Annotated in this window: 54 protein-coding genes (2 of these 54 running past the window's edge); 22 read left to right on the top strand and 32 right to left on the bottom strand. The window is 41.8% G+C overall.

The features are described from left to right. Positions 1 to 161, bottom strand: the start of a protein-coding gene (locus AACU33_RS29015) for a hypothetical protein (RefSeq protein WP_339376355.1). 400 nt of this gene lie to the left of the window's left edge; 161 of the gene's 561 nt are visible here — the first part of the coding sequence; the start codon lies at positions 159 to 161; its stop codon lies off the left edge, out of view. A gap of 78 nt (positions 162 to 239) precedes the next feature. Next, the gene (locus AACU33_RS29010; RefSeq protein ID WP_096593431.1) at positions 240 to 476 is read right to left on the bottom strand and encodes a DNA-directed RNA polymerase subunit omega; all 237 of its coding nucleotides are present in this window, start codon (positions 474 to 476) and stop codon (positions 240 to 242) included. Positions 477 to 634: 158 nt separating this feature from the next. Here AACU33_RS29010 and AACU33_RS29005 point away from each other — a divergent pair, with 158 nt between their 5' ends. Further along, entirely contained in the window at positions 635 to 1,063 is a 429-nt protein-coding gene (locus AACU33_RS29005; protein WP_096593428.1) for a fasciclin domain-containing protein, read from the top strand. A 129-nt stretch (positions 1,064 to 1,192) separates the two neighbouring features. On the opposite strand, the gene AACU33_RS29000 is transcribed toward AACU33_RS29005, so the two are convergent. Next, positions 1,193 to 2,656 carry a glycoside hydrolase family 13 protein gene (locus AACU33_RS29000; protein WP_096593425.1) on the bottom strand — a complete coding sequence of 488 codons (1,464 nt, stop codon included), beginning with the start codon at positions 2,654 to 2,656 and terminating at the stop codon, positions 1,193 to 1,195. A 626-nt stretch (positions 2,657 to 3,282) separates the two neighbouring features. Between AACU33_RS29000 and AACU33_RS28995 the strand changes: the two genes are divergently transcribed. Further along, positions 3,283 to 5,010 carry a S8 family peptidase gene (locus AACU33_RS28995; protein WP_096593422.1) on the top strand — a complete coding sequence of 576 codons (1,728 nt, stop codon included), beginning with the start codon at positions 3,283 to 3,285 and terminating at the stop codon, positions 5,008 to 5,010. A gap of 170 nt (positions 5,011 to 5,180) precedes the next feature. After that, positions 5,181 to 5,954 carry a CHAT domain-containing protein gene (locus tag AACU33_RS28990; protein WP_096593419.1) on the top strand — a complete coding sequence of 258 codons (774 nt, stop codon included), beginning with the start codon at positions 5,181 to 5,183 and terminating at the stop codon, positions 5,952 to 5,954. A 19-nt stretch (positions 5,955 to 5,973) separates the two neighbouring features. Here the strand turns inward: AACU33_RS28990 and AACU33_RS28985 are convergent, their stop codons facing one another. After that, positions 5,974 to 7,263, bottom strand: a complete 1,290-nt coding sequence (locus AACU33_RS28985; RefSeq protein WP_096593416.1) for a trypsin-like serine peptidase — start codon at positions 7,261 to 7,263, stop codon at positions 5,974 to 5,976. 87 nt (positions 7,264 to 7,350) lie between these two features. Beyond that, positions 7,351 to 7,659, bottom strand: a complete 309-nt coding sequence (locus AACU33_RS28980) for a hypothetical protein (RefSeq protein ID WP_339376354.1) — start codon at positions 7,657 to 7,659, stop codon at positions 7,351 to 7,353. Between the two features lie 322 nt (positions 7,660 to 7,981). Between AACU33_RS28980 and AACU33_RS28975 the strand changes: the two genes are divergently transcribed. From AACU33_RS28975 to rpsU, 4 genes are all read left to right on the top strand, one after another. Then, positions 7,982 to 9,304, top strand: a complete 1,323-nt coding sequence (locus tag AACU33_RS28975) for a pentapeptide repeat-containing protein (RefSeq protein ID WP_339376353.1) — start codon at positions 7,982 to 7,984, stop codon at positions 9,302 to 9,304. A gap of 19 nt (positions 9,305 to 9,323) precedes the next feature. After that, positions 9,324 to 10,181 (top strand): 16S rRNA (cytidine(1402)-2'-O)-methyltransferase, encoded by an 858-nt coding sequence (gene rsmI, locus AACU33_RS28970; protein WP_096593412.1) that lies wholly within the window; start codon positions 9,324 to 9,326, stop codon positions 10,179 to 10,181. Between the two features lie 152 nt (positions 10,182 to 10,333). Further along, positions 10,334 to 10,678, top strand: a complete 345-nt coding sequence (locus tag AACU33_RS28965) for a hypothetical protein (protein ID WP_096593409.1) — start codon at positions 10,334 to 10,336, stop codon at positions 10,676 to 10,678. A 284-nt stretch (positions 10,679 to 10,962) separates the two neighbouring features. Then, entirely contained in the window at positions 10,963 to 11,142 is a 180-nt protein-coding gene (rpsU, locus tag AACU33_RS28960) for a 30S ribosomal protein S21 (protein ID WP_096593406.1), read from the top strand. Between the two features lie 226 nt (positions 11,143 to 11,368). On the opposite strand, the gene pth is transcribed toward rpsU, so the two are convergent. From pth to psbH, 3 genes are all read right to left on the bottom strand, one after another. Beyond that, positions 11,369 to 12,010: an aminoacyl-tRNA hydrolase gene (pth, locus tag AACU33_RS28955; RefSeq protein WP_096595427.1), complete on the bottom strand. Its 642-nt coding sequence runs from the start codon at positions 12,008 to 12,010 to the stop codon at positions 11,369 to 11,371. A gap of 34 nt (positions 12,011 to 12,044) precedes the next feature. Next, positions 12,045 to 12,317, bottom strand: a complete 273-nt coding sequence (locus AACU33_RS28950; protein ID WP_096593403.1) for a TatA/E family twin arginine-targeting protein translocase — start codon at positions 12,315 to 12,317, stop codon at positions 12,045 to 12,047. A gap of 170 nt (positions 12,318 to 12,487) precedes the next feature. Further along, entirely contained in the window at positions 12,488 to 12,691 is a 204-nt protein-coding gene (psbH, locus tag AACU33_RS28945) for a photosystem II reaction center phosphoprotein PsbH (protein WP_096593401.1), read from the bottom strand. Positions 12,692 to 12,776: 85 nt separating this feature from the next. On the opposite strand from psbH, the gene psbN reads away from it, so the two are divergent. Then, entirely contained in the window at positions 12,777 to 12,908 is a 132-nt protein-coding gene (gene psbN / locus AACU33_RS28940) for a photosystem II reaction center protein PsbN (RefSeq protein ID WP_096593398.1), read from the top strand. Between the two features lie 42 nt (positions 12,909 to 12,950). Here the strand turns inward: psbN and AACU33_RS28935 are convergent, their stop codons facing one another. Next, the gene (locus tag AACU33_RS28935; protein ID WP_096593395.1) at positions 12,951 to 16,121 is read right to left on the bottom strand and encodes an alpha-mannosidase; all 3,171 of its coding nucleotides are present in this window, start codon (positions 16,119 to 16,121) and stop codon (positions 12,951 to 12,953) included. Between the two features lie 105 nt (positions 16,122 to 16,226). On the opposite strand from AACU33_RS28935, the gene AACU33_RS28930 reads away from it, so the two are divergent. Beyond that, on the top strand, positions 16,227 to 17,843 hold the full coding sequence (locus tag AACU33_RS28930; RefSeq protein ID WP_096593393.1) for a hypothetical protein: 1,617 nt from the start codon (positions 16,227 to 16,229) through the stop codon (positions 17,841 to 17,843). A 266-nt stretch (positions 17,844 to 18,109) separates the two neighbouring features. Then, entirely contained in the window at positions 18,110 to 18,346 is a 237-nt protein-coding gene (locus tag AACU33_RS28925; RefSeq protein ID WP_339376352.1) for a hypothetical protein, read from the top strand. Between the two features lie 4 nt (positions 18,347 to 18,350). Here the strand turns inward: AACU33_RS28925 and AACU33_RS28920 are convergent, their stop codons facing one another. Continuing rightward, a complete protein-coding gene (locus AACU33_RS28920) occupies positions 18,351 to 19,226 on the bottom strand; it encodes a lysophospholipid acyltransferase family protein (RefSeq protein WP_339376526.1) in 876 nt (291 codons plus the stop codon). A gap of 215 nt (positions 19,227 to 19,441) precedes the next feature. Here AACU33_RS28920 and AACU33_RS28915 point away from each other — a divergent pair, with 215 nt between their 5' ends. From AACU33_RS28915 to AACU33_RS28905, 3 genes are all read left to right on the top strand, one after another. Continuing rightward, on the top strand, positions 19,442 to 20,317 hold the full coding sequence (locus tag AACU33_RS28915; protein WP_096593388.1) for an alpha/beta hydrolase: 876 nt from the start codon (positions 19,442 to 19,444) through the stop codon (positions 20,315 to 20,317). 137 nt (positions 20,318 to 20,454) lie between these two features. Beyond that, positions 20,455 to 21,456 (top strand): chemotaxis protein CheB, encoded by a 1,002-nt coding sequence (locus AACU33_RS28910; RefSeq protein WP_096593385.1) that lies wholly within the window; start codon positions 20,455 to 20,457, stop codon positions 21,454 to 21,456. A 111-nt stretch (positions 21,457 to 21,567) separates the two neighbouring features. Further along, a complete protein-coding gene (locus tag AACU33_RS28905) occupies positions 21,568 to 26,358 on the top strand; it encodes a hybrid sensor histidine kinase/response regulator (RefSeq protein ID WP_096593383.1) in 4,791 nt (1,596 codons plus the stop codon). Position 26,359: 1 nt separating this feature from the next. Here AACU33_RS28905 and AACU33_RS28900 read toward each other — a convergent pair whose 3' ends face one another. The 4 genes from AACU33_RS28900 to mnmE are packed head-to-tail and all read right to left on the bottom strand — an operon-like array spanning position 26,360 to position 29,032. Beyond that, positions 26,360 to 26,695, bottom strand: coding sequence for a XisI protein (locus tag AACU33_RS28900; RefSeq protein WP_096593381.1), 336 nt, complete (start codon positions 26,693 to 26,695; stop codon positions 26,360 to 26,362). Beyond that, positions 26,683 to 26,862 carry an element excision factor XisH family protein gene (locus AACU33_RS28895; RefSeq protein WP_339376351.1) on the bottom strand — a complete coding sequence of 60 codons (180 nt, stop codon included), beginning with the start codon at positions 26,860 to 26,862 and terminating at the stop codon, positions 26,683 to 26,685. The genes AACU33_RS28900 and AACU33_RS28895 overlap by 13 nt, the downstream gene beginning before the upstream one ends. Beyond that, positions 26,840 to 27,610: an SDR family NAD(P)-dependent oxidoreductase gene (locus AACU33_RS28890; protein ID WP_096593376.1), complete on the bottom strand. Its 771-nt coding sequence runs from the start codon at positions 27,608 to 27,610 to the stop codon at positions 26,840 to 26,842. The genes AACU33_RS28895 and AACU33_RS28890 overlap by 23 nt, the downstream gene beginning before the upstream one ends. 27 nt (positions 27,611 to 27,637) lie before the next feature. After that, positions 27,638 to 29,032, bottom strand: coding sequence for a tRNA uridine-5-carboxymethylaminomethyl(34) synthesis GTPase MnmE (gene mnmE / locus AACU33_RS28885; protein ID WP_096593373.1), 1,395 nt, complete (start codon positions 29,030 to 29,032; stop codon positions 27,638 to 27,640). A gap of 229 nt (positions 29,033 to 29,261) precedes the next feature. Between mnmE and AACU33_RS28880 the strand changes: the two genes are divergently transcribed. After that, on the top strand, positions 29,262 to 29,459 hold the full coding sequence (locus tag AACU33_RS28880; RefSeq protein ID WP_096593370.1) for a hypothetical protein: 198 nt from the start codon (positions 29,262 to 29,264) through the stop codon (positions 29,457 to 29,459). A 332-nt stretch (positions 29,460 to 29,791) separates the two neighbouring features. Beyond that, positions 29,792 to 30,772 (top strand): endonuclease/exonuclease/phosphatase family protein, encoded by a 981-nt coding sequence (locus AACU33_RS28875; protein WP_096593368.1) that lies wholly within the window; start codon positions 29,792 to 29,794, stop codon positions 30,770 to 30,772. A gap of 17 nt (positions 30,773 to 30,789) precedes the next feature. On the opposite strand, the gene AACU33_RS28870 is transcribed toward AACU33_RS28875, so the two are convergent. From AACU33_RS28870 to AACU33_RS28825, 10 genes are all read right to left on the bottom strand, one after another. Continuing rightward, the gene (locus AACU33_RS28870) at positions 30,790 to 31,482 is read right to left on the bottom strand and encodes a Uma2 family endonuclease (protein WP_096593365.1); all 693 of its coding nucleotides are present in this window, start codon (positions 31,480 to 31,482) and stop codon (positions 30,790 to 30,792) included. A gap of 74 nt (positions 31,483 to 31,556) precedes the next feature. Then, positions 31,557 to 32,300 carry a metallophosphoesterase gene (locus tag AACU33_RS28865; RefSeq protein WP_096593362.1) on the bottom strand — a complete coding sequence of 248 codons (744 nt, stop codon included), beginning with the start codon at positions 32,298 to 32,300 and terminating at the stop codon, positions 31,557 to 31,559. A gap of 16 nt (positions 32,301 to 32,316) precedes the next feature. Next, complete coding sequence (locus tag AACU33_RS28860; protein WP_096593360.1) at positions 32,317 to 33,948, bottom strand: mucoidy inhibitor MuiA family protein; 1,632 nt, start codon at positions 33,946 to 33,948, stop codon at positions 32,317 to 32,319. A gap of 206 nt (positions 33,949 to 34,154) precedes the next feature. Then, on the bottom strand, positions 34,155 to 35,096 hold the full coding sequence (locus AACU33_RS28855) for a LysR family transcriptional regulator (RefSeq protein ID WP_096593357.1): 942 nt from the start codon (positions 35,094 to 35,096) through the stop codon (positions 34,155 to 34,157). Between the two features lie 287 nt (positions 35,097 to 35,383). Then, on the bottom strand, positions 35,384 to 36,157 hold the full coding sequence (locus AACU33_RS28850; RefSeq protein ID WP_096593355.1) for a BMC domain-containing protein: 774 nt from the start codon (positions 36,155 to 36,157) through the stop codon (positions 35,384 to 35,386). A gap of 47 nt (positions 36,158 to 36,204) precedes the next feature. Then, on the bottom strand, positions 36,205 to 36,987 hold the full coding sequence (locus tag AACU33_RS28845) for a transferase (protein ID WP_096593352.1): 783 nt from the start codon (positions 36,985 to 36,987) through the stop codon (positions 36,205 to 36,207). A gap of 176 nt (positions 36,988 to 37,163) precedes the next feature. Further along, positions 37,164 to 38,813, bottom strand: coding sequence for a ribulose bisphosphate carboxylase small subunit (locus AACU33_RS28840; protein WP_096593350.1), 1,650 nt, complete (start codon positions 38,811 to 38,813; stop codon positions 37,164 to 37,166). A 179-nt stretch (positions 38,814 to 38,992) separates the two neighbouring features. Next, positions 38,993 to 39,295, bottom strand: coding sequence for a EutN/CcmL family microcompartment protein (locus AACU33_RS28835; protein WP_096593347.1), 303 nt, complete (start codon positions 39,293 to 39,295; stop codon positions 38,993 to 38,995). A 6-nt stretch (positions 39,296 to 39,301) separates the two neighbouring features. Continuing rightward, complete coding sequence (locus AACU33_RS28830; RefSeq protein WP_010995041.1) at positions 39,302 to 39,646, bottom strand: carbon dioxide-concentrating mechanism protein CcmK; 345 nt, start codon at positions 39,644 to 39,646, stop codon at positions 39,302 to 39,304. A gap of 89 nt (positions 39,647 to 39,735) precedes the next feature. Then, complete coding sequence (locus tag AACU33_RS28825; RefSeq protein ID WP_009457333.1) at positions 39,736 to 40,044, bottom strand: carbon dioxide-concentrating mechanism protein CcmK; 309 nt, start codon at positions 40,042 to 40,044, stop codon at positions 39,736 to 39,738. A gap of 590 nt (positions 40,045 to 40,634) precedes the next feature. Here AACU33_RS28825 and AACU33_RS28820 point away from each other — a divergent pair. From AACU33_RS28820 to AACU33_RS28805, 4 genes are all read left to right on the top strand, one after another. Beyond that, the gene (locus tag AACU33_RS28820; RefSeq protein WP_096593345.1) at positions 40,635 to 42,491 is read left to right on the top strand and encodes an NAD(P)H-quinone oxidoreductase subunit F; all 1,857 of its coding nucleotides are present in this window, start codon (positions 40,635 to 40,637) and stop codon (positions 42,489 to 42,491) included. Positions 42,492 to 42,592: 101 nt separating this feature from the next. Beyond that, a complete protein-coding gene (locus AACU33_RS28815) occupies positions 42,593 to 44,092 on the top strand; it encodes an NADH-quinone oxidoreductase subunit M (protein ID WP_096593342.1) in 1,500 nt (499 codons plus the stop codon). 139 nt (positions 44,093 to 44,231) lie between these two features. Beyond that, complete coding sequence (locus AACU33_RS28810) at positions 44,232 to 45,362, top strand: CO2 hydration protein (protein ID WP_096593339.1); 1,131 nt, start codon at positions 44,232 to 44,234, stop codon at positions 45,360 to 45,362. A gap of 91 nt (positions 45,363 to 45,453) precedes the next feature. Further along, the gene (locus tag AACU33_RS28805; protein ID WP_339376350.1) at positions 45,454 to 46,365 is read left to right on the top strand and encodes an oxygenase MpaB family protein; all 912 of its coding nucleotides are present in this window, start codon (positions 45,454 to 45,456) and stop codon (positions 46,363 to 46,365) included. A 54-nt stretch (positions 46,366 to 46,419) separates the two neighbouring features. Here AACU33_RS28805 and AACU33_RS28800 read toward each other — a convergent pair whose 3' ends face one another. The 3 genes from AACU33_RS28800 to AACU33_RS28790 form a co-directional block, all read right to left on the bottom strand. Further along, positions 46,420 to 48,447, bottom strand: coding sequence for an ATP-binding protein (locus AACU33_RS28800; protein ID WP_096593334.1), 2,028 nt, complete (start codon positions 48,445 to 48,447; stop codon positions 46,420 to 46,422). Between the two features lie 71 nt (positions 48,448 to 48,518). Then, the gene (locus AACU33_RS28795) at positions 48,519 to 49,787 is read right to left on the bottom strand and encodes an ATP-binding protein (RefSeq protein ID WP_096593331.1); all 1,269 of its coding nucleotides are present in this window, start codon (positions 49,785 to 49,787) and stop codon (positions 48,519 to 48,521) included. 176 nt (positions 49,788 to 49,963) lie between these two features. Continuing rightward, positions 49,964 to 50,665 carry a Uma2 family endonuclease gene (locus AACU33_RS28790; RefSeq protein WP_096593329.1) on the bottom strand — a complete coding sequence of 234 codons (702 nt, stop codon included), beginning with the start codon at positions 50,663 to 50,665 and terminating at the stop codon, positions 49,964 to 49,966. A gap of 173 nt (positions 50,666 to 50,838) precedes the next feature. Between AACU33_RS28790 and AACU33_RS28785 the strand changes: the two genes are divergently transcribed. Both AACU33_RS28785 and AACU33_RS28780 read left to right on the top strand, forming a co-directional pair. Continuing rightward, on the top strand, positions 50,839 to 51,885 hold the full coding sequence (locus AACU33_RS28785) for a serine/threonine protein kinase (protein ID WP_096593326.1): 1,047 nt from the start codon (positions 50,839 to 50,841) through the stop codon (positions 51,883 to 51,885). Between the two features lie 143 nt (positions 51,886 to 52,028). Further along, a complete protein-coding gene (locus AACU33_RS28780) occupies positions 52,029 to 53,354 on the top strand; it encodes a serine/threonine protein kinase (RefSeq protein WP_096593324.1) in 1,326 nt (441 codons plus the stop codon). Between the two features lie 208 nt (positions 53,355 to 53,562). Here the strand turns inward: AACU33_RS28780 and AACU33_RS28775 are convergent, their stop codons facing one another. The 5 genes from AACU33_RS28775 to AACU33_RS28755 form a co-directional block, all read right to left on the bottom strand. Continuing rightward, the gene (locus AACU33_RS28775; protein WP_339376349.1) at positions 53,563 to 53,736 is read right to left on the bottom strand and encodes a DUF6887 family protein; all 174 of its coding nucleotides are present in this window, start codon (positions 53,734 to 53,736) and stop codon (positions 53,563 to 53,565) included. After that, positions 53,733 to 53,909, bottom strand: coding sequence for a DUF6888 family protein (locus AACU33_RS28770; protein WP_168160972.1), 177 nt, complete (start codon positions 53,907 to 53,909; stop codon positions 53,733 to 53,735). Before AACU33_RS28770 ends, AACU33_RS28775 begins: the two co-directional genes overlap by 4 nt. 361 nt (positions 53,910 to 54,270) lie before the next feature. After that, on the bottom strand, positions 54,271 to 55,200 hold the full coding sequence (locus tag AACU33_RS28765; protein WP_096593319.1) for a methylenetetrahydrofolate reductase: 930 nt from the start codon (positions 55,198 to 55,200) through the stop codon (positions 54,271 to 54,273). Positions 55,201 to 55,259: 59 nt separating this feature from the next. After that, entirely contained in the window at positions 55,260 to 56,270 is a 1,011-nt protein-coding gene (gene trpS / locus AACU33_RS28760; protein ID WP_096593316.1) for a tryptophan--tRNA ligase, read from the bottom strand. Positions 56,271 to 56,468: 198 nt separating this feature from the next. Then, positions 56,469 to 57,173 (bottom strand): Uma2 family endonuclease, encoded by a 705-nt coding sequence (locus AACU33_RS28755; protein ID WP_096593314.1) that lies wholly within the window; start codon positions 57,171 to 57,173, stop codon positions 56,469 to 56,471. A gap of 198 nt (positions 57,174 to 57,371) precedes the next feature. On the opposite strand from AACU33_RS28755, the gene AACU33_RS28750 reads away from it, so the two are divergent. After that, positions 57,372 to 57,671: the 5' end (the start) of a B12-binding domain-containing radical SAM protein gene (locus AACU33_RS28750; protein WP_096593311.1), read on the top strand. Its footprint extends 1,269 nt past the window's final position; 300 of the gene's 1,569 nt are visible here — the first part of the coding sequence; its start codon is at positions 57,372 to 57,374; its stop codon lies beyond the right edge, outside the window.

Genomic DNA, 57,671 nt, shown 5'->3' with positions numbered 1-57,671 from the left:
ATGCCTATAAAAGTTGTAGATTTTGAGTCACCTAAACCTGCACCCAAAATAATTAAACTCACCACAATTAAAAGGAGTGCTGAGTCAAGAGTTCTAAATATTGAGTTAGACTTCAAAACTAAAAATTGGGCAATTGACCTAAGTAAAAACTTTTTTTTCATAAGTAAATATCCTGAGTTAAAAGTGTAATACGACTACTTTTGTAATCAGCGATCGGCACTTTCAACTCAGCGCTATTTTTATACTTCGCCAATAATCTCTGGCTGAGTCAGTTCATCGGACATTTCGATAATTGCCCGGAGTACTGGTTTCATCATTGCATCTTCTGCACTTTCAAAATCTTCATAGCGGCGACGCTTGGCACGGTTTGCCACCTGAACCGTAATGCGATACCGATTGGAGGCTGCACTAATTAGATCCTCGGCACGGTGCATAATCTGAGACTGAGTTGTCTCGAACTTAGAACGCTTGAGCATAGTTATTGGTTCTTGGGGTCATTCCCCAGTTTAGCAGTACCAATCGATCTAATGCTGTGTAGTCAATTGTTAGCAACCTCTCTATTGATAGAGGTTGAGAGCTTTTTATCATTTTATAAGTAGGTTGTAACAGTAAGTTAATAAAGTCACTCAACCTCATGGCCGATCTTGTGGAAACTGCGATTAATGCAGGAAATTTCACCATTTTGGTGAAGGCTGTTCAAGCTGTGGGACTTACAGAAGTTCTCCAGCGTCCTGGTTCTTTAACAATTTTTGCACCGACTGACGATGCCTTTGCTAAACTGCCAGAGGGAAGTTTAGATTCGTTACTGCAAGATATTCCCAAGCTGAAGAAGATTGTCACGTATCACGTAGCCTCTGGGGATGTGAGATCTGATGATTTAATCCAGATTCAAGAAGCTGAGACTCTTGAAGGGTCAATTTTAGCAATTGAGTCTGCTAATGGTGCAATTAAGGTAAATGATGCCAACGTCATCCAAACTGACATTCTGACTGACAATGGCGTAATTCATGTTATTGATACAGTGTTAGTACCTGCAATGGTTGCTGGAGGTACAAGTTCCTAATCGGCTACTTTGCTTGTCAATTGCTCTCATGTTCGGCAAATAACTTCTAAGATGTCCGCCACGAGTGGGGAATGGGGAATTGTGAAAAAGCCAATCCCCATTTTGCTTTACAGATTTGTCAAAATTACATCAGCTAACACCCAAGATGCAGCCGACACGTGGGCTGAGAGATAACGAAAGCTGCTGATTTTCTCCGTCATTTTGCCATTCCACTTCGGCAGTACCAAATAAAAGTTTGTTAGGTTGAGTACGCAAACTACTAATAGCAATATTTGCTGTTGCCGATGCTGTACCTACATTAACAGCAATAATCAACTCCTCAGTCCCTAAAGTTCTGGCAAATACGTAAAGTGCCCCTTGAGCATAGAGAACTTGGTAATCGCCTGTACGCAATGATGGGTAAGCATGACGCAAGGCAATTAATTGGCGGTGAGTTTGGAAAATTTCGCGATCCCAACTAGCTTCTAAAGGAAAGCCACGGCGTGAATCTGGATCTATGGCACCAGGTAAACCAACTTCATCACCATAGTAGATGCTGGGGGCACCAGGAAAAGTCAGTAACAATAAGGTGGCTAACTCGATACTAGGTTTATCGCCCCCAGAAATAGTCATTAACCTGGCGGTATCGTGACTAGCTAGTAAATTTAATTGGGTAAGCTGAATTTCCCAAGGGTAGAGTTGTAATACTTCTTGAATTTGGGCAGCGTACTCAGCCGCAAATAAAGGTGGATAGGGTTTATAGTCGCGGCTTTGCACTTGTTCTAAGACTACGCGATCGCCTGCGGCAAAGGCGATGGTGGGCCCAGCAAAAAGATAATTCATCACGCCGTCAAATTGGGTTCCATCTAGCCACTCGCGAGAATCTCCCCAAACTTCACCCACAATATAAGCTTCGGGATTAATCGCTTTGACGCGATCGCGAAATTCTTGCCAAAAACCAGGTGTCTTAATTTCAAAAGGTACGTCTAACCGCCAACCATCAATGCCGAATTTAATCCAATATTCGGCAATCTCCATAATATATTCCTTAACTTCGAGGTTGTCGTGGTTAAATACAGGCAAAGCGCGATTCCCTGCCCAACCTTCATAGTTAGCCGGAAATTCACCGTTATAGGGCGAAAGCGGCCAACCATGCACCTTGAACCAATTCACCCAAGGGGAATAGGGGCCATTTTCTAGAACGTCGTGGAAAAAGAAAAAGCCACGGCTGGAGTGATTGAATACGCCATCCAAAACTACTTTAATATTGCGTTGATGGGCTGCGTCTAGCAATTCCTTAAAAGCTTCATTGCCGCCCAACAGTGGATCGACTTGATAATAATCGTGGGTATGGTAGCGATGATTGCTAGCAGACTGAAAAATTGGCGTGAAGTAAATAGCGTTAATTCCTAAATCCTGTATATAATCTAAGCCCTCCACGATGCCCCATAAATCTCCGCCTTTGTAGCCTTGGAGTGTTGGCATCGCTTCCCAATCTTCCCACCGGGCTTCATGCAAGAGGCGTTTGCGAGGCTGTTTGCTTCTAGCAAAGCGATCTGGAAAGATTTGGTAGAAAACAGCGTGTTTAACCCAGTCTGGTGTTTGAATTTGCATGAATTACTCTCTATACCTACAGGAGCGATCGTTGCAAATAATAGCTTCTTTGTGGTTCTTACCTGTGGTAGAAAATTATGCAAATCTTAAATATTAATTCACTATACTTTTCCGGCTCAAAGAGAAATGTCAGCCATAGAAAAGTTTTTAACTACTGCATATAATTTCTCGAAATGCTTATCTGTTTAGCAATTGATGAATTAATTAATAATTCTTTATTTTTCTCTATTGAAGTTTGTCCGTAATAATTAAGGTAGATACTGGAGCAATAAAAAGCTTTGCCGATCGTACTTTGGCGGCTAATCATAATTAGCAATACCTATGCTTCATTCCATTGAAAATTATTATGGGAGCCTGTAATTAGCCAATTTCTCCTTCTAGCAACGGATGAAAAATTATGCTCTTGGTTATTTTGTGTTTTCTCTCTGGTTTGTAGGTTGCAGTTTTGGGAAGTTCTCGGCACTTTCTAAATTTATCTATTGTTTTCGATCAAAACTTTAGATAACTATACTCGCAACTAAGAATACAAGTGAGAAAAGTACCTTTTTGGTATTTATGCTAAAACAACTAAGACTACTAAAATCCATAGATTTACTAAGGGAAATCACATAGACGTGGTGACTAATATGAGACCAGAAAAACTTTCTCCTGGGTTACTGTTGGCTTATCAAGACTACCAAAACGAAGGAGAACAAGCTTTAACAACACACAAGCGATCGCTTGGTCTAATAGCCCCTAAAAGCGCTGTCAAGCCTACTAAGAGTATTGTTTTTCTCTACTGCGAACCGGATGCAGACTTGAGCCATTTAGAACAGTATGGCATTCGCGTTAATCAGAACTCCGGCAGTGTGCGCACGGCTTTCTTACCGTTACAGGCTTTAGATGCCTTATCAGAAGAAGATGTCATCCAGCGAATCAAACCATCCCGCAAACTTCATTTACGCATGGATGTTGCACCCGGAAAAGTAAAGTTGCCAGATTTTAAAAGCAAAACAGGACTGACTGGAAAGGGAGTCATCATTGGTATTGTAGACAGTGGCATTGACCCCAAGCACCCCGCCTTTGCTGGGCGAATTTTACGTATTTGGGATCAAACACTGCCAGGCCCGGGAGTTAAAGAAGGGGACTATGGGGCTGAATTTACCGGCGAACAAATGACTGTTTCCCAAGATACTGATGGTCATGGCACTCATGTCGCTGGAATTGCGGCTGGTGCAGATGAGAACTATTCAGGAGTAGCACCAGAGGCAGAATTGGTCGTTGTCAAGTCCGATTTACAAGATGCCCATATTGCTGATGCTGTCCGCTATGTTTTTCGGATAGCCGAGGAATTAAAACGACCAGTAGTGCTTAATCTCAGCTTAGGCGGACACGCTGATGCCCATGATGGTAGCGACTCCCTTTCGCGGATTATTGACGCTGAAACCGGGCCGGGAAGAATTGTTTGTTGTGCAGCCGGTAACGAAGGGAATGACAACATTCACGGTCAAGCAACCATACCTGCGCAAAAATCACGGGGTATGCGCTTTAATGTGCCTTTGAATCAAGTGGGCATAGTATGGTTAAACGGTTGGTATGCTGGTGAGGGTGAGTTAGAAATATCACTCCGAAGTCCCAACGGTTTTGTTACTCCTTTCCAAAAGATTATTACTGATGGCAATCCCACCCAAAATTACCAATTGCCAGATTCGCGGGTAGAAGTCGTCACACCAGCGCCAGATAAAGGCAACGGCGACCACAATTTCTTTGTGCAAATTCGTGGTAACGGCCCTTCGCCAGTTATGGGTGGTATTTGGCAGTTGCGAGTACGTAATACCAGTTCCACCGATACACGCTTGGATGTCTGGACGCTTGACGATCATTCGTCAGTATTTTTTACAGGTAAAAGTGTCAAGGACTGTGTAAAAATCGGCTCACCAGGAGCAGCTAGCAGTGCCATAACAGTTGCCGCCTATACTACAAAAGTGCAGTACACAGATATTGATAATCAGGTGCGAGACATGGGCTTAGATCTGGATACAATATCTGAGTTCAGTAGTGAAGGGCCATTGCGTAATGATGGTCAAAAACCAGATATAGCAGCACCAGGAGCAATGATTGTTTCTACCCTATCTAGTAATGCTACGATGGATCGCTCCATGATGCTCAATTCTAAGTTTGTGGTTATGGCGGGTACAAGTATGGCAACGCCATTCGTCACTGGTTTAGTAGCATTACTCCTACAACGCGACCCCAAACTCGAACCAGCTAATGTGAAAGAATTGCTACGCAAAAATAGTTCTATCCCCGGTAAACCCCAAGGAACTTTTGATAGCAAATGGGGTTTTGGTGTGATTAATGCAGCAGATTTGTAACTATAGTAAATCTTGAAATAGATATATCCCAATACTACAAGGCAGAGGATTTTCAACTCGGAATTTGGTTTGGGGAAAAGGTTGAAGATTAAGGGTTAAAGCTTGTCCTCCTTTTCCCCTGAACTAACAAGTGATGAACAAGAATAAGAATAGCTATCTCATAGTGTCAAATGAATCAGGAAATTCAAGTTAACAAAATATTATTTCTGGCAGCAAATCCAAAAGGCACTGTACCTTTGCGGCTGGATGAAGAACTACGGGAAATAGAGACAGGATTACAGCTTGCGAAAAACCGCGATCGCTTTATCTTAGAACAGAAGTGGGCAGTACGTCCGAGAGATGTACGACGAGCAATCTTGAATTATGAACCGCAGTTTATACATTTCTCTGGTCATGGAACAGAGAATGAAGGATTAGTTTTTGAGGATGATACAGGACGAGAGAAATTTGTAGATGCGGAAGGATTAGCAGGACTATTTGAGTTATTTGCCGATCGAGTAGAGTGTGTAGTTCTCAATGCTTGCTATTCACAGGTTCAAGCAGAGGCGATCGCTCAACATATTAACTATGTTATTGGTATGAGCAAGCAGATTGGCGATCGGGCAGCTATTGAATTTGCAGTAGCTTTTTATGATGCTATCGCAGCAGGAAAACCCGTTGAGTTTGCTTATAAATATGCCTGCAATGCAATTCGACTCACAGGTATTTTAGAACAACTAACCCCAATTCTGATTAAGAATCCTCATCTCAGCGAGGTAAATGCTCAATCTCATTTAGCTAAACAGGATTCTTCTGCCAAGAACGAGGCTAAATTAGGTACTGACTCTACTGCAACTCAACCAGTCCAAACTGCAAGCAATGAATTTCATATAACTAACAGCAACATCACCAACATTACTGGGTCAGGGCAAATTAACTATAACGAAGCTCCTAAACAAAAATGATGGCGTCATGGAGATAAAATTAGTAAGCACTTGCTGGCAGCGATTGAGTAGGCTTATTCTCAGCCTCTTTTTCTTTTGTATCAACAAACAGATCGATAAAATTTTTAATCTTTTCGGAACTCAAACTTTTTTCTTGTAAGTCTTTAACTATTTCACAAATTCTTACACCTTGTTCGGCAACTATTTCAATAGTTGAATCGGCTTTAATATTCGCTACTGCTGAATTATGTAATGCTACTAATTGCCATTGCTGATTAAATACCGGACTACCTGATGAACTAAAATCAGCATCGGCTTCATATCTAATAAATTTTTTGTAGATATTAGTAACTTTATTGCTGGAAAGAATAACTTGCTTACGCTTTCCTTTTGGATGCTGAATGATATTAACTGGTTCTCCTTCTATCAGTTTTTCTTGGGAAATATTTTGCTGAACTCCTATTTTTTGGAGTTTTCTCAATTTTTCATCATCTATAGGTGGAGCAATGTTTGTACTGTTCTCATCTAATGGAATCCAGCCAAAGCGATCGCCTGCTCTACCTAAGATAGATAAATTAGGGTCTTTAGGTCTATCTTGTAATTTAACTAAGGTGTAGTCCAATTCTTCGTTAGTTTCAAAAAAACCTGTTACTGAATTTGGATCGAGTTTGTATTCTACTGGAGGAATTTTTCTTCCCAGACCATCCTGATCGTAACCAAATTGGGCTATTACTTGAGCGCATACCTCTTTATCTGGAAGCACATGATGATTGGTGAGTAGGTAACTGCTTCCAACTAAAAATCCTGTTGCTATTGGAACAGGAAGTAGTTTTTTGAAACGTTCTGGATCTTTGAGTGCATCTGATGGATGATTTATATCGATGCCATCAAACAATTGCTGAATACAATCTGGCTCTTTTTCAGCCAATGAAAATATTTCTTTTATGTCTTCTTCAGATAAAACACCTTGTCCGCGCTTTTTAAGCTCATTTTCAAGAGCATCAATTTTATCCAATAGTTCAACTCTAGCTGGTTCAGAAAATTCCCGCACCAGTCGGCATACAGCAGCACCTCGTCTTACGCCTAACTCTAAAAAAGAAAATGGCAAAAAATCAGGTTGACCAAAAACTGCACTAATACGAGATGAGGGATTGATATCAAATCGTGAGTTGATAATATCTACTAAATCAGAGTCTTCAATATCCTCAAGGACATCGTCTTGTTTCGAGGGAAACGGAATAGAACTTAAATTTAATCTTTCTCCTAAGCTTCCTGGCAAGAACCATGTATCTAATAATATTTGACGAGATGGAGTTATAGTAATACTCATAATATTCTCAATTCTCTCAAAATTAATTGGTGACTTTGGAATGCACTCTCATCGCTTATTCAGTCAAATTCACAGTGGAAAAAACATTCAAGGTTGGCGTTTATCCCAAGAATATTTACAGCCAGAATTACATAACCTTATTGCTGGACAACCAATTATAATAAAAGTCTGTTTATTCTTGATTTTAGTTGTATTGTCTATAATCTCTGGTATTGTATCTGGCTTTTTTGGAAGTTGGTATTTCTTTAATATAAGTTTAACAATCCAGCCAGGGAGAATAGAACTTTTTTGGATGATTATCATAATTATTGCTTGGCTAACTGCCACTATTCGCCAAGGTATTGCTAAGGGATTAAGAGCAGCTATAGTATATTTTTTTCTTACATTAATAATCACAGAAATTTTAGTATTATTTAATTTGTTGCCTGTTATTGATAATCACATTTATCCAGCAATAGATCATCTTATTCAACACTTAGCTATTTTTTTAGCAGGCATAACTTTTAGCCTTTTTAGTTTATTGACAGGCAGTTTTGTTATTGCTGTATTTCATATAACTTTTGTAAAAAGTAAACTCGATAGGTTTCAAGTTTCCATTGCTACATTTATAATTATCATTGCAGTTATTGCCACGATAATTTTGTATTTATCTGGGGGAGTCGATAGCAAATTTGCAGAGCAAAGCCTTTTTGTAAAAAGCGCTAGCCTTTTAGGTGGTATGATTTCTGGATTTGGTTTTGGGATTCTTAGTTTAATCGTCACAAAATTTAGTCATAAACATTCCAGCCATTTTTATTTTTTGCATTCTTGGGCGATCGCAGCTGGTACATGGGGCAGTACATCATTTTATAACTTAGATTTAAGTAACATTGATTTTACTGGTTCTCTGTTAGCAAATAGCGATTTCCGCGCCAGTAATTTTTACCGGACTTGTCTTAAGGGAGTTAAAGGATTAGATAGGGCTAGATTAGATGATAGATATATAGATTTGACTAACTACAAAGTACAAAAACTGCTAATTGATGGAAAAAGTAAAGATAAAGAATTTAGCAATCTCAACTTACAAGGAGCATATTTGCGCAGCGCAGATATGAGATATTTCAATTTGAGAGGAACTAATCTCAAAGGAGCAGATTTACAAGATGCTGATTTGCGTCACAGTATTTTAGTTGGCGCTCAAGTGACAGGAGTTAATTTTACCGATGCCGATTTAACTGGAATTTGTATTGAAGATTGGCACGTTAATAGTAAGACTTGTTTTGCTAGGGTAAAATGTGATTACGTATTTCGTAAATTGGATAAGAAAGGAGAAACAATAGAACAATATCCTGTCGGTCGTTACTTTGAAAAAGGAGAGTTTGAAGCTCTATTTCAAGAAGTAGAAGAAGTCGTTGAGTTAGTTTTCAAAGAAGGTGTAAATTGGAGAGCTTTAAGTTTCACCTTCCGCAAATTTCAATTAGAAGATGATGGTTTAGGTTTGGAACTCAAAGGAGTTGAACAACGGGGCGACCTTTGGGTTGTGAAAGTAACTCATAAAGAAGGCGTTCTCCGACAACAGGTTGAACAGAGAGTTGGGGAAATTTATGATATGATTAAAGGCTTAATAGCTGTTAAAGAACCTCAAATTAATAAACTGTTAGATATTGCTGCCGATCAAGCAGGAGCTTTAAAAGAAGCTAATAAAAGATCTTTTGGTAATAGTTTTTATATTACAGGTAGTACAATTACAAACTTAGCTGGTTCTGGGGAAATTAATTATGATGAAGCTGCTAGTAAAATTCGCAGTTTTGTTGCTAATTGCAGCGAACCAGAGCAATCGCAAAAGTTAGTCCAAAATCTTTTAGAACAATTTCAAAATCAGAGTGTTGCTATTTCTGTGGATAAACAAGCTGAACTAATTGAACAACTAATTCTCACAGAGGCTAAAAAAGATCCATTTTTTAAGCAATTTGTTGTGCAGCAAGGACAGCAAATTGCTGATGGTATGGTAGAAAGTGCGATCGCATCCGCAATTCGAGCAGCGCATTCCCAACTTATTTAGAAAGCTGGATTTCTCAATCATGCAGACCGATCCTAAACCAGGAACGCTTTATGTTGTAGGTACACCAATTGGCAATCTTGAAGATATTACCTTTCGGGCGGTGCGAATTTTGCAAACGGTGGATCTGATTGCTGCGGAAGACACGCGCCACACAGGCAAACTGCTACAACATTTTCAAATTAAAGTTCCTCAGGTGAGCTACCACGAACACAATCGTACCAGCCGAATTCCAGAATTGTTAGAGCATTTAGCTAATGGTAAGGCAATTGCTTTAGTCAGTGATGCGGGTATGCCAGGAATTTCCGATCCAGGGTATGAATTGGTGAAAGCTTGTGTGGAAGGAGGAATATCTGTGGTTCCGATTCCGGGTGCGAGTGCGGCAATTACGGCTTTAAGTGCATCAGGATTACCAACAGATCGGTTTGTATTTGAAGGTTTTCTCTCAGCGAAAAGTCAACAACGGCGAGAATATTTAGAATCGCTGCAAACAGAATCCCGCACTCTAATTTTCTACGAATCACCGCATCGATTGCGGGAAACTTTACAAGATTTAGGAGAAACATTCGGAAGCGATCGCCAAATTGTCCTGGCTAGAGAACTCACCAAATTTTACGAGGAATTTTGGCGAGGCACAATTGCCGAAGCGATCGCTCATTACAGCCAGCGCGAACCCCAAGGCGAATATACTCTTGTGGTAGCAGGAACTCCAGCCACTCAACCCCAACTCACAGAAGCCCAAATCAAAGCCGAACTCGAACAATTAATTCGTCAAGGAATATCGCGATCGCAAGCTAGTCGCCAGTTAGCAAAATTCACTTCCCTACCGCGTCGAGAAATTTATCAATTAGCTCTCTCAATTGTGGTTGATTCTGAGTAGGGACACGTTATTTAGCTTTCTCGGCAATGGCTTAAGCTGTTCTCAAAATTTTTAATATTTAGTATATTTTTTACATTTTTCTAGTATTTTTTCGGTACTATTACGAGATTTTATTAATTATAATTATCTTAATAACTAACATATAAAAAATTATGAGTAGATTGTTAATTAAACTCATAGGTTTATTTTTGCTTTTTATAGGTTTATACTTTTTTGGACAAAATATTATATTTGCTACTGGCTATTATCGGTATTTTTATAGCAAGATACCTGCCACTGGCTCAGTGCTGGCACTTATGGCTGGCGTATTATCATTAATATTTTTTCGTAGACAAACAGGTAACTTAGGTTGGATTTTATTAGCAATAGGAATAGTTCTAGTTTTCTTAAGCGGCGGAGTAATTTTAAAACCAACTAGTTTGTGGAATTTTTTAGTTGCTTTTACAGCATTAGCAGCAGGGTATAAATTACTTACAGAAGGCAGAATTAACTTTTAAAACAAGCATATTAACTGTAGCAAATATAACTTGATCTTACTGTGGTATAGTCAGGAAAATTTGATGGTGTGTTCGTCAAAGTCTTTGACAGAGCCATCGCCTCCTATTCTCGAATTCCATAGCGATGGTGTTAAAGTATAAAGATTTGCCAGGTTTAGGCAGCAGCAATAACTTACCTCAATACCAAAAATTGCACTTTTTCATAGTTCTTGGGTAGAGGAGTTTTGCTAAGTTAGGGGCTGCTATTACAATGGAAACTGATCGATCTTGAGGATAGAGTAAGAATGACCCAAGTGGTTTTAGGAGAGAACGAAGGAATAGACTCAGCACTGCGTCGGTTTAAACGCCAGGTTTCCAAAGCTGGTATATTAGCTGACGTTAAGTATCATCGGCACTTTGAAACACCATTGGAAAAGAAGAAACGTAAGGCAGTGGCAGCTAGACGCAAGAGACGTTTTAAATAAACCTATTTTGGTGGTGGCTCTGTTTGAAGACAAGTTCTTAAACAAGCAACATAACGTTGCCATGATTCTTACAAAAATTAACAAAGATTTACCGCACCCCAGTTAGGGGTGTGAGTTAATTCCTTTCCCCAAGTGTGGGGCGTCTCAAATGTCATGAATATGGTTAGATGGAGTCAGCGATCATCGCTATCCATCAACCAAAATCAATGTGAAAATCACCCTTGAGCTAAGACTCAGAAGGATCAATAGTGCTGCTGTTACAACGGTTCATCGCCTTTTCTACTCCTTGTTTGAGGGTGAGTTCTACACACTCAACCACAAATTGAAGTACTAAAGACATTACTTGAGTTTCGCTAGCAGAAAAACGTCCTAGCACGTGGGACACAGCCCCAGAATCGTCGTTATTTGCTGCACCTTTGGGTTTACCTATACCGATGCGCAAACGTGGGAAATTTTGAGAACTCAAATGTGCGATCGCACTTTTCATGCCATTATGCCCCCCAGCCGAACCCGACAAGCGCAGGCGAGTCTTTCCTAGAGGTAAATCCATCTCATCATAAATTACCAAAACTGACTCTGGCGGCAATTTATACCAACTAGTAACTGCCTGTATCGCCTGTCCCGATCGATTCATATAAGTCAACGGCTTGAGCAAGCGGATCTTACCACCAACTGGCGCAACACCTTCACCGAATTGTCCTTGAAACTTGCGATTTTCTGCTAACGGAATTTGCCACGTACGCGAAAGTGCATCAACAGCCGCGAAGCCAATATTGTGGCGCGTTTGGTCATATTTAGGCTCTGGATTCCCCAACCCGACAATTAGCTGGGGAATCACCAAAGCTGGTTTTGTATCAGCCTCTGTCATTTTGACTCTAGTCAATCGATATGCAGCACTTAATTTAGCCTTTTGGCGAAGAACTAGCAGTGTCATGCTCTGATTGCGCTGCTTCGATTTGCTTGGGTTCAAGTTCAGCAGTAGTTTTGACAGCTTGTTCTAGTTGTTCCGCTTCCCGTTTAAACTCATTTTGAAATTCGTTAGAGGCTTCTTGAAAGCCACGAATTGCTTTACCCAAGCTACGACCAATTTCTGGCAATTTTTTTGGCCCAAAAACTAATAGCGCCACTACCAAAATTACAGCCATTTCTGGCAGACCAATACCAAATATATTCATGGGTGTTCTCCTATAAATCTACAGGTCAAGCAGGGAAGGAGAATACTATCTTCCCATTGATCTATGTTGACTTGTTTTCGACTAATTTTTTCAGGATGAAATCTACAAAAAAACCCGGACGAGCCGGGTGTAGCTTCGCTGATTCTAAAAGCTCAATAGCCTTGTATAAGTTAACGACCTATACTCCGCCAATCAACAAATACATCCTGAATCAGAATTGTCTTGTTATAGACTTGTAGAATAATCAGCAGAAAAACGAAAAATAATAGCATAAAACCAGCCATTACAGGTGTAGTTCCCCAACCCGGAGCAACTTTACCATACTCAGAGTTTAAGGGTCTCAGTATATCTCCCAACCTAGTCCTTTGTGCCATAGTTCACCTAAGATTACTTGCCAAAGCTTTTTTTAATCTTCTGTAATATTCTATAAGAATAGCACTCATAATCTATCCCTCAATTATGGAACCCGCAATAGTTCTTAGCATTTCTCTCGCTGCCCTAGTGATTGCCATCACTGGCTGGGGAATTTATATATCTTTTGGGCCTCCAAGCAAGGAATTAGCAGATCCATTTGAAGACCACGAAGACTAACGTACACAAGGTTACAGACGCCATTGAGAGCGTCTGTAAAAATCAGGGTTGAGTTTCTGGTATAATCTTAAAGCTAGTAACTTTCCAAGGCTGAATCGTAAAGATTTGTTGCCTAAATGAGAATTCTGTAGCGGTAGAACGCTCCAATAAATCTACTGCTGCTGTGAGATTTAAGCCGATATCGCTTTGTAAAGATAACTCGGCTGTGTCTCCTTGACATTCATAACAACGCAGAATCAATTGCTGGGAATCGTCTTCAGCTTGCTTGAATGCCATCAAGATTAAATTATCAGCGGATAAATTTAAGAAACTCATTTTTTCTGGAGTGCTAATTTCTGCGTTCTGAGTTCTAGGGGGATTTACAATTACTTGCAGCGGAATGTTCAACTCATAGCCACGCTTGACTGTATTAGCTGACTCCCAGCTACCAGTGTGGGGGTATAACGCATAGGTAAATTCGTGAAAACCTCGGTCAGCTTCGGGATTAGGCCAATGAGGACGGCGTAGTAAAGTTAGGCGGAGTTGATTGGGTTGGCTATCGTAACCGTATTTACAATCATTTAGTAAACTCACTCCATAGATCAATTCATCGGTTTCCCCAGTTAAATCAGCCCAACGCAAGGCTGGAACTTCCCACTTAGCTTTTTCTGCGGGGGTTTGGGGTTTAGTTGTGCGGCGAATTGCACCACAGGGAATTTCATAAGTGGCAAAGTCTGCTTCAATGTTGAGAGGAAAAGCAGCTTTTACCAAAACATGACTTTCTTGCCAATCAACAGTAGTAGCTATTTTGAGTAAAGGTACGCCAACTGTCAATATATAATCTTGGCAAAATTCCGAATCGCCCAACTGACGCACCACTCGCAAACGGCTTTGCACTACACCTTGTTCTAGCCACTGAATCGATTTGAGAGTAGTTGGTGGTAAAGGATGCAGGGCATAATTGGGGTCAATATTCCAAGCATCCCAATATTGTCCGCTATCTTGAAAAGCTTGCAGTTGATTACCTGCACCAGTTAATACTTCGCGTTGATGAGTTTTATCAAAAACACTAGATAAATCTCCTGTGTTGGGGTCAACTACTACTCGCAGGTATTCATTTTCCAGAACCCAGTCAGAGGGAAAAGACGGGGGAGAGGGAAGGGCGGAAGTAGGGACAAGCCAAAATAAGCGATAGCCCACGGATGGAATATCGGTAGCGAAAAATAGCAAGGTTGATGGTTCAGTTATTTGAGATAGTAGCTGCTTTCCAGAAACATCGTAAACTTGCCATTGTTGGTTAGCAGTTCTGGGTAGATTGACAGAAACCACCTCAGAACGTTGCCAATTGAGGGAATTGAAAACGATAACAGGCAAACTATTTGGTTGTGGTGGCTGTGGTAGGGTAATGTGGGATGCGATCGCTAACAATGAATCTTGTAATATCTTCGTTCCTACTTGTTCAACTTGTTGCCATTCCGGTAAAGCATCCACATAAACTTCAGTAATTGAAGAACCGGGTAAAATATCGTGAAACTGCTGAAATAATAGCTGCTTCCAAGCGGTTTCGATTTCTGCTTTTGCATACTCCACTCCACAACTAATTTTTGCCAAAGTTGCAAATAATTCCGCTTGGTACAATAAACTTTCACAACGCCGATTCCAACGCTTTTGGTCTCCGTGGGTAGTGTAGCAACCGCGATGGAATTCTAAGTAAAGTTCATCTTCCCATACAGGGAAAGAAGACGCAGGGGAATTGCTGATTTGCTGTAAATACTTCTCAGTAGTTGTAAATTCTAAATCAGGGAAGACTGGTGAGTGTTGCCAGCGTTCGGCAGTTTCTAACATATCACGGGTAGGGCCGCCGCCATGATCGCCAACACCAGGGAGCCAAAGCGCATCTTTTAACCCAGTTTTAGTTTGCCATTCATACGTATAGTCTGCCATCTTCACTGGATTAATACCTTCACCAATAGGTGCAGACATCAAACTAAATACTTCGCTACCATCAGGCGATCGCCACCAGAAAGCCCCATAATCAAATTTAGTAGTATCGTTCCACAACAACTTTTGGGTGACAAAATATTCAATCCCAGCATTCACGAAAAACTGCGGTAAAGTTGCACAAAAACCAAAGCTATCAGGTAGCCATGCTACAGGCGAAATCTTGCCAAATTTTTCTTGGGTATAGCGCTGACCATACAATAGCTGACGGACAATCGATTCCCCAGCAATCAAATTTAATTCTGGTTCCACCCACAAACCACCGATAACTTCCCAACGTCCCGCAGCTACCGCCTCTTGAATTTCCTGAAATAAATCTGGGCGATGTTCTTCAATCCAAGCATACTGCGACGGCATCGAATGGCAGAAAATTAACTCAGGAAAATCTTGTTGTAACTTCAGCACCGACTCAAAAGTGCGTTGCGCCGCATTCCAAGTTTCGCTCACAGGCCATAGCCATGCTAAATCTAAGTGAGCATGACCTACTAAATAGATTTTAGATTTTGAACCGCCGATGCACGCCGATGCACGCAGATAATCTTGGATGTGATGACGCACTGTAGCGAGGATATCTTCCCACTCTTGTTTCTCTTTCTTCGCGTTCTTCGCGCCTTTGTGGTTCGTTACCTCCCCCACCACTTCCGCCAACACCTCCAACTTCTCTGGCGCAAACCGTTCCAAATAAAGCTGCACCACAGCCAACTCATCAGCGACAAAACCCGCATCAGGAAGATTATAATCGGGAGATTCGTAGACAAGGAGCGATCGCACTAAAGCACCATCATCGTGTCCCGGACTCACCAACCGCAAAGCCACAATAAATTCTTCCCCTGGCTTCACCCGTTGACTCAAAAGTACTCTGGGCGAGCAATCAAATAAATCTCCCTCCAGCACCAATTCTCCATTTACATAAATCTCAGCAGCATCCGCCCACCAAAGCAACGTTAGTCGCAAAGATAACCCACTCAACGGATAACCCTGTAAATCCTGGGGAACCACCAACTTTTGAGCCAGCCATAAAACTTTCTTCCCGGCTGTCCAAGCAATATTTCCTTTAGGATTTAACTCGACAGGTTTCCATTGAGACAAATTTAATGCAGCAACCTCAGTAATACTCCAGTCAGATTCTTGATATAACCAGGTAGACTGAAGATTAACTTGACAACAAGAGCGCAACTGCTCAATTGCTGCTGATATTAAATTAGTATGAGATTGGCTTACAGGAAGGGTCATATTTTGGCTAAAATCAGGGCACTTACGATAATTAACAGTTTGTCGTTTTGACTGTGCAGTGGGAGTCTCACAGATCAATCAAGCTCTAACTAACAAATCACTACCATGCCTTCTGGTTCCTCTGGTCGTTATCAAAGCAAAATCTTTAACTTCGTTCACCAGCAATCTCGGCGGTTGACAGAACAGCTGGGACAAACCATGCGGTATGTACAAGTCGCTACCAAATGGGGTGTTGGAGTACTACTTTACCCTGTATATCGGCTATTGCAGTTATCCGAATCTGCAAACAAAACTCTGTATACTAAAGAACCTCAAACCAGATTGCAGTTAGAAGCAGAAACTCCTCCAGATGTTGACGCTCCCATTGTAAACGTCCTAGAGACTGTCAAAAATTTTCCACTTGCGGAAGCCGCCATTCCATCTTCCAAAAGCGTAGCGACACCTGCAAATCCGTGGGCGTTGTTAGAATCTTTGTGGTTAAAATTTGTTTCTCATAAATCAAGCAATCAATCTAGCTCTTCTCCATCGTTAACTATTTCAGCAAATCCGCTAGAAAGTCTCAACCCATCACCCATATATCCAATGGTGCAGGGAATAGCCACAAATTTAGAGAAGCGCAATTTATTACTCATTGCTGCGGATAATGAAATTCTGGATATTTTAACGCCTCAACAGCAAGCAAAATTAGAAGATTTAATTATTAGTGAAGTTGCTCAATACTGGCGTTATTGGCGCTTGTTAGAAGCAAAAAAAGAAACTAACTTAATGCCAGAGATTGAACGTTTATTAACAAAACTTACTGGTGGTAAGCCAGAACAGACACCTGCTCTCAATCCAAGTTCTGTAACAGAAGAGGTAAGCGAATCTAATTATTTATCCAAATATCCAGGAGCTTTAACATTGTTAGATGCTGCTGTGGCAAATTTGGAATCAAATGCTTTAGTGCCGATAAAACAACGAAGTAGAGAGATTATTCAAGTTGCCCAAACTCAATTTAGTATATTTCTTTATGGCAAAGAGCAATTAGCAGCCAGAGGAAAAATTCAAGTTAATAATGAGGGTTTAGAAACTCAGAAGCTAAATATTCCGGCATTGATTGAAGCAGCGCTGAATTACTTTTTTGGTGTTGGTAATGGCAAAAAACTAGATACTAGAGAGTCTGCTACAAAATTACCAGGAAAAAGATTGCCTCTGCCTAACCGACGCCAATTGAACAATGAAATTATCACCGCAGATCCTTGGTTGACATGGGGCGATTTGTTTGGCAATGCTGAAAATATTGAAGAACAGTTAGTTACACCTTCGCCAAATACAAATTCGGTCATAGATTCTAGTTTATCAACAACACCTGCTGCTTCAAAAAGGCATCAAAAGTTTTTACAAATACCACAACTAAATTTGGGGTTAGTCAAAAAGAAAAAATCACCGCGAAATCTCTCTTCTACTAAGAAAAAATCGGGTAAAGTTACCTCTGCTCAATCAACGAGTTCTCGCGTTTCCCAACCTAGCAGTAATAGTAAGACCGGAGAGATTTCTCAGCGTTACCCAAGCAATCAATTAGAAGCTAAACCAGATTGGATAGAAACAAAAGCAACACTGATTGGATATGAAAAGCACATTATAGAACAAATTCTAGAATTGCTTGATAGTATTATCCTGTGGTTAGAAACAATATTTTTAAACACGCTCATGTTTGTGCGAGGTCTGTTGGGAATTAAGTAAACTGCAACTGACAGATAAAGACAAAAGTTAAAATAGTCTTATTTCTGGCTTTTTTCACTATGTGAGGTGTTATATTTATTTGCGCCTTACAATATTAGGATAGTATTACCAAATCTCTATTAAGATAATTTTCTTAGAGACATGGTATTATCAGTATTCAGTTTTCCTATTTTGAATTGTCGAGTAATATTTGGTGGGTTTATTTAGTGAAAGTTCTTGTTTACTGTAAGTACTTTAATTTCAAAAATCCACTAGAAAAACCAAAGATGGAAACTTTTGTTGTGGATTTACCTCAAATCCCAAAGATTGGGGAAACAATTGTAGTTGAGCGAATGTCGCCTACGAAACAATGTGTAATTATTTTTGAATATATTGTGACGGCAGTGCAGTTTAATGCAGCTAGCGAATCAGCTGATGCACCAAATGCCAGACTTAATGTATGTTTAAACCACTGTTGGGAAGGAACATCCAATTTCAAAGTGACAAATTTTCTAGAAAAGTAATTCTTCACCAAAATAAGTGATTAAGGAAATTACGCAATAGCTTGATTCCTGTGGGTTCTTGATAGTTTGTAGGTAATAAAGCTAGCATTGCATCCTGTACAGCCAATACAACTGCATCTACTTCTTGTCGCTTTGACGTGGTGCTGTGAGAAAAGTATAATGGCTGACCAAATCGAACAGTTAGTTGTTTTCCTAGAAATAGGTCATGAGTACCAATCAACGCTACTGGTACTATGGGTACGCCAGATTTTAAAGCGTAGATAACAGTTCCTCGCTTCAAGGGAACGTGCAACTTACCCTCAGTTTCTCCCAAGCGCCCCTCGGGAAATAGAACTATGCCATCACCACGTGCCAAGATTGTCAGCACAATGCGATCGATTTGCCGTAATGTTGGGATATCTCCGCCTGTGGGCACATTTTCTTCAATCGCTGTCGCTAACTCTAGCAAATCCTGTCGTCCGGCTTTCGCCTCTGCAATGACAGCCAATTCTTCTTTCCAGATCCTTGCTAAAGGAATTACACCTCCAGCAAAGCTGAGTATCCGGCGTTTCCACCACTTGTTGTAGAGGGTACGAGCATCACCAAGAATGTAATAGTAAGGTTGGGCGGGAATTTCGCTGAGTAAGAGAAACGGATCGATGTGGTGGAGATGGTTGACAGCGAAGATTGCAGGTTTTTGGGGCAGTCTTTCTAAGTATTCTACCCGCACGCGGAAGAAAGCATGAATGAGCGATCGCAATACGAGGCGACGCAACTCACCGCTAGCCCTCGGTTCTGAAACCTCTACAGTCATGGCTGTCAATTGCTGGAGAGTTTGCGCAATCCTCTGGCGGACAGCCGGATCGACAGCCGCAGCCAAACCTTCTTGTACTCGCTCGATGGCTTCCGCAGTTAAAGGTGGTAAGGTATATGACTGGGTTCGACTTTCTGATGTCTGAGAAGGTGCCGCATCAGCGCTATTTTGAGTCACAAAGTCACTAGAATTATTGAGAATAATCACCTCTTTGAATTCGTAAATAAATCTTAGTTCTTGCAGCCAGATTATTAACCAATCTATAGTCAGAAACTTAAGAAAAAATGCCAAAAATTAACACTATGATTTCTCACACTGAAGGTACTTTTAAAGGTGTAGGAGAGCTTGACCTGTTTTACCAAAGCTGGCATCCCACAGGTAAAATACGGGCGATATTAGCGATCGTGCATGGATTAGGGGCGCATAGCGGACGATACGGAAATGTAATTGAACAACTTCTGCCTAAACAATATGCTGTTTATGCTTTGGATCAGCGTGGTAATGGACGTTCACCAGGACAGCGAGGACATATCAATAGTTGGGCGGAGTTGCGTGAAGATTTGAAAGCCTTCATAGAGTTGATTAAAACCCAGCATCCAGACTGCCCAATTTTTATTATGGGTCACAGCTTAGGTGCAGTAGTCGTCTTAGATTACATTTTGCACTATCCCGACGAAGCAGCGACATTGCAGGGTGCGATCGCGCTTGCACCAGCTATCGGGAAAGTTGGCGTTTCAAAAATCCGTCTACTAATTGGCCAGCTACTTTCTCGCGTCTGGCCGCAGTTCACCCTAAGTACTGGTATTGACCTTTCTGCTGGTTCGCGGGATGAAAAAGTTTTAGCAGCTTATGCCCAAGATCCCCTACGCCATACCCTAGGTACTGCGCGTCTGGCTACCGAGTACTTTGCCACAGTAGATTGGATTTATACTCACGCTGCTGATTGGCAATTGCCCCTATTAATTCTTCACGGTGAAGCCGACCGCGTAGCTTTACCAGAGGGCGGTGAAATATTTTACCAGCTAGTACCCTGTAAAGATAAGCTACGAGTGGTTTATCCCGAAGCCTATCACGAACTGCTAAGCGACCTCAATTATCAAGAGGTAATGGCCGATCTGGAAAATTGGTTGGAGCAACATTTACCAGATGAAGCGATTAAAATTACACTTGCAATGTAAATTAATTCGGCAGATATACCTTAAGGGTAAAGAAAATTGGTGAGCAATTTCTTAGTTTAATTTGTAGAAATTACTCAAGTGCAGAAACAAAATTTGCATGGTGACAGACGTTTCTGCTCGTTCCCACAAGGATAGAAATGGCTCAAAACCAAAAGCAGGCGATTGTACGCGATTTAATCGTCGTCGGAGCATCGGCAGGGGGAGTCGAGGCGTTAACTTATTTAGTTAAGCAGTTACCAACCGATTTCAATGCTGCTGTTATGGTAGTTCTTCACGTACACAGCCAAAGTCCGCCTATTCTGGCGGAGATTTTGAATAGTGCTGGAAAATTGCCAGCTTCTACAGCCCAAAATGGTGAAGCAATCGAGAAAGGACGAATCTATGTTGCTCCACCTGAATACCACTTGCGGCTGCAACCTGGATATTTGCAGTTAACCAAGGGGCCAAAAGAGAACCATCACCGCCCAGCTATCGATCCGCTATTTCGCAGCGCAGCACGAGCCTACGGAAGACGAGCGATCGCTGTACTTTTAACAGGAATGCTAGACGATGGCACAGCCGGACTGATGGCGGTGAAAATGCGTGGTGGTGTGGCAGTTGTTCAAGATCCTGATGATGCAATGTATTCGGGAATGCCACGTAGCGCCCTCGAAAATGTAGAAGAAATTGACTACATTTTGCCACTGTCGGAAATTCCATCGATTTTGGTAACTCTAGTTAATACACCGACAGAAAAGCCCCGACAAAGTAAGCTTGAATCTGACACAGCACAATCGAATATGGAAGCCGAAGACTCTGGTGCTCTAGTTGGTCAACCATCAACTTACACTTGCCCTGATTGCGGTGGTGTTCTCTGGGAAATTGAAGAAGGGAAAATGCTGCACTTTAAATGCCATACAGGTCATGCTTTCGGTGCAGAAACTCTAATGGCGTTGCAATCTGAGGTGTTTGAAGAGGCGTTATGGAGTGCGGTGAGGGCATTGCAAGAAAAAGCTATGCTCTCAGAACGTATGGCTTCTAGAATGCGCTATCGCAACCTTGAATTAGCAGCACAACAGATGGAACAAGAGGCTGAGGCTGCTAAACAACGTTCTCTCATCATTCGGGAAGTCTTAGAAAAAGGCAATAAACTTATTTAATTTGTGTCATCCTACCGATGGTAGATTCAGGGTATACCAATAGTCTGATTTCAGAAATTTCGCAATGTGATTTAATGAAGTCAACCATATAGGTATACGGGCAGTACCTGAGTGAAGCGCGATCGAACAGGCAAATTTATCCACAGTTGGGGATTAGAGTCGAAACAAGCGGTTAACTTATCGCTAACTAAAACGGCTTGGCAGAACCTCAAGCAGGAAGCAAGTAAACGCGGCATTTCTCGTTCGGAACTGGTAGAACGTTTTGCTCGTAGCTTTGAATCAGGTGCCACTGACAACTATCTTGGTGAAGGCAACGGCAACATTAACGCCTCAGAAAATTTCCAGCGATCTGAAGAACGATTTCGCGAAATTATCGATGCCATTCCGCAAATAGTTTGGACTTGTAAACCAACTGGTGAAGCGGAGTATTTCAACCAACAAGCCCTACATACTTTTGGTATTAACTTAGAACAACTATTTATTAATGGTTGGCATCCATTAGTTCATCCTGAAGATTTACAGCCAACTATTAATGCTTGGATGACAGCAGTTACTACAGGTAACGATTACCAGATTGAGTATCGTTTAAAAATAGCAGATGGTTCCTATCGTTGGTATTTAGGACGTGCTATTCCTAAGCGCGATCGCATAGGTAAAATTAGGCGCTGGTTTGGTACTTGCACAGACATTCACGATCGCAAGCAACAAGCGCAAACCCAAGCAAATCAATACCAATGGTTAGAAGCAGTAATGAATCTGCTACCGATTCCCCTGTTATTTATTGACCCTGATACAGCTTGCTTCACCTTCGCAAATCAAGCGGCAAAAGAAATGGCAGGAGGTGAAATTTCTCGCGATCGCCCGGCTGGGATTTACGATACAGATTTTTACTGCACTGATGCGACAGGAAAATTAATCCCACCCGAACAATTGCCAGCAGTTCGGGTAGCGCGAGGTGAAAAAATTCAAGGGGCGGAATTAAACTGGCACACTCCGAATCATGTTTATCCGCTGTTAGTCCATGCCGATACTTTACCTGCAATGCACGATCGCCCGGCAATTGGCGTCATGGTATTTCAGGATATTCGCGATCGCAAGCAAACAGAGTTACAACTGCAACAAAATCAGCGGTTTATTCAACGAGTTGCCGATGCGACACCGGGAATTTTGTACATTTACGACTTGATTGAGCAGCGTAATGTTTATGTAAATCGGCAGATAGGCGAACTTCTAGGCTACACAGCGACACAAGTGCAAGCAATGGGCGATCGGTTATTTGCCCAATTACTGCATCCAGAAGATTTCGCTAGGCTTCCGGCTCACATTGAACAGATGCATCAAGCACAAGATGGAGAGATTATTGAGTGGGAATATCGCATACAACATAGTAATGGAGAATGGCGCTGGTTTTTGAGTCGGAATTTAATATTTAGCCGTACAGAAAATGGCTTACCCCAGCAAATCATCGGCATTTCTCATGATATTACTGACCGCAAACAAGTAGAAGCTGCCCTGCAAGCCAGCGAGGCACAGGCGCGAGCCAGAGCAGAGGAATTAGAAGCATTTATGGAAGTAGTTCCGGTTGCTGTTTGGCTGTCCCGCGATCCGCAGTGCCATCAGGTAACTGTCAATCCCGCAGCTTATGAATTAATGCGGGCAACACCTGGTTCTGTTGCCACTGCTACCCCTGCGGATGGCGTGTATCCTTTCAAGTTTAAAACGCAACGCAACGGTCAAGATATCCTACCAGAGGAATTATCTTTGCAAAAAGCTGGCAGAACCGGACAGGAAGTTTGCGAAGAAGCAGAACTGGTGTTTGAAGACGGTGTAGTACGGCATATCTACGGTAAGGCAGTTCCCATCAAAGATGAGCAGGGCAAAGTTAGAGGTGTAGTTGGGGCGTATGTAGATATTAGCAATCGCAAACAATTAGAAGCGGAACTCCGCCGCCAAGAGCGACAATTCAAAACCCTCGCTGAAAATGCTCCCGATATCATCAGTCGAGTCGATGCCAATTTTCGCCACCTCTACGTTAGTCCTGCCGTTGAACCAGCAACAGGAATGCCAAAAGAAGCATTCATTGGCAAAACTAATGCCGATTTAGGTATGCCTGAAGAAATTTGTAAATTTTGGCAAGATAATTTGCAGCAAGTTTTTAGTACAGGTCAAAGCCATACTGTTGAGTTTAGTTTTTTAACACCCAATGGTAAGCGCTGGTATCAATCGCGTTTAGTACCTGAGTTTGCAGCAGATAACTCAGTGGAATCTATATTGGGAATTGCTCGTGATGTGACCGACTACAAACAAGTCGAACAGGCGTTGCGACAAAGTCAGGAACGCTATTGCTCGTTGGCAGAATCCTTGCCACAGCTTGTCTGTATGTCCGATGCGGATGGAATGACCAATTACTGCAATCAAAGTTGGATTGATTACAGTCGGCTAACCCTAGAAAAAACTCAAGGTAATGGATGGCAGCAGGTTGTACATCCTGAAGAGCTTCCCATATTTATGGAAAGGTGGACAGAGGCTTTAAAACGAGGCAATAGCTTCACAATTGAGTTGCGGCTCAGAAGATTTGATAATGTTTATCGCTGGCATTTGAGCAGAACTGTTCCCATCAAAGCCGAAAATGGCAGTATCGTTAGTTGGTTAGGAACAGCAACCGATATTGATGACCGCAAACGCAGCGAGCAAAGAGAACGGTTTTTGGCACAAGCTTCCCAAACTTTTGCCGCAGCTCGGTTGGATTTGCAAACGATTTTAGACACTATTACCCAACTGATTGGCGAGTTAACTGGTGATACTTGCATCTTGAGTTTGTTATCGGAAGACAAACAGTGGCTAAAGACTGTTTCCTTTCACCATATCAATACTGAAGTCAAAGAATTTCTTGGCAAACTACTACAGCAGCCGCGTTCGATTCAGGAGGGTATGGCAGGAGAAGTGGCAAGGACTGGTGAAATGATTTTCTTGCCAGAGGTATCGCCAGAACAGCTGCGTAATTCCCTTCAACGAGAATATTTGCCTTATTTAGAACGCTTCGGTATTTACAGTTTGTTAATTGTACCGTTGAAAGTGCAGGAGCAAATTATTGGCACGCTCGGTATTTCCCGCGAAATCCCAGGAAATCCCTATAGTAACGATCGTCCAAGGTTACTACAAGATATAGCAGACCGAGCCGCAATGGCGATCGCTAATGCTCGACTGTACCAACAAGCACAACAAGCCCGTAAACAAGCAGAGCAACTTGCCGATCGTACCAGCCGCCTACAGTTAGTCACAGCTGCTCTTTCCGAGTCGCTCACACCCACTCAAGTTGCGGAAGTGATTGTCGAACAGAGTATTTCTGTACTCAATGCCAGCGCTGCTTTAGTGGCAATTGTCTGTGAAAATCGCACAGAGTTAGAAATCATCCACTCTGTTGGTTTTGAACCAGAGATCGTGAATAGATGGCGGCGAATTTCTCTGGCATCATCAAGTCCATTGCCAGATGCAGTGCGTACTGGACAACCTGTTTGGGAAGAGTCGAAGGCACAGCGCGTCACGCACTATCCCCATCTGGAGGATATTTATGCTAGCTATGATTATGTCGCTTGGATTTCCTTACCTCTAATGGTTGAGGGTCGAGCAGTCGGCGGCATCACCCTTGGCTTTAAGGAATTCTCTTCCCTGAATCAGGATGAGCGAGCATTCATGTTGGCATTATCTCAGCAAGCAGCTGGTGCGATCGCTCGCGCCCAACTCTACGAAGCCGAACAACGAGCTAGAGCCACAGCAGAAGCAGCAAACCGGACAAAAGACGAATTTCTCGCTGTTCTCTCTCACGAATTGCGAACGCCCTTAAATCCAATTCTCGGCTGGACTTCATTACTGCGTCAGGGGAACCTAGACGCCAAAAAAACAGCCGCAGCCCTAGAAACTATCGAGCGCAATGCCAAGTTACAAGTCCAACTTATAGAAGATTTACTCGATATTTCGCGGATTTTACAAGGCAAGCTCAACTTAAATTCGGCTCTCGTTGACCTCAAAGCCACTATTAACGCAGCCATTGAAACTGTACGTTTGGCAGCTGAAGCTAAAGCTATTCAAATTCACAGCAATTTTACCTTGAATGTTAGCCATGTTTTAGGCGATGCAGGTCGGTTGCAGCAAGTTGTGTGGAATTTGCTCTCGAATGCAGTCAAGTTCACCCCTACGGGGGGTCGAATTGAAATTAAATTAGAGACAATTGATACAGAGGCCCAAATTCAAGTCACAGATACTGGCAGAGGTATCAATTCGGAGTTCTTACCTTATGTCTTCGATTATTTTCGCCAAGCTGATAGCAGTATCACCCGAACCTTTGGCGGTTTAGGCTTGGGATTGGCGATCGTGCGGCATATCGTAGAACTGCATGGGGGAACGGTCAAAGCCCAAAGCCCTGGAGATCAACAGGGAGCTACCTTCACCGTCAGACTACCACTGCTATTAACACCGACTTCCATAATGGAGGAAGAAGCATTGACACAAGACACCCTGACATTGGAAGGAATTGAAGTTTTAGTTGTAGATGACGAACCAGATAATCTAGAATTAGTTGCTTTTATTCTAGAAACAGCGGGTGCTAACGCGATTGTTGTATCTTCCGCAAAAGAGGTATTGCAGCGACTTAATCAAAAGGTTCCTGATATTTTATTAGCTGATATTGGGATGCCGCAAATGGATGGCTATACATTGCTACGGGAGATTAGAGCCTTACCAACACAACAAGGCGGAGAGATAAAAGCGATCGCTTTGACTGCCTATGCCGGAGAAATCAATCGCCAGCAAGCCCTGCAAGCCGGATTTCAAAACTATCTCTCCAAACCAGTTGACCCAGAAGAGTTGGTTGAGGCGATCGCTCAAGTTTTGCAGGGCGAGTAAATCAACCTGTGGCAAACTCAGTAAACTTGCGTTTATAAGGCGCATGAAAACCCAAAACAATATCTTGTTTTGGTACTCCCGCTACTACTAATTCATTAGCGACACCTACCTCAGTTCCATCTCGCTGAATCCAAATCTTGCCATCTTTAATATCCACATGGATAATGCAACCATAAACTCGCCTTAATTCTTTTTCTTTCCAACCAATATGAAGCACTTGATAGTGATGACGCTCTGTATCAAAAATTAGCTGTACCTCTGTGCCATCTTCAGAGTCGTTGTCTGAATGTCCTTGGAGAATTTCTTGTACTACTTGAGAATAATTTATTCTTTCCATAAGACAACTTCTTGTTTGACTGGATCAAAAATCAATAACTTTATTTGGTGTTCTGCAATTACATCTTGAATCAACTTCCAAGTAAAGAAATCTCGATAAGTATCCCAAGAAATTGCCAAATACAAAACTCGATCGGGTTGTTCCCTACCAAGGCAAGCGGCTCCCATCCCAAGAAAAAAATTGTCCGCTATCACCTTCTTGAAGTTGTTCGATAACATTCAGCAATTGGGTCACAGTCCGTTCTACTGAAAATAACTTTTCTGCGGCTACATTTTTCTGGAAGGGACGTGACAGGCGCGTATCAGTTGTCCCAGGATGTAATGTTACTACCAAAGTTTTAGGACTACTTCTGCTATATTCAATTGCGGCTGTACGTATCAACATATTTAATGCTGCTTTGGAGGCTCGATAACCATACCATCCACCAAGTTGGTTATCACCAATACTACCAATCTTGGCAGAAATATTAGCAAAAACGCTGCGTTCTCCATGTTTGAATAATGGCAATAGATGTTTAGCCAACAACACAGCACCAATACTGTTAATTTGAAAGTAGCGTAGTAAATTTTCTGGATTTATTTGTCTTAAACTTTTTTCTGGTTGCAGAGTACCTTCATGTAGTATTCCTACACAATTGACTACCAAATGCACCTTGTTAACTTGAGTACTTATCTGTTGAATAGCTTCAGCAATTTGTGATTCGTCAGTGATATCTAATTTCAAACAAGTTAAGCGCTCAGGATGTTCGTTTGCAAGATTAATTAACTCCAAGGCTGAATCTGGTTGACGGTAGGTAGCATATATTTTTGTAATTCTGCGATCGTGCAGTAATTTTTTCACAAAACCTAAACCAATACCTTGGCTGGCTCCTACAATTAATGCGTTAATAGGATCGATTTCATCAATAAAAGACATATCTATATTTAAATATATATTTATAATTTATTTGCCAATACAGAATCTACTAAAAATTCTGTCAAGCACTGATTCTGTAACTTCTTCACCTGTAATTTCTCCTAATGCATAAACTGCATCTCGTAAATCAATTGTCCAAAAGTCGAGAGGTAGTTGTTGAGTAATTGTATACTGCACTTGCTCTAGAGAAATCTTGGCTTTTGTTAAGGCTGCTGCTTGTCTTTGGTTAATTGCTAAATCTAGATCGGCAGCATGAACTTTACCAGCTTGCACTATCTCTAAAATTGCTGTTTCTAAATCTTCAATACCTAGGTTCTGTGCTGCTGCGGTAAAAATTTGATGTTTAAAATTTAGGGTTTTCGATTGCAGAGAATTTTTTACGCTTTCTTTTACTAAATCAATTTTGTTAATTACTAAAATCAATGGACGGTGTTGTACCTGTTCGTAAATTTCCCGATCGCCTTCCGTCCAACCTGCGGCAGCATCAATGGTTAACAGCACTAGATCGGCTGCACTGGCAGCACGGCGCGATCGCTCGACGCCAATTTTTTCTACCTGGTCTGTGGTTTCGCGAATCCCCGCAGTATCTAGCACCTGCACGGGAATACCACCGACAACTAACTGCGATTCCACAACATCGCGGGTGGTTCCAGGTAAATCGGTGACGATGGCGCGATCGCTCCTGCTCCAAGCGTTCAGCAAGCTTGATTTCCCTACATTTGGTCGCCCAACAATTGCTACTTTTAAACCTGTGCGTAACAGTTCGCCTTTGTCTTTAGTTGCTAATAACTTAGTAATTTCTGCGGCAATGTTCTCAATTGCTGATATTATAGCTTTATCATCCAGCGGAGGTAAGTCTTCCTCAAAATCGATCCGCGCTTCGATTTCTGCCAAAATATCCAAACAGTTAGCGCGTAACTGGCGAATTGGATGAGCTAATTTACCTTGTAAACCAGCTAAAGCAGTTTGAGCAGCTTGCGGCGATCGCGCTCCCACCAAATCAGCAATACCTTCGGCTTGTGTCAAATCTAATCGCCCATTCAAAAAGGCACGGAGTGTAAATTCTCCTGGCTGTGCCAGTCTTGCGCCATTTTCCAAACATAATTGCAACACCTGCTGCACTGCCATAATTCCGCCGTGACAATGGAATTCCACCACATCTTCACGGGTGTAAGAACGGGGTGATTGCATAATCAACAACAAAGCTTCATCCACCAACTTTTGTGTCTTCGGGTGACGGATGTAGCCGTAGAGAATGCGGTGACTTTCCCAAACCTGACGCCCAGGTGCATGAAAGAGCGTTTTGGCGATCGCGATCGCTTGGGAACCAGATACCCGCACAATACCCACGCTACCCTGTTGCGGGACAACAGCAGTTGCGATCGCGGCGATGGTTCCAGTAGTGGCAAATATTTCCGACATGAGCGCCTTTGCAAGCAAATCTATATGGTTAGCGTAACAGGTACTTTTGCTTGAGGTAAGCAAAGGGTTTCCCTAACTTTGAGCTTTTCTCTTACTGTAGGCAGAAGTTCAAGGATCGAGGACTTCTATACTAAATTAAATAGTAAGTATTTAAACTAATAGGAGGCCTAGTAGCAAGGTAAGATTTATCTGAAGAGTAGATAAACGCTCTTGTAGAGAGGGATTCACTGTGGAGCAGAAAATTAATTGCGCTGAAGCCTGCGTTAACGGTTGTGTGTTAGGGGATAAATGCCCGAATATTGAATTTAGAGAAGCAACAACACAATTTATTGAAGATACTTCTCTGGATAAAATGCTCGAAATGGCAGAAGAACGACTGCGACGAAAAATGATGGAACCGCCAAAATGGGTTCTTCCAGAGGATTAGTAGCATTCTTCTCAAGAATCAAACAATAGCATTGGGTGCAATTCCTCCATTCTCACATTTTTACCGCTAAGTTAGCCGCTTAAGTTGGCGTGAGATCTGGACAGCTGATTGTGGTAATTCAATCAGCTGTCCTTTTAACTTCTTGAGCCGCTACTTTTGAGTGCAGAAGTCAGAGAATTTACAGGCTTTGTATAGTCTTGTTTAACGGTTTTTGATTGAGATTTGGTTGCTTTTCATCCAATACGCTGTCAAATTAACACATTTGTCCGAAAAATAGTGAACGATGTTTGATGTTAATTGATGAGGCCGTCTTTGCTGCAACCTATTAACCTATGAATAAACGAATATTTTTAATTGTCGCAACCGCTACTCTATTAATTTTAGGATTTCTATCTTTAGGTAGCTATATGGCTTGGTTCTGGCCTCTAGAACTACTGGCTCATTTTCGAGTTCACTATTTGGTTGCATCTTTAATAGTTACTATTATTCTAGGCATTCTTTGGAAAACTCGTCATCTTAAAAGTAAAGTAATAGTTCTTGCAGCTTTATTGCTAGTGGGTTTGAATGTAATTGAGGTACTTCCTTGGTATCTACCGCATTCACAACAATTAGTTGGAAATGCATCTAAACAAATCCGGCTGTTATCTTTTAACATTAATATTCAGAATAATGATAACAAAGAAGTTATTAATGTAGTACGGAATAGTCACCCCGATCTAGCTTTATTTCTGGAAGTAAATCGCAGTGCTTTCGACAATTTAAAAGCTGAGTTAAAAAATACTTTGCCTTATACTTTTAGAAGTCCTGGTGGTGGACTGGCAATATTTAGTCGCTTACCGATTCAAGATGTTAAGGCAGATAATTTTAATGGTAAAGGAGGTCATAATCTGATAGCGACCTTAACATTAGATCAACAACCTATTAAGTTAATTGGAACCCATCCGATAGTACCAGTAACACGCAGTAATTTTCACAGACGTAATCTTCAGCTAGCGGCGCTGAGTGATTATATTCGAGAACTGAATCAGCCATTAATTTTAATGGGAGATTTTAACTTAACGCCTTGGTCGCCTTATTATCGCAGATTTATCAACAAAACAAATTTGCACAATACACGCTTAGGTTTTGGTATTTTACCAAGCTGGCCAAGACCAGCAACTCATGTGCATCTACCAAGCTGGATTATTCCGTTGATAAATATCCCAATCGACCATTGCTTTGTCAGTAAGCATTTTAGTGTTGCTCAAATCTATACAGGTGCAAATGCTAATTCTGACCATGCACCATTAATTACTGACTTAGTTTTACGTTAGGTAATATACCAGTCCAATTACACAATCGTATCTGGATCGATTCCCAATTCTCGCAGTTTTGCTGCCAAGCGATCGCTTTTTTGTTTTTCTTGTTCAGCGCGTTGCTTTTCTTGTTCCGCCACTTCTTCTAGTGTTGAAACCAGTTGTCCTTCAGAAGTGAAAAAGCGTAGCTTTTCTTGCTCAACTCCCAAATATAACTCTAGCTGCTGACTCCACAACCAGCCTTGAGAATTTGGTTCTATTGGTTGATAGTTACCAGCCACTAAAACAAATCCAGCAAATTCTAGATTACTAGGATCAAACCAAAAGTATTCTGGTGTACGAAAGGTATCTTGATAAATTTGTTTCTTTAGGCCTTTATCTGTTAAAGCTGTGGAATCTGATAGCAGTTCGATAATCACATTAGGATATTTACCATCTTCTTCCCAAAGAACCCAACTTTTACGCGGTTTGCGTTTAGTTCCCAACACCACAAAAAAATCTGGGCCACGAAAATCTTCTGACTTCCGCTGACGTGGGCTGTAATAAATTGTAATATTACCGGATGCATAGAAATCGTTGCGGTTTCGCCATAACCACTCAAGACATTGGATGAGCAACGTCATTTGTAGACGATGTAAGTCAGTGTCCAAAGGCGGTTCGTCACTGTATAAATCACTAGGAGGAAATATAACATCTTCTGGAGTTACTAAATCTGGTGCAACAGACATGGGCGTAAGTATCTTAGTGCTATAAGTTTAGCCTAGCAGCGATTATAAGTTTTAGAACTAAGCCGATAAAATTCCTAAATTTCTATACAAAACTCTGGCTTAAATAAAGTATTTATTTCATCAGGATATCCGCGCGGATTGCAAATAATACGGGTCGAACCAATTCGATAATCTAAATGTTGATGAATATGTCCATGAATCCATAGATGAGCGCCAGATTCAGCCGCAAAATCATCTAAATTTGATGCATAAGCAGCACTTAAAATATCTTGTTGGTACTCTGAAGGTATAGATTTTTTACTTGGCGCATGGTGAGTAATAACTACAATCTTTCCAGATAAGCTAGATAAAGTATTTTTTAACCAACTAACTGATTTTCTATAAATTTCTACTGTATCAATGGGTTTTAATTTTGAGTATTGAGGGCTTAACCTAATCTTTTTAAAATCAGTCATATTTTGACTAGCTTCCTGGCTAGCAATATGTGCATTATCAAAAAGTTTAAAATCAGTCCATAAAGTACAGCCTAGAAAAGTGACATCTTTAATAGTTACTAAATCATTTTCTAAAATATAAACGTTAGTGCCCGATGTATAATCTTTTAGCTTGTTAACTAGTTTGGGATAAGCACTACCATAATATTCATGATTTCCTAATACATAGATAATAGGTTTGTTTTGAATATTTTCAATTGCCCATTTCACTCCTTTTTCCCTTAAATGTATATCTCCTGCCAAGACAATTACATCAGCATCTGTAATAGGGACAGTAAAAGGCTGAAATTCAATGTGTAAATCGCTAAATATTTGAATTTTCATTGGCAAATATCAAATTTTAAATATCTAAGCCAATAACTGTTAATTCCGGTGGATGCTCGACAGTAAATTGATAATACATCTCCCGTTTTTCTTGTGCTGCTAGAGTTAAATTCCATTCCAAAATCCCCATTTCTCCAAGTTGAATTTGAGGGTTAGTACGGGTGAAGCGTACCTTAATTTGTTCGTTGCGGCTCACTGGTAATTGTTCAGTGAGTGTGAGATGAGTTTCTCGATCGAGCAAGTTAGTAATTATCAACCGATAAGCATAAGTAATGCGGCGCTGGCTGCTCATCAATTTTTTGTCAACTTGACGTTCAACTAAGTCACGCTCAATCTTTAAACCTTCATCAATTCCTAAATTAATGTTGAATTCTTGTCCTGGTGCAATATTATCTAAGTTGGTTGTACCCACAAACATATTGTCACGGAAAATATTTGCTTTTCCTGGTAACAAAGTTGCACCATTAAGGCTATTTTTAACTTTAGCTTGGAGATAAGCAAAGCTAACTAAGCGCGGCATTGCTACATAATCGTAGCTACTAGGATAATCATCATAAAAAATTGTAGTTTTATGAGGTGCGCCATCGCTGGGAATGTTACCCCCACTATTGAGTTTAAAGGTGACTACACTTCCTTCTTTGGATACTTCAGCAACAACAGTTTCAGCTTCTATCAGACTATCTTGGGCAACTTCGTACTCCTCCTCTTGTTCATTCATTGCACTAGCAGGCGCTGACTGAGTCGCCATCATAGGTATTTTTGGTGTACCTCTTCGCCGCATAAATTCCACCGGAGGAATAGGAGGAGTACTTATATACCAGGGTTGAGGCTTTGGTGGAAGCGTACCTAATCCTGGTTTAGCTGTGGAAAGGGTGAGAGCTACGCCTAGCCAATCTTCACCCGTGCTTTGGGTGACTTCTGCCAAGTAAGTGAGATTGACAATATTGCTGGTATTGTTAAAGCGCAAGTCATAAAGTGGAGTCCAACTGGCGCGATTCACAACGTAAGATAGCTCTAGCTCAAATTCGCCTGCACCAGCAACTTCCACTCCGACAATTAAGCTCAAACTTTCTTTGGGGTGGGGTGTTTGGATTTTTTGCAGTGAAGCACGGAGTACTTGTAACTGCTTTTCTAGTTCTTCGTGTTGGCTTTTGCATTCCCCAGAAGCGATCGCATATTCGCTATATTGAGTCCCAATAAAGTTGAGAAAATCCAGAGTTTCGCTGAGGTTGAGGTTTTTCCGCGCCAAACTATGAGAAAAAGGCTCCTCCGTTTTTTCCCGTAAACCAGCAATAAAGCTAGACTGCAATGCTAAAGCATCGATTTGCGCTTGTAGGTGGCGTTGTTCTGTTTCTAACTGCTGAATTTGTTTCGTTAATTGTGACACACGTTCGGCAACTGGTTCTGTCGTATAAGTGCGATCGCTGCTGACTCCCAACAACCGCACTCCGACTGAACCTGTACCGCCAACCCTCACCGAATCAGTTTCTAAAGTTACTGGTAGTGAGCTAATAACTAATTCCTTTTCCTGTCCTGTTAAGGAAACTCTACCTTGTCTTGTCACTAGGGCTTTATCAGTGTATACCGTTACAGCGACAATCTGACTTTGTACTGTCTGGCGTGAAGTTGCTATTTCCGGGTTAACCACTGCCAGTTTCCCCCATTTTGATGCTTATACTGGTTAATTCTTAATGCTTGTAAGTCTAAGGTGTCAAGCCTGGGAAAAATTTGTCTTCAGGAGTTGGGAATTATCCAATAAGGATTAATTAACCCTGTATCTCAGCTTAAAAGGCGGTTTCCCGCAGAGTACGTCAATAAAAATCTTTCTTTCGTCCCTAACTCTGAGCTTCTAGCTCATCCTTGACTTTGCTCAAATGTACCCCAGGCAAAAGAAGTATTTTGCTGAATATAATTCTTGGCCGTATTGATGAGGTAATCATAATAGGTACGAGCCACAATCGATAGCTGCTTACCAGAAGGGTAAACCATGTACCAAGTGCGCTGAATCGGAAAGTGCTGTACGTCCAGAATCGTTAACTCAGAAGATTCTGGCATTAAGGTATGAAGAGATAAAATCGAAATTCCTAAACCACCCGCGATCGCTTGTTTAATTGCCTCATTACTCCCCAATTCCAACTTGACGTTTACTTTCATTTCATGTTCGTCAAATAAACTTTGGACAGCACGGCGCGTTCCCGAACCGGGTTCTCGCATAATAAAAGGTTCTTGTGCCAGCCGTTGCAGAGGAATATTTTTCTCCTTCGCTAGTGGATGATTGTAAGGAGCAAAGACAACTAAGGGGTTATCTAAAAATGGCTGGCAAGTCACATCAATATTTTCTGGAACTTGGCTCATAATATACAAGTCATCCAGATTATTCACCATTCTCTCTAAAATTCGTTCGTGGTTTGTGACTTGTAGTGCAATATCTATTCCTGGATAAAGCTGGCAAAATGCACCCAAAAACCGCGGTACAAAATATTTTGCAGTTGTGATTACTGCCAGTTTTAATTGACCCTGTTTTAGCCCTTTTAAATCTGCTACTTTCATTTCAAATTGGGCTATAGTTTCAAAAATCTGGCGACAAGTAGCAAACAGTTCCCGTCCAGCTTCTGTCAAATATAAACGCTTACCCACCTGCTCAAATAAAGGCAAACCGACCGATTTTGTTAATTGCTTAATCTGCATGGAAACGGTGGGTTGGGTGAGAAACAATTCCTCGGCTGCACGCGTAAAGCTCCCATGCCTTGCTGCCGCCTCGAACACCTTCAACTGGTGTAGCGTCGCTTGGTTCAAGGTGATTCTCCTCTAATAGTGATTGATTCATAGATATAAATCTAGTATCACTGAACACTTGCATTAGAGATACCACTGCTCACACAAAAGTTATGATTCATTAGTATAGATAAAAGTCTATGAACTCTATTGCAAAAAAGGTCTTTTATTTATAGACTTGAACAGTTATTATCAAAACAACAAAGCACAGCGTAAGATGCCTTCCAGCTCCAGATGAATGCTGAATACAGAATCCTGAATGGGGATCGCCTACAATCCATCATTCCTAATTCGTCATTCACCATTCATCATTCTTCTAAAATTTTGACGGGTAACTGAGTTAAATCGGGCAACTGAAGCATCTCGATTTCGGCAACTTGCTCCTTGATGTTGACTGGCAAATTCAACGGTTGACGTTGTTCTATCCAACAACTTGCCAATGGCAAAGTCTGTTCCAGTTCATCCAACGGTCGAGGAATCACCATCACCGCGTTCAACTCCCCAATGCGTTCTGCCTCATACATTCCTGCTTCTACTGCTACGGCAACATTAGCCACTGAGCCACGAATAATCGCTGTACATAACCCTGCACCGATTTTTTCATAGGCTGCCAAATGGACATCAGCTGATTTGAGCATGGCATCGCAGGCTCCTACCATCGCCGGAAATCCCCGCGTTTCCACCAAACCAACTGCTTGATTGCTCAAACGGCTGTAATTGCCCTCTTCCATAACTTTGCTAAGACGATTAGTAATCGGTAGCACTACCTCCAAATTAGGATAAGGGCGGGGAATTACCAAGCTAGAGACTAATTGACCAAACTGTTCGGCAGTTTGTACGCCAGCTTCTACAGCTAGGCGCACATCTGCAATGCCACCCCGGACAATTGCTGTACAATGACCGCCACCAATTTTTTCGTAGCCAACTAAATGTACTCCTGCCGATTTCAGCATCATGTCCGCAGTCCCCACGATTGCCGGGAAACTCAGGGTAGATACTAAACCTAAGGCAGTGTCCTTGAGACTATCTCGACTTCGGGAGGCCTGAACAGTGCTAATAGCCCGTTGGTTTGATGTTTCCATGTAGAGTCTCCAAGATACTCACGAAACTAACAACTTACAATTAACACTTATTCAGAGCGATCGTCAGAGATTGGTTCATTTAGGAATTGCCTATGGGGAAACAATGTGACTAACAGCTTTTGGATGCTCCCTGTACCATAAATGTTAGTACCAATACTGTTGGACGATTCGGTGGTATTTTGGCTAGGTTCTGAGTCTTGGCTCAGTTCTGTTGTGGCTTCTGCGGGCAAAGTGGGGTTTTCTGCAACGGGAGAAGATTCATCTACCGGATTGCTAGCAGGCTGAGGTTGGGAAATAGATTGGTGCTGGAACTCTACAAAAACTCCAGCAGAGAAGTTAGTTGAGGAAATAGTTTTGTCCCGATCTCTATTTATCCCATTATCTCTTTGTCTGCCGATCAAATTTTTTCCTTCCTTCGCCGCCTGCGTTGGTGTAGAAGCATTCATTGGTGATGGTTCCGGTTCTGTAGCACCAATACGCCGACTGGTGTCTCCCAAAATTGAACCAGGTGGAATTACTTGTCCGGCTGCAACCGAACAGTTAAACACTGTAGTCGCTGAACCAATACAAGCATTTGTTCCAATTTTACCTTGACCAACCATGAGAAAGCCGGCTCCCAAATTTGCCCCTGCTTCTACTTCTAGGGTTCCTTCATGGACTTGGAGAATCGACCCCATACCAATGCAAACCCCCGGGCCGATAACGATATTGCCGTTGACAGCCGCTTGGAGTATCACTCCTGGCGCGAGTACCGCACTTGGATGAATAGTCACCTCGCCACTAATGTAAGAATCAAAATTATTGCTGAGGCGCAGTGGCGGCACAGACATGGAAATTGTCACCTCGGAAGCCGGAAAATGGAAGTAGTTGTGAGTGCTGAGTCATCGTTATAGTGTGATTGGTATCCACAACTTACTCAACCCAGCAATGCTAGTCGATTAAATCTGGAAAATTATTTTACCAATCTTACACAGCACTGGCTCCTCAGCACTTGTCACTATTACTGCTATGGGCGCTGAATAATGGTTTCCAATACCCGACGCTTGGCTTTCGGGTCAATGCCGATTAAGCGCACGTATTCGCCTTGATATTCAGCCAGGTGTGCTTCTAAAGCCGCGATCGCTTCTCTTTCCGAATTGGCTTGAATCGGGCCGCTGCTTGTCCAGGAACCTGTACGGAAGCGTCTTTGGTCTACGTGTTCAACGCTAATCTTATACCCACTTGCCAGTAATTGCCGTAACTGGTCTACGACTTCACCACTCAAGCGGGTGCTAGTTGCTTGTGCGGTTGCTGTTGGCGCACTAGCAAATGATTTCTGGCTGCTAGATGGACTAACCTGACCGTTAGGACGTTGGATAATACTTTCCAATACCCGACGCTTGGCTTTCGGGTCAATACCAATCAAGCGCACATATTCGCCTTGATGGTTGTTGATACAATCTTGTAAGGCAGCAATCACATCATTGGTAGAAGTGGAGCTAATTGGCTGACAACTTTGCCAAGAACCTGTGCGGAAGCGTCGCTCATCTACGTGTTCTGTACCGATTTTGTAACCACCTGCCAAGAGTTGGCGGATTTGTTCTACGGTTTCAGCACTGAGTTGTCCGCTACCATAACCGTTACTGTTACCGTTAGTATGAGCTCTGTAGCTACCATTAGACTGAGCAGCAGGCGCTCTAAAGTTGCTAGGTGCGGAAACTGTACCATCGGGACGTTGGATGATGGTTTCTAACACGCGCCGTTTATTTTTATCGATACCAAACAACCGCACATACTCGCCGCTGTGGTCTCTCACACAACTTTCTAAAGCTGCGATCGCTTCCCCAACCGATCTAGCATCCAGAGGTTTACAACTAGTCCAAGAACCAGTACGGAAGCGTCTTTGGTCTACGTGTTCCGTACCAATTTTATATCCCTGCTCCAATAAATAGCGCACCTGCTCAATAGTTTCTGCGCTCAAACTGCCGCTTGCCACTTCACTACTCCTTTCTAGCTCTAAAACAGTAATGCCATTACTTGTAGAAGATTTTTTTAATTCATCCCGAATGGGTGCAATACATTTACTATCCGCCACACACAGATAACCCGCACGTAGTGCCTGATTAATTCCCACTACATGATGGGTGAATTCTTGATCCTGCGCTTGTACATCTGGTAAGCGGTCAGCTTGCTGCTGATTAGTAATGATGGCTCCCGACGGTACATACTTACCAGGGGGAATTTCTACATCTTGAATCAAAGCGTGCATCATCACAATGCAGCCTGCACCCACCCTGGCATTAAATACCGTAGAGCGAAAACCAATAAATGAATTATCCCCAACATAAGCGGGCCCGTGAATCAGGGCCATGTGGGTAATGGAAGCATTTTTACCTATCCATACCGAGTAATGCTCTTGGTCATCACCAATTACTCGACCTTGCTCCAACCCATGAATAACTACACCATCTTGAATATTAGTGTTTTCACCAATGAAGAAAGGCGTACCTTCATCGGCTCTAATTGATGTTCCGGGAGCAACGATAACATTTGCACCTATACGCACATCTCCAATCACATTGGAAAACGAATGTACAAATGTGGTTTTATGGATTGTTGGCTCAGCTAAGGTTCTAGACCACGGGGTTGGGGGAGCCACCGTGTTGCTGACTGCCATTGCGAGATTCCTCCTAATAATTGTCAATTGTCAGTTGTCTTTTGTCATTTGTCCTTTGTCAATTGTCATTTGTCCTTTGTTCAGTTGTCCTTTGCCATTTGTTTCTTGTGTAATGACTAATGACTAATGACCAGCAACTAATGACTAATGACTAATGACCAATGACTAATGACCAATGACTATCTATATTGGTCTTTTTTGCTGTAAATGAGACGATCTTCGACATGAATAGTATCAATTATCGCCACCACTGCTGCATCTAACGGACGATGTTCGTTGCCAGGAACTTGACGAGCTGCACTACCTATACTGAAAAGTACCCACTCATCTACTCCTGCACCGACGCTATCTGCTGCTACTTGGTACTTTTGCAGGAGGTTTCCTTCTTCATCTACTAATTGCAACAACAGTAGTTTCACACCTCTAAGACTTGGATCTTTTTGCGTGCTAACTACTGTGCCCCGTACTTTGGCAATTTGCATTACAAGTTATGGTCTTCTGCCGAAAGGACGAATGGCGTTCACATTTTCCCGGAACTGTTCTACATCTTCTGTATAACGAATTGGTAGGACGTATTCCAAGTTTTCGTGAGGACGAGCAATAATGTGGGTAGACAGTACTTGTCCACCATTAACTCGCTTCACTGATTCTACCCCTGCGGCTACAGAAGCTTGTACTTCCGAGACATCTCCCCTCACGATGACTGTAACCCGACCACTCCCGATTTTTTCGTAGCCTACCAAAGTGACGCGCGCTGCTTTCACCATCGCGTCTGCTGCTTCTACTACTGCTGGAAAGCCTAGCGTTTCTACCATTCCTACTGCGATCGACATTAGTTCTAACCCTTATTTAAAATTTTTGAGATTTGGAAACACAAGCACTCAAGAAGGCAACCCCGTTAATGATTTTGTTTAACCGGTTTTTAAGTGCGGAACTGTTCTACGGCTTCGGTATAACGAATCGGCAAGACGTACTCTAAGTTTTCGTGGGGACGGGCAATGATGTGGGTGGATACCACTTCTCCACCATTTACTCTTCTAGCTGCTTCTACCCCAGCTGCTACTGAGGCTTGCACTTCCGATACATCTCCCCGCACAATTACTGTGACTCGCGCACTACCGATTTTTTCATATCCAACTAATGTTACACGAGCAGCCTTCACCATCGCATCAGCAGCTTCTACTACTGCTGGAAAGCCTTTAGTCTCAATCATTCCAACTGCAATTGGCATCGCAGAACTCCTACAAAATGTAATCCAATCAGTACTGAGGTTTGAAATTTTTGACGGGGAAGCTCATCTTGAGCTAAGAAAACACTTCCAAATTAAGCATAGGAAAGCTTGGCGTTCCTGGCAATATAAATCACTATAATAGTTTATGATAAAAACGTTTAAGAAAACTTAACATAAATTAATGCTGTCATTTGGTTAATGAATTTTTACGGATTGCTAGAGCGGCCAATTACGTTTTATAATTTTTTAATTACATTTCTCAAACATAGATTAATAAACTTTGTAATTTCATCTCAAGCGGAAGAGCATTAGCCCAGATCCTTTACCTGAACTGCTTTTCCTGATTTTGTTTTGTTTATATAAGCATAGTCTAAAAAATATATAAGTTTTTATAATAGGCGATATAAATTAGCAATGTAGAAGTAGGAATTCCAATGCTATAAGTAGAGTATAGAAGAAGAATTAAATATTTTTATTTTGCTATTACAGTTTCTCTAACTGTTTTAATGCCAAGCTAATTGTAGAAAATAAATTTTAGAAAAGCTGTTTTAAACAAGGCATTCCATCCTGAGTAGTCCAAGGAAATTTAAATGAATCAATTTTTCTACATCACAAGTTGGTTTGTGCCTGTTTATGGTTTAATCGGTGCGCTTTTAACCTTGCCTTGGGCAATGGGCATTGTTCGGCGAACTGGGCCTAGACCTGCGGCATATTTCAACTTGTTGACTACCTTTGCCGCTTTTATTCATAGTCTATTCATCTTTCAACATATCTGGGATAGAGAGCCAGAAAATTTGTTAATTAACTGGTTCAAAGTCGCAGATTTAGATTTATCCTTTGGGTTAGACATTTCACCAGTTAGTGTGGGGGCAACGGTTTTAATTACCGGGTTGAGCATCCTAGCACAAATTTACGCCCTAGGTTACATGGAAAAGGACTGGGGGTTAGCGCGTTTTTTTGCGCTGATTGGATTTTTTGAAGCAGCACTGAGTGGTTTAGCCATTAGTGACTCTTTGTTTCTCAGCTATGCTCTTTTAGAAGTCCTCACCCTTTCCACTTACTTGCTAGTAGGATTCTGGTATGCACAACCTTTAGTAGTGACAGCAGCAAGAGATGCATTCTGGACCAAACGGGTAGGAGACTTGTTGCTGCTCATGGGTGTAGTGGTGCTTTCTAGCTTGGCAGGAAGTCTGAACTTTTCTGATTTATATGAGTGGGCACAAACAGCTAATTTAGATTCAGTGACTTCGACTTTACTGGGGTTGGCATTGATAGCTGGGCCAGCAGGTAAATGCGCGCAATTTCCTCTGCATCTGTGGTTGGATGAAGCGATGGAAGGGCCAAACCCTGCCTCAGTATTGCGGAACTCACTGGTGGTAGCTGGTGGTGCTTATTTGCTGTATAAAATGCAACCATTATTGGCATTGTCCCCAGTGGCGTTAAATGCCTTGGTAATCATGGGGACAGTGACAGCAATTGGTGCAACTTTAGTGTCTTTAGCGCAAATTGATATTAAGCGGGCGCTATCTCATTCCACCAGTGCATACATGGGGTTGGTATTTTTGGCAATGGGGTTGCAGCAAGGTGGTGTAGCTTTGATGTTGCTGTTAACTCATGCGATCGCCAAAGCACTCTTATTCATGAGTTCTGGTTCGATCATTCATACTACCCATACTCAAAACCTCACAGAAATGGGCGGTCTGTGGTCGCGGATGCCAGCTACCACCACTGCCTTTGTTGTCGGTTCTGCGGGGATGGTGACATTGCTACCACTAGGCAGCTTTTGGGCAATGCTATCCTGGGCTGACGGCTTTGTGAATATTAGCCCCTGGGTAATTGGCGTATTGGTAATAGTTAATGGTTTAACAGCATTAAATTTAACGCGGGTATTCAGGTACATATTTTGGGGTACACCGCAACAAAAGACCAGACGCGCCCCTGAAGTCGGTTGGCAGATGGCATTTCCAATGGTGACATTGACTATTCTGACACTGTTATTACCCTTAATGTTACAGCAATGGTACTTACTGCCTGATTGGGAAAGTATCAATTGGTATGTTGTCGGAATGTTATTATCTTCCACCTTAGTGGGTGTTGCTATCGGCTCTACCATGTATCTGCAAAAAGCATGGTCGAGATCGAGAATCCTCGCCTGGAGATTTATCCAAGACTTGTTGGGTTACGATTTCTACATCGACCAAATTTATAAAGTCACCGTGGTAAGTGCAGTAGCATTACTTTCTAAAATTTCTGCATGGAGCGATCGCTACTTAATTGACGGTGTAGTTAACTTGGTGGGATTTGTAGCTATTCTCAGCGGCCAAGGTTTAAAGTACAGCATTTCTGGACAATCTCAGGGTTATATGTTGACCATCCTCGCAGTTGTCAGCGTCCTCGGCTTTTTCATTAGTTGGTCATTAGGGCTATTGGATAAGCTGCCTTTTTAATTATTTGTCAAGAGTCAAGAGTCAAGGGTTAATGGTTATTAATTATTTCTGCCTACACTCCCTTGCTTCCTCACCTCCCCTATCCTTAACTAGTTCTGTGTATGCTAAGTGCGTTAATTTTAGTGCCATTATTTGGTGCAGCTTTTATTGGTTTTTGGCCTCCTGGCATGAATGGTAAACTGTCCCGTGGGATAGCTTTAGTCACTGCTAGTATTGCCTTCGTGTGGTCAGTTATTTTAGCTATTCAATTTCATCCAGCGCAGGTCGATCAACAGTTTAGCGAGTTCCTACCTTGGGTGGATGCCTTAGGCTTAAACTATAATCTAGGAGTAGATGGTTTATCCTTACCGCTGCTGGTTTTGAATGGATTGTTGACCTGCATTGCCATCTACAGCAGCGATGAATCTCTGCAACGTCCTAGATTTTATTACTCATTGATACTGTTGTTAAGTGCTGGGGTGACAGGAGCCTTTCTGGCACAGGATTTACTGCTATTTTTCCTGTTTTATGAAGTGGAGTTAATCCCCCTGTATCTTTTGATTGCAATTTGGGGTGGTGAAAGAAGGGGTTACGCAGCTACGAAATTCCTCATTTATACTGCGCTTTCAGGAATTTTGATTTTAGCAAGTTTCCTGGGTCTAGTCTGGCTGAGTCATGCACCTAACTTTGCCTTAGCAACATTGAATGCCAAGACTCTACCGTTAGCAACGCAACTTTTGTTACTAGCAGGCATCTTAGTTGGTTTTGGCATTAAGATTCCTCTGGTTCCCTTCCATACATGGTTGCCAGATGCTCACGTTGAAGCGTCTACGCCAATTTCTGTGCTACTAGCTGGGGTATTGTTGAAATTGGGAACTTATGGCTTACTGCGATTTGGCATGAACTTGTTACCAGAAGCTTGGGGTTATTTGGCTCCTTGGTTGGCAACTTGGGCAGTAGTAAGCGTACTGTATGGTGCATCTTGCGCGATCGCCCAAAAAGACATGAAAAAAATGGTGGCATATAGTTCCATTGGACACATGGGCTATATACTTTTAGCGGCGGCGGCGGCGACAAAGTTAAGCGTCTTAGGTACTGTGATGCAAATGATCAGCCACGGCTTAATTTCAGCCCTACTGTTTCTGCTTGTGGGGATTGTGTATAAAAAAGCTGGCAGTCGTAATTTAGATGTCGTCCGTGGACTGCTGAATCCAGAACGCGGTATGCCTGTTATTGGTAGCTTGATGGTTTTAGGAGTCATGGCCAGTGCTGGGATACCTGGAATGCTAGGGTTTATTTCCGAATTCATAATTTTTCGGGGTAGTTTCCCAGTTTTCCCAGTTCAAACTTTGCTATGTATGATTGGTACGGGTTTAACTGCGGTTTACTTCTTAATTCTGGTGAATCAAGCCTTCTTTGGCCGCTTATCTGCACAAGTGACCAACTTACCACGCGTGTATTGGAGCGATCGCATACCATCTATAGTTTTAGCTGTTTTGATTGTGATTTTTGGTATCCAACCCGCTTGGTTAGCACGCTGGACTGAACCAACAATCGCGGCAATGGTAAATACACAAAACATAGTGGCAACGGTTGCCTTAGATAAGGCAGGCAAAAATTAAAAGACAGAGATTGGGTTTGTAGTATTGCATCATCCTGACTACAAACCCAATCTTCAAGTTGGTAATTAACCGCCGCTCAAAAATCAATTAACCAATAAAAATAACTAAATAATATTTTTACTGTTTTGGAGAAAAAATAATGGTAACGATACAAAATAAGCCGTATAACAATCCCTTAGCTGAGTATATCAAACGCCTACAAACAGGAGAAGCACTACTTGCTGATAGCCCACAAAATGTTTTAGAAGTAGTTGGCATTCTCAAAAGCTATGGCGTAGTTCTAGATGCATATTCAAATAATCTTATCTACATTGCAGACCATCAATTTTTAGTGTTTTTTCCCTTTTTTAAATACTTTAATGGCGAATTTTCTTGGCAGAAATTATTCCGTCACTGGTGGCATGACAGAATTAATTTTGAATATGCTGAGTATTGTATGAAGTCCATGATGTGGCATGGTGGCGGTGGACTAGATACATATTTAGATACTAAAGAATTTCAAGAAACAGCCCAAGCTGTAATTGCTGCTAAGTTTAAAAACAATCCTTTAGTTATAGGTATAAATCAACTATTTCCCGACTTCTTAATTGAACAGTTGCGTGTTTCTGCATACTACAGTGGTTTGGGACAATTTTGGCGTGTCATGGCTGATATCTTTCTCAACCTATCTGACCGCTATGACCGAGGCGAAATAACAACAATTCCCCAAGTCGTAGAACATATTAAAGCAGGCTTAGTGGCAGATGCAGCCAAGCCAATTACTTACGAAGTAAAAATCGATAACAAAGTTTATGAAATCCTGCCTAAAAAACTTGGTTTAACCTTCTTAGCAGATACAGCAATACCTTATGTAGAAGCAGTTTTCTTTCGGGGAACTCCTTTCTCTGGCACAGTTACCTACAACGCTCAAGCATATCAAATTCCCCCCGATCAAGCTCGCTTTCAATATGGTGCATTATACGCCGATCCTTTACCCATTGGCAGCGCAGGTATTCCTCCCACTTTATTAATGCAGGATATGCGGCATTATTTGCCAGAGTATTTGCATGAAGTTTATCGTCGCACTCCTCGCGGTGAAGATGATTTACGAGTGCAAATTTGTATAACTTTCCAAAAATCGATGTTCTGTGTAACTACAGCCACGATTTTAGGATTAATGCCTTATCCTTTAGATAGCGAAGATCCATCTGAACAACGAGCGAATCAAGTCTATTTAGAAAAGTGGATGGAACGCTTCCAAACTTCGCGCTTGCTGGATGTTAATCAGTAAATCAGCACATTTTTTTACATAAACAACAGAATATGCTAATCTACGAAAGTAAGTTTTTTGGTGTCTATCCCTAGCTTTACTTTCGTTTTTTTTGCTGACGCTATCTGTAACTAATAAACTGCGATCGCCAGATTCACCTCAGATGCTTTTTAATCGCTACAAAAATCTCCATCTGATTCAGCAGCTCGATCCTGAAAGAGACCATTGCCAGATTTATCGTCTCATGATTGGTTACGAATTTCCTTGGGAAATGATGCGATCGCTGGAAGTTGCGCTTATGCGAACTTATTGTATTCCCAGCATTTCTAAATTATTAGATAAAACAGGAGAATTTTATCACCGTCCACAAAAACGCTACGATGATACAGGCATAATTGTAGGAGAAATTGGCAAGTGGGGTTACGATAGCGATCGCGGCAAGCAAGCGATGCAACGTATGAATGCAATCCATGCCCGCTTTAAGATTGATGATGCGGATTTTCTGTATGTACTCTCTACCTTTATTTACGATCCAATCCGCTGGAATGCAAGTTTTGGTTGGCGCTTAATGTGCGAACAAGAAAAATTAGCAGCCTTTTACTTCTGGCGAGAAGTAGGTAAGCGGATGCATATAGAAAATATCCCTGAAACCTATGAAGAATTTGAACGCTATAACCGCGACTACGAAAGAGCAAACTTTCGTTATTCAGATACAAATAGACGAGTCGGAGAAGCAACCCGCGATTTATTTTTGAGTTGGTTTCCAGGCTGGATGCGTTTTGCCTTGAAACCTTTGGTATATGCGTTACTTGATGATACAATGCTTGATGCCTTTGGGTTTAACCATCCTTCCCCATTTTTGCGATCGCTTCTGGCAAATATCCTCAAAATTAGAGCAAAATTATTGCGTTTCTTCCCACCACGAAATCAGCCATACTTCTTTATCGATAGTTCTATTCGTAGTTATCCTCATGGTTATGAGATAGGTGATGTGGGTCCAGTAGAAAACAGTAAAATTAGATAAGCTCTTTCTTCTCTGTGTCTCTGCGCCTCTGCGTGAGAAAAAATTCCCTTACCCCTATAAATTCAAATTTAATAATTTAGATATCGCAGGTAATAATTGATTAGCATTTCTCACTAAATTTGCAGAACTAGGTAAACCTGCAAGCGTACCTATCAAAATCTTCAGCGAAGTTCTTGCTAGTCTGCGCATCCGCCCTTCTTCAGGATTTTTTCCGGCTTCCGCTAAAGCAATTACCTGTTCCAAAGCTTCGGCTTTATCTTCAGGATCTAATTCTCTATTCGTGACAATTTCTGTTTGCAACTGTTGCAGTAAATTTGCCAATTTTGTGGCTTCTGGATCTTCTAAAGTTTGGAGTTGAGCAATACTATTACTAACTAAATAAGTAGCATCGCTAACTGTCACATCGCCTAAATCTATACCTTGATTGATATTAATACTTTGCTCGCCAATACTAATTGGGTGACTAATCAATATTGAGTCGCTCAATTTTTCAACATATTTACCGTTTGTAATGACAACTCTCTCACCACTTCTATAAATTCTGGTCTCTTCTTGAGCCGCAATTAAAGCTGCTTGAATAACTGTATTATCAGGTTGAAGTATTAATGCTTGCCTAAATTGTTCTTTTGCAGCTTCATATCTATTTTGCTCCATAAGTTCTTGTCCATAACTGAGCAAAGCTTGGACAAATCCTTCCTTATTGCGACTTGGATCTACTTTATAAGCTCTAGCATAGAGTTCTACTGCTTCGTCAAAATCTTTGATATCTATACATACCTCAGCTAATCTAAACAAAGCATCAAAATGGTTGGGATTAATCTGCAATACTTGTTGATATAGCTGGAGCGAGTTCTGGATATCATTATTTTGATATAACTTTGTTGCTTGATGATATATGCGATCGCTTTGGCGATCGAGTTTCTGTAATTCCCAAATCTCTCTGCGCAAAGGATACCGCTTCATTAGCCAGCGACGCACTAATTCAACTGTAATTTTGTAAGTATTCAGATAATATAATTCTGGTATTTCAGAAGCTCCTAATTGCTTTAAAAATCCCCATTCTAGCAATCGTTCCTCTGCTGTATGAAATGGTTCAGTCAAAACTACACCGCACTGTACAAGGTGCGTTAAAGGTTCGCCTTTCACTACCGAATTTTTCTGCTGTTGGGCTTGTGCTGCGGCTGAAAAAACTACCCGTTCTGAAATTGGTAATCCATCCCGGAACCATGCTAAACCAGCCTCACCAATCTCGATCGCCTCTTCTACAATATTTTCAACATCTTGGCGATTCACGTGCCAGCGTTGCTCATCCCTAGCCTGGGAAAAAAGTGCAAAGCAGATTACTTGCGTAAAATAAGGATGTCCTGCTGAAAGTTCCCAAATTGCGTCTATAGCCTCAGGTTCATATCGGAGAATTCCTTCAGCAGGTTTAACAATTAACCTTTCTGTACTCTGTCTATCCAACAGACCAATTTCCCGATGGGGCGCTTGCCTAAATAGACTCAGTAAGTTAGGCATATCATCTAATTGTCGCCCCACAACGGGAATGATAAAAAGTTCCTTGTGCCAATAGACAATCGACTGAAGACAAGGAAAGAAATGAGAAACGGCTGAATCTTCGTTAGAGTCACCTAAAACATCAAATTCATCCAGCAAGAGTACTAAATTCTTACCGTCTATTGCTTGATAAATTTGGGGCAAGAAATTATTAAAAAATATTTGTGCATCTTCCTCCAAATCTGTTTTTGCAGGTAAAACAACTTGGAGGTAGGGCAATTCGAGGTAATCAATAATATCTCTTCCTAACTCATATAGAACTTCACTCAGAGACTTTTGACTTTTACCCTCCAAAGACAAAGGCACGAACAAGAATTGCTCTAGATTAATAAAGTTAGGAATTTGTGACAGTACAGACGACTTGCCAATTCGCCGCTGACCGTGCAGCAAAATCACCTGTGCCCTGTTATTCAGATTGTCTTGGACAAAATTGAATAGATCTTCACGGCCAAAAAATAGCTCTGGTTCGTAAATTGGGCGACCAATAATGTAAGGATTATCTTCCCAATCGGTTGCAGAAACCATTCTTGCCAACTCCTCCTTGGAGGAAGTAGATCCATCTATACCTTAAGCATAAGCCAGGTGACAATTACTTCTCAAGTAGGGTCGCCCCCTAGTTTGCGAATAATCCATACTAACGACTGGACTATATCTCGATGTTGCCATACCCAACGGATAGCTTTTTTGACTGTAGCTGCTTGTTCGCGGCTCATCAAATTGAGAAAAACTTTCTCTCTTCCTTCGAGTTGCGCCTCATTAGTATTGTAGATTTCTTGGATTACCCACCACTCCATCATTGATGAATTAAAAGCGTAGACGGTTTTTCCTTCATCTAATGTGCGCAGAATTACTCCCCGTTCTTCCAAATCAATCAATTCTCGACTTCGTTGGCTGAAAACTAGGTCAATATCACCTAAAGCATAGCGAGTGTTTCTATTTAAGCGACCTTGGAGACGCACCAGTGCAATCAACATTAACAGAATTTGCTCTTCTTCAGTAGAAAATCTCCATGTATCTCGGAAGTATTGCTCGGTAGCGCTTTCAAAATCTCGTGTGAAAGTCTGAATATCGGGAGTTTGCCCAACTTGGATCGTGTCATACAATAGATAACCAGCATTTTGCAGCAGTGCTGGGTGTCCATCAATAATTTCCAAAACTCCATCTCTCAAATTACCGGGAATGGGTATGTTAAGCCGGGCGTTCACTTCATTAGCAGGTAATGGTCGCAGGAGTCGGAAGAGATAATGGTTATACCAAGGCGAACCACCTGGTGTAATTGTCGGGCCTAGTTCGTTGAGGCGGCGAAAAGTAGTAACAATAGTTGAGAGATATTTACCTTCATTGCTGTGAACTGCTAAATCGCGGAACTCACTTAAGAAGGTGAGCATTTGCGCTTCCGTGTATTGTTCATTTGGATGCAAAGCCGCATCATAATCATCTAACAACAGCAACAGAAACTTATCACGCTGCCCAATTTTCCGCAGCATCCGCCGCAAATCTCCTTTCTCTACCCTTTCTTCCTGCAACAACTGGTGAATATCAGCTTGTAGAGAGTCATCACCTTCAGCCTCATCTTGCAACAGAGTGAGGATTTCTCGCCAAAAACCAGAAGGTGTGAAAGGACTTATACCCGTACAGTTAATAGAAATAATGAATGCTTTTGTTGCGTCTCGTCCTCGCGCTTGCCAGACTATGGGTGAAGCTAAGTACCTCAACAGCGAAGACTTGCCCATACCAGGACTACCATAAATAGCTAAGTGGGCACGTCGGGAAATTTGATCGAAAGCGATTCTAACTTCAGAATTGCGGCTAAAAAAGTAATCTGGAGGTACTGGGCCACCAACGTAGAAGGGATTTTGTGACATCTGCTGAGAATCCAGTAGCAATGTAATTAGCTTTAGAGCCGAAAGTCTAGATTTAAAGAATAAAACCCAGCTTTTGGCAGAATTTGGCTCTATATGTTTACAGCTTAACTACATTATTAGTTTATTGACGCGATCGCATCTTCCTGTCGCTACAATCAGCGATCGCTCAAACCAGATTATACTTCTGGGTCAACACCCAAGGCACGCAATTGAGCAGCTAGGCGATCGGCTCTTTCTTCACCAGTCAACAACAAATTACCTTGCTCATCCCACCAACGCAGCCAGGGTAATTCCGCATTTTGATATTGTCCCTGCCAAATACCTAACTCAACTCCCAATGGAGTAATGGGATAATGTCCGCGCTCATTTGCTGCTAATAACTGATATTGCCCACCAATAAATTTATAAACTTCGACGCTAGCTTTATTCACTTTATAAATGCCATAAAAAGGAGGACGAATCACCTGCTCATAAATCCAAAATTTTCCTTTCCAAGGAGTTGTGTCTCGTTCTTCACTACCATCCCCAGAGACAAATTCTAAGACAATTAATGGGGCAATCAACTCTCGCCACAGTACATAAGATCTTCGTGTTTGTCCATCCAACAAAGGCGGTACATTTGCTACATAAAACCAATCTGGTGCTTCTGCGCCTTTCTCTGGAGGATCGGTTAAGCGCCAATAAATACCTAAGTCTTGACCAATACAATATTGACCATCAGGATGTAATTGTTTGAGGATAGGTGTAATCGAATCAGTTAGTAAGATACTTTGGGGATGCTCTTGCCAATTTTTCACAAATGTACCGTCAGATTCCGGTAGCTGCGTATGGTCGGGGAAAGGAGTGAGTTCGTCTGTGAAATTGGTTGCAGAGGTCATAAGGCTACCTTTGCAGGGATAAGGGTTGTTTTTTAGTTTAGCAATTCGGGAGGAAAAGGGCGATGTCTTACGACAAGCCGCTTTGCGTCTACGCACTCCTTTGAAGAAACTAACTCAAGTTTTCAAGAGTCTGGTGTGTGAAAATTAATCTATGTATTTTGGGAGTTGCAACGATGGCTTGGGTAGCTGGCGATCAATTGCAAGGTGGTAAATACACTATTGAAAGGGAATTGGGAAGGGGACGCTTTGGCATCACTTATTTGGTGAAAAATAAAAATGGCGATCGCTTAGTCATTAAAACTTTAAACGATAGCTTGCTTAATTCCCTAAGCCAAGAGGATCGCGCACGACTGGAAACAATGTTTTGGCAGGAAGCGGTAAAACTAAGTCGTTGTCGCCATGAGCATATTGTGCAGGTTGCAGAACCTTTTAAGGAAAATGAGCATTGGTGTCTGGTAATGGAATATGTAGATGGAATAAGTTTGGCTGATCGTCGCCAACCAATACTTGCAGAACCAGAAGCACTACGCTATATCCAACAAATTGGAGAAGCTTTGATAGTGGTACATGAAAATCGGTTGATTCACCGAGATGTACACCCAGGAAATATATTTTTGCGGGTGCGAAATGGACAAGCAGAAGCAGTACTGATCGATTTTGGTTTAGCTCTCGACTTTGACCATATCTTAACTACAAACAGAACTAAAGAAACTTCTGAAGGATTTACACCACCTGAACTTTACGCTCAATATACCAAACCTACTGGGGCTTATAGTGATATTTATTCTTTGGCAGCAACTCTGTATGTACTGATTACTGGAAAAACACCAGTTAGTGCGCTCAAACGCAAGATAGATAATGCTCCATTAGTGGAACCAAAAAAATACAATCCTCAGATTAGCGATCGCACCAACCGCGCAATTTTAACAGGTATGAAGCTAGATCCCAAACAGCGATCGCAATCAATGCGCGAATGGCTAGATTCTTTGGGCTTGATTGGGGAAACTCCTCAGCCTGAGCAAACTGTAACATCTCATACCAACTTAAATCGGGAGAAAAATATTAATTGGACAGCGATCGCAGCTATTGGCACCTTACTTTCAGGCATTGCTGCTTTGATTGCTTTGACTCCTTTGATTCATAGTTCCCCTAGTTCCAAACCATCTTCTACCAGTACACCGTCACTGTCTCCCAGTCCGATATCTACCAAAAAACCGTAAAATTAGCTAGACTTTCATTTTGTATGGTACAAAATTTTCCCAAAATATATTTTTTGTGAAATAGTATTAAGTCATATAAAACAACCATCTCCAGCTTTTTTAAAGTGTTTTAATTACGAATTACGAATTATTTAGAGGTTTTCATGCCCTGGATAGCAGGACAACAATTGCAAAATGGCAAATATGTAATTGAGCAAGTTCTGGGACAGGGGGGATTCGGGATTACCTATAAGGCATTGCATGTTGAACTAAACCAGACAGTTGTAATTAAAACACCTAATGAATACCTCAGCCACGATCCAGAGTATGACAAGTACATAGAGAGATTTATCCAAGAAGGGCAGATACTTGCTCGTTTATCTAAAGACCCCCATCCTCATATTGTGGGAGTAATTGATTTGTTTCAAGAAGGTGATACCCACTGTTTGGTAATGGACTTTGTTGAGGGAGAAAATTTGTTTGAAGCAGTGAAGCGTAGGGGGGCATTACCAGAAGCAGAGATTTTATCCTACATCTGCCAGATTGGGAAAGCTTTGATGGTAGTGCATCAAGCAGGGTTAGTACATAGAGATGCCCACCCTGGAAATATCATGGTGCGGAGAAATGGCAAAGCGGTTTTAATTGACTTTGGAATTGCTAAACAGGTAATTCCCTCAACTATCAGTTCTATTAACAAGGATGGTAATGAAGCCTTTGCGCCCTATGAGCAGAAGGTCAGAGGTAGTCGGGAGCCAACAGTGGATGTTTACTGTCTGGCTGCTACACTTTATTATGCAGTGACAGGTAAATGCCCTGCAACTTCTCTAGCTCGCAAGCTCGATAATGCTTCCCTGAAATCACCTAAGCAAATTAGTCCAAGCATTAGCAAGGAATTAAATCAGGCAATTCTCAAAGGCATGGCGCTGGAAGCAGAAGACCGCCCTCAGTCAATGCAGGCATGGTTGGCAATGTTAGAAGCACCAAAAGCAACACCTCCACCATCTGTTGAGTCAGTTCATAGAAAAGAAGTTGTTCGTTCCAAAGCCAAGCTATTAGAGCTAATTCCAAGTAAACCAAGTACTAAATCATTTAGAATTATTCCTTGGAGCTCGTTGATCAGTGTATTACTAAGCTACCTATTGCTAGGCTACTTATTAGCCGCGTCTAACGCTCCGTACATAATTTGGGCTGTGGCTGTGGCTGGGGCTGTGGCTTGGGCTGTGGCTGCGGCTGTAGCTGTGCCTTGGGCCGTGGCTGCGGCTGGGGCTGTGGCTGTGGTTGTGGTTGGGGCTGGAGTTGTGGCTTGGGCTGTGGCTGGGGTTGTGGCTGGAGTTGTGGCTTGGGCTGCGGCTGCGGCTGCGACTGTGGTTGGAGAAGACTTACTAGAATCTTTTAGCAAATTTCATACTTTTCTAATTTTAGCTAGCACTTCTAGTCTAGGCTTGGGTTTAGGATGGTTAGGAAATAGGATTTTTAATACAGGTACATAGCTTACTCAAGCTATAGAAGCTAAATGACAAAATATTTTGTAGCTGTTGTATCGAATGGAGAAGCGATGTCTAAGGATAAGCAGCTACGCGTCTACGCTTCTTTCACCGATTTATTATAGTGTTGAGTATGCGTTAAAAGTCATGATAGTTTTAAAACATTCCTATTAATCATCTAGGAAAATTAGTGATATTACTAGATGATTTTTGGTTACGAGGCTAGTCTTTTTCTAAGCTCTGCCTCTATTTGTTCACCACCGCTTACTACTACTCCCGGCTTCGCTCTCATCAATGTTAAAAAGTGTTGGAAAGCTTCTTCATCTTGTGGATGGGTTTTGACATATTCTTTTAGTTCTTTATAGGACAAATTTAGATAATCACTCATCTTATTAAGACTTCTCCACTACTAAGAATCTCTACTTCAATTGTTTCGCCTACTAAAACAGCTATTCTATTGTTTCTTCTATCGTACCGAACTAACTCTATGTTCTGTAACAGATTGCTAGTGCGAATGCAGAAATCAAAGAATGCTTTGAGTTGTTCTATGGTCGGTTCCATTATTTAGTGTTTACTTTTTCCTTTTTTATTAATATTAAATCCTTGTATACCTCCGTTTTTCAAGACTGGTTTTTGAACATTTTTGGCAATTGTAGTGTCCGAAATCGCAATTGTAGTATCCGAAATGGCAATTGTAGTGTCCGAAATCGCAATTGTAGTATCCGAAGCAGCAAATGTAGTATCCGAAATGGCAAATGTAGTGTCCGAAATGGCAATTGTAAAGCTGAAAACCTATTTTGTGGTCAGAATACTACCTTTGCAAGGGTCAGGGTTGTTTTTTAGTTTAACAATTCAATGAGAAGAGAGGCGATCGCACTTCCTCTGTTTGCAATTAGGTAAAAAATGCGATCGCCTCAACCATTTACTTAACTCCCACCAAATTAACTGGTGTTACTCCCGCTAAATCTAATATTTGCGGAATCAAATCTTCGCGCTTCACCGCCATCATGTGGACACCATGACACAATTGCCGCGCAATTTGTACTTGCTCGGCGGCAATTTTCACTCCTTCCTCTAGCGGATGTTTTGCTTGTGCCAATCTATCAATAATGTGCTGGGGAATATTTACACCCGGAACACACTTATTAATAAATTGGGCATTTTTTGCCGATTTCAACAGAAAAATTCCTGCCAAAATTGGTTTTTTATAACCAGAGGCGATGGTATCCATGAATTTTTCTAAGCGATCAAAATCTGTAATTAATTGACTTTGAAAAAATTGCGCTCCGGCTTCGATTTTACGTTCAAATCGACTTTGTAAGCCTGACCAACTCGCACATTGCGGATCAACTGCTGCACCTGTAAATAAATCTAGTGCGCCATCTGTTAGAAGTTGTTCGTTACAGTCAAACCCTTGATTCATCTTTCTAATTAGTTGCAGCAGTCGCACAGCTTCTAAATCAAAGACACCTTTAGCATTGGGATGATCGCCTGCTTTTACGGGGTCGCCTGTCAAAGCTAAAATGTTACGGATACCCAAAGCATGAGCACCCATTAAATCAGCTTGTAAACCAATTCGGTTGCGATCGCGGCAAGCAATCTGACAAATCGGTTCGATTCCCTGTTGCAATAAAATTGCCGAAGCCACTAACGAAGACATCCGCAATACTGCTCGGCTACCATCGGTAATATTGACGGCATGAACTCTCCCCTTAAGAGTCGCCGCCATTTGGAGCATATGTGTTGGATCTCCGCCTTTAGGAGGTGCTACTTCGGCAGTAACTAAAAATTCGCCTGCTTGCGCGGCTCGGCGAAAGGCATTCAAGACTGTCTTACTCTGGGTATCAGACATAACATTCAAGATTTCAATTTCTTACAGGGTAAATCAAATTACCCCTAAAAGCGAAATCCTTAAAGAGGTATGGTATAACCCAATGCAGCTTTCACTTCTACTAGAGTTTGGTTTGCAACTGCTTGAGCTTTTTGTCGTCCATCACGCAACACCGACTCTAAATAGCCTTTGTCATCCATGACAGCCTGATATTTATCTTGGATCGGTTTAAGGGCCGCGATCGCTGTTTCGGTCAATAATGGCTTGAATTGTCCCCAACCCATATCTTGACACTCCGCTGCTACCTCTTGTTTTGTTTTACCAGCCAGCAGCATATATAGCGTTAACAAATTATTACACTCTGGACGCTCTGGATCGTCGAAAGTTAAACCCCGAATCGGATCTGTTTTACAGCGCTTAATTTTATTAGCAATTTGTTCTGGTGTATCTAACAAATTAATCCGGCTTAATTCCGATGGGTCAGACTTAGACATTTTGCGAGTACCATCAGTCAAACTCATCACCCTTGCGCCTTCTTTGCGAATCAAAGGTGCTGGTAGCTTTAGCACTGGTCGATCTGGTTTAGCAAATAAGTGATTAAAGCGATTGACAATATCCCGCGTCAATTCTAAATGTTGCTTTTGGTCTTCACCCACAGGCACAAAATCTGCCTTGTACAGCAAAATATCAGAAGACATCAGCACTGGGTAGTCCAATAAGCCTACACCCACATTTTCGCCCTGTTTGACTGCCTTTTCTTTAAACTGGATCATATCTTCCAGCCAGTTGAGGGGTGTAATGCAGTTGAGCAACCAAGTGAGTTCGCTGTGTGCTGAGACGTGAGATTGCACAAAGATGGTGGAATGATTTAAATCTAGACCACAAGCGAGATAGAGAGCAACGAGGGTATAAGTATTCGATGCCAACTCTTTGGGGTCGTGGGGTAATGTAATCGCGTGTAAATCCGCGACGAAAAGGTAATTTTCGTATTCACTCTGGGCTTCTACCCAGTTACGAATTGCTCCCAAGTAGTTGCCTAAATGTAAATTTCCAGTTGGTTGAACTCCCGACAGAACGCGCTGCTTGCCCATAAATTTCCAGTTACTTATCTCAAATCCGCGCTATGTAAAGCAGCGGTTACAAAACACATTTAATTTTGACATTTTCTTGAGCAAGTGGGCATGGGGAAGAGGGCATGGGGCATTGAACATTGTCATCCTTTCCTTATCCCCCTATTTCTTTGTGACACTGGCGTTCAAAAATTGGACTTTGGACTTTTTGACTCTGGACTATAGGTTTAACTGCTGAACAAATGTCTGATGTTCAACTGAAGCTAGTCCTTGTTGCAACACTGCTAATACTTGTGGCATATTTCCGGTAACTAAAGCTGAAACATCAAGCCACAGTCCGGGAAAAATTTGACTTTGAATGATGCCTGATGCATTCGGTATCCGGCTTACATATTCATCTAACTGCAAGCTGAACCAACTCACAGTCTGCTCAAAAACCTGCCAAACAATATACTCTTGAATACCATTGCGGCGATAAGCACGTTTTTTTTCATATAAATCTTTGGTAGCACTGCTGGCGGCAACTTCTGCTACTAATTCTGGCGCACCTTCTACGTAACCATCAGTACTCAGATGAGACGAGCCACCACAAGCTGCATCGATTAATAGAATGGCATCAGGCTGGGGTTCATTATCTAAATCTAGTCGTATAGTTGGATTATCACCTAGTCTGACACCGGGCGTAGCTACTTTATAATTTCCGAGCCAAATCATCAAATTACCATGAGGTTCGGCGTGGGTTTCAAAGCGCCAGGGGGATGCCACGTAAACGACTCCTTCAATTAATTCAGCTTTCTTGAGATTGGGCATAGCGTTGTAGCGGCGCTCAAATTCGGAGCGAGTGAGGCGATCGCCACTCTCAAGAGGCGGAATATAGGCAGGAGAAGTGATTGGAGTCGGCTGTTGTGGAGAGGTATTAACCACGATCGCAGGCGCTATAGTTGGGTAAATTGATTTTATCGCAGTCGATTAAGGGTCAAGGGGAAATCACCAATGCCCAATGCCCATTTCCCAAAATTTATGTACTTTCAGTTTACAAAAGTCGATAAAAGTTAAAGTCGCGTCAAATCGAGTAGCAGTAACCTGAGAATAAGTAACTTTTCTACTCCGGGGTATGTGCTGATGAGAGCCTTACTACTCTGGCCGATAATGCCCAATTCTTTTTGGTCTTATCAAGAGACACTAGATCTGGCAGGTTTACGTTCTACTAATCCACCACTGGGTTTAATAACTATAGCAGCAATGCTGCCTAGCGATTGGGAAATAAGATTTGTGGATCGCAATGTCTCTCTAGAGACAGATGCAGACTGGGATTGGTGCGATATGGTAATCATCTCTGCGATGATTATTCAGAAACAGGATTTTAGAGAGTTAATTCAAAAGGGAGTTGCGTTAGGTAAAAAGGTAGCGGTTGGTGGCCCC

The sequence above is a fragment of the Calothrix sp. NIES-2098 genome (assembly GCF_963875125.1).
Lineage (GTDB): Bacteria > Cyanobacteriota > Cyanobacteriia > Cyanobacteriales > Nostocaceae > Aulosira.
This window is presented reverse-complemented; position numbering and strand designations above follow the sequence as displayed.

Bases quoted from the DNA above. Each gene is read 5' to 3' on its own strand.
- AACU33_RS28810 (WP_096593339.1), top strand. From the start codon at position 44,232: ATGGTAACGATACAAAATAAGCCGTATAACAATCCCTTAGCTGAGTAT.
- AACU33_RS28770 (WP_168160972.1), bottom strand. From the start codon at position 53,909: ATGGAACCGACCATAGAACAACTCAAAGCATTCTTTGATTTCTGCATT.
- AACU33_RS28930 (WP_096593393.1), top strand. From the start codon at position 16,227: ATGCCTTCTGGTTCCTCTGGTCGTTATCAAAGCAAAATCTTTAACTTC.
- AACU33_RS28925 (WP_339376352.1), top strand. From the start codon at position 18,110: ATGGAAACTTTTGTTGTGGATTTACCTCAAATCCCAAAGATTGGGGAA.
- AACU33_RS28765 (WP_096593319.1), bottom strand. From the start codon at position 55,200: ATGTCTGATACCCAGAGTAAGACAGTCTTGAATGCCTTTCGCCGAGCC.
- AACU33_RS28780 (WP_096593324.1), top strand. From the start codon at position 52,029: ATGCCCTGGATAGCAGGACAACAATTGCAAAATGGCAAATATGTAATT.
- rsmI (WP_096593412.1), top strand. From the start codon at position 9,324: ATGCAGACCGATCCTAAACCAGGAACGCTTTATGTTGTAGGTACACCA.
- trpS (WP_096593316.1), bottom strand. From the start codon at position 56,270: ATGGGCAAGCAGCGCGTTCTGTCGGGAGTTCAACCAACTGGAAATTTA.
- psbN (WP_096593398.1), top strand. From the start codon at position 12,777: ATGGAACCCGCAATAGTTCTTAGCATTTCTCTCGCTGCCCTAGTGATT.
- AACU33_RS28890 (WP_096593376.1), bottom strand. From the start codon at position 27,610: ATGTCTTTTATTGATGAAATCGATCCTATTAACGCATTAATTGTAGGA.
- AACU33_RS28815 (WP_096593342.1), top strand. From the start codon at position 42,593: ATGCTAAGTGCGTTAATTTTAGTGCCATTATTTGGTGCAGCTTTTATT.
- rpsU (WP_096593406.1), top strand. From the start codon at position 10,963: ATGACCCAAGTGGTTTTAGGAGAGAACGAAGGAATAGACTCAGCACTG.
- AACU33_RS28875 (WP_096593368.1), top strand. From the start codon at position 29,792: ATGAATAAACGAATATTTTTAATTGTCGCAACCGCTACTCTATTAATT.
- AACU33_RS28825 (WP_009457333.1), bottom strand. From the start codon at position 40,044: ATGCCAATTGCAGTTGGAATGATTGAGACTAAAGGCTTTCCAGCAGTA.
- psbH (WP_096593401.1), bottom strand. From the start codon at position 12,691: ATGGCACAAAGGACTAGGTTGGGAGATATACTGAGACCCTTAAACTCT.
- AACU33_RS28850 (WP_096593355.1), bottom strand. From the start codon at position 36,157: ATGGAAACATCAAACCAACGGGCTATTAGCACTGTTCAGGCCTCCCGA.
- AACU33_RS29000 (WP_096593425.1), bottom strand. From the start codon at position 2,656: ATGCAAATTCAAACACCAGACTGGGTTAAACACGCTGTTTTCTACCAA.
- AACU33_RS28995 (WP_096593422.1), top strand. From the start codon at position 3,283: ATGAGACCAGAAAAACTTTCTCCTGGGTTACTGTTGGCTTATCAAGAC.
- AACU33_RS29010 (WP_096593431.1), bottom strand. From the start codon at position 476: ATGCTCAAGCGTTCTAAGTTCGAGACAACTCAGTCTCAGATTATGCAC.
- AACU33_RS28870 (WP_096593365.1), bottom strand. From the start codon at position 31,482: ATGTCTGTTGCACCAGATTTAGTAACTCCAGAAGATGTTATATTTCCT.
- AACU33_RS28910 (WP_096593385.1), top strand. From the start codon at position 20,455: ATGGCTCAAAACCAAAAGCAGGCGATTGTACGCGATTTAATCGTCGTC.
- AACU33_RS28845 (WP_096593352.1), bottom strand. From the start codon at position 36,987: ATGTCTGTGCCGCCACTGCGCCTCAGCAATAATTTTGATTCTTACATT.
- AACU33_RS28840 (WP_096593350.1), bottom strand. From the start codon at position 38,813: ATGGCAGTCAGCAACACGGTGGCTCCCCCAACCCCGTGGTCTAGAACC.
- AACU33_RS28900 (WP_096593381.1), bottom strand. From the start codon at position 26,695: ATGGAAAGAATAAATTATTCTCAAGTAGTACAAGAAATTCTCCAAGGA.
- AACU33_RS28795 (WP_096593331.1), bottom strand. From the start codon at position 49,787: ATGTCACAAAATCCCTTCTACGTTGGTGGCCCAGTACCTCCAGATTAC.
- AACU33_RS28775 (WP_339376349.1), bottom strand. From the start codon at position 53,736: ATGAGTGATTATCTAAATTTGTCCTATAAAGAACTAAAAGAATATGTC.
- AACU33_RS28895 (WP_339376351.1), bottom strand. From the start codon at position 26,862: ATGGGAGCCGCTTGCCTTGGTAGGGAACAACCCGATCGAGTTTTGTAT.
- AACU33_RS28965 (WP_096593409.1), top strand. From the start codon at position 10,334: ATGAGTAGATTGTTAATTAAACTCATAGGTTTATTTTTGCTTTTTATA.
- AACU33_RS28865 (WP_096593362.1), bottom strand. From the start codon at position 32,300: ATGAAAATTCAAATATTTAGCGATTTACACATTGAATTTCAGCCTTTT.
- AACU33_RS28800 (WP_096593334.1), bottom strand. From the start codon at position 48,447: ATGGTTTCTGCAACCGATTGGGAAGATAATCCTTACATTATTGGTCGC.
- AACU33_RS28950 (WP_096593403.1), bottom strand. From the start codon at position 12,317: ATGAATATATTTGGTATTGGTCTGCCAGAAATGGCTGTAATTTTGGTA.
- AACU33_RS28985 (WP_096593416.1), bottom strand. From the start codon at position 7,263: ATGAGTATTACTATAACTCCATCTCGTCAAATATTATTAGATACATGG.
- AACU33_RS28915 (WP_096593388.1), top strand. From the start codon at position 19,442: ATGATTTCTCACACTGAAGGTACTTTTAAAGGTGTAGGAGAGCTTGAC.
- AACU33_RS28830 (WP_010995041.1), bottom strand. From the start codon at position 39,646: ATGTCGATCGCAGTAGGAATGGTAGAAACGCTAGGCTTTCCAGCAGTA.
- AACU33_RS28990 (WP_096593419.1), top strand. From the start codon at position 5,181: ATGAATCAGGAAATTCAAGTTAACAAAATATTATTTCTGGCAGCAAAT.
- AACU33_RS28975 (WP_339376353.1), top strand. From the start codon at position 7,982: ATGATTTCTGGATTTGGTTTTGGGATTCTTAGTTTAATCGTCACAAAA.
- AACU33_RS28820 (WP_096593345.1), top strand. From the start codon at position 40,635: ATGAATCAATTTTTCTACATCACAAGTTGGTTTGTGCCTGTTTATGGT.
- mnmE (WP_096593373.1), bottom strand. From the start codon at position 29,032: ATGTCGGAAATATTTGCCACTACTGGAACCATCGCCGCGATCGCAACT.
- AACU33_RS28835 (WP_096593347.1), bottom strand. From the start codon at position 39,295: ATGCAAATTGCCAAAGTACGGGGCACAGTAGTTAGCACGCAAAAAGAT.
- AACU33_RS28790 (WP_096593329.1), bottom strand. From the start codon at position 50,665: ATGACCTCTGCAACCAATTTCACAGACGAACTCACTCCTTTCCCCGAC.
- AACU33_RS28785 (WP_096593326.1), top strand. From the start codon at position 50,839: ATGGCTTGGGTAGCTGGCGATCAATTGCAAGGTGGTAAATACACTATT.
- AACU33_RS28935 (WP_096593395.1), bottom strand. From the start codon at position 16,121: ATGACCCTTCCTGTAAGCCAATCTCATACTAATTTAATATCAGCAGCA.
- pth (WP_096595427.1), bottom strand. From the start codon at position 12,010: ATGACAGAGGCTGATACAAAACCAGCTTTGGTGATTCCCCAGCTAATT.
- AACU33_RS29005 (WP_096593428.1), top strand. From the start codon at position 635: ATGGCCGATCTTGTGGAAACTGCGATTAATGCAGGAAATTTCACCATT.